A 48,015-nucleotide genomic window follows, 5' to 3' on the forward strand; every position below is an offset into this window, starting at 1 on the left:
TTCGTCCGCGGTCCGCCGCCAGCCGAACGGCCCCTCGAGGTCGAAGGTGTACGTCGCGTCCAGCGCGAAGAACACCTCGTATCCGAGGTTTCCGCCCATCCGTGCCGTCGTCTCCGCGCACATATTGGTCTGGATCCCGGCCACCACGAACTGCGAGATGCCCTCGGCCCTGAACCACGCGTCCAGGTCCGGCGTCCCGTAGAAGGCCGAGTTCACGGTCTTCGTGACGAACAGCTCGGCCGCGGTGCCCTTGCCGCGCCGCTGCTCCACGTACTCCTTGAGGCCGTTGCCCGGGTGCCCCGGCCGCAGCGGCGAGTCCGGATTCGTCGAGTCGTGCCGTACGAAGACGACCGGCCGTCCCGTGGCCTGCCATACGTCGATGAGCGAGGCGATGTTCTCGTCGGCCTCCGGGTTGTTCCGCGGGCCCCAGAAGTCCGGCTCCTCGAAGCCCTTCATGACGTCCACCACGACCAGTGCCGCGTTCTCTGCTATCTCCATGCCCACGATGCTGCCGCCTCGGCCGCCCTCGCCCCAGATGCGCACAAGTCAGCGATCGATGGTTTACTGCCAAGGTGGCCACCGACCCCGTTCCGTACCGAGTCGCCCTCGTCAGCTTCCCGGGCGTCCGGGCCTTCGACGTCTCCGTGATCACCGAGGTCTGGGGCACGGACCGCACCGACCGCGGCGTCCCCGCGTTCGACCTTCGACGCGTCGCCGCCGACTGCACGCCCGTCCCCATGCGCGGGGGTTTCAGCCTCACCCCCGACCGCACGCTGGCCTGGCTGGCGCGGGCCGATCTGGTCCTGATTCCCGGCCTCGACGACCATCTCACCCCGGCACCCGCACCGGTACTCGAGGCCCTGCGCCGGGCACACGCCCGCGGCACCACCATCGCCGCCCTGTGCGGCGGCGCCTTCACCCTCGCCCAGGCCGGCCTTCTCGACGGCCGCCGCGCGATCACCCACTGGAACCTCGTCGACCTGCTGCGCGCCCATCACCCGCGGGTCATGGTCGAACCCGACGCGCTCTTCATCGAGGACGGCAACATCTGGACCGCCGCCGGTACGGCCGCCGGCATCGACCTGTGCCTGCATCTGGTCCGTACGGCCCACGGCGCGGAGGCGGCCGCGATGATCGCCCGCTCGATGGTCACCGCGCCCTTCCGCACCGGAACCCAGGCCCAGTTCATCGAGCACCCCACCCCGCGCACCGACCGGGACGCCGACGCACTCGCATCCGTACGCGAATACGCGCTCCAGCACCTCCACGAACCGCTCGCGGTCGCCGATCTCGCCGAGCGCGCGGGCATGTCGGCACGCTCCTTCGCCCGCCACTTCGCCGCGGCCACCGGCACGACCCCGCTGCGCTGGCTCCTGGACCAGCGCGTCGCCGCGGCCCAGAAGCTCCTCGAACACACCGACCTGCCGATGCCCGAGATCGCCCGCCGCACGGGCTTCGGCAGCGAAATCACCATGCGCCAGCACTTCGCCTCACGCCTCACGACGAGCCCGCGCGCCTACCGTGCCTCCTTCGCCGCGCACACGTCACCCGGTCGCTGATCCGTTCCCCGGACACCACCGCGCCGTGGCGCGGCCAGCGCGCGGGGAAGGCGGCGGATCGGCGGAACGGCGATCAGAGCGATGGCGCAGCAGAGGCTGATCACGGCCCCGACCAAGAGGAGTTGGCGGACGCCGAAGAGGGCGCTGGCCGGGCCGGCGACGGCCTGGCCGAAGGGGACGGCCAGGATCGAGCCGGCGATCTCGTAGGCGGTGACCCGGTTGAGCCGGTCCTCGGGTATCTGGGTCTGCACGGTGGTGGCCCACTGGACGCCCCAGTACGCCCAGCCGACCCCGCTCACCCCGTACCCGAGCATGAGCAGCGGCAGCGCGGGGACCAGCGCCGCCATCAGCGGCATCAGCGGGAACAGGAACATCGCGAGCCCGCCGGCGAGGAGCGGACGGGACGCGCGGAGCCGGATCGCGATCAGGCCGCCGAGTACACAGCCCGCCCCGAACGCGCTCTCGGCGTAGCCGAACGCCGCCTTGCCGTGCGCGTCGATGATGGAGGCCGCGCCGAGCGGCGTGAGAGGTCCCCAGACGAACACGCCCAGGAACCACCAGATCAGGATGCCCCCCCACAGCCACGACCGGGACCGGAACTCGTGCCACCCGGTGCGCAGGTTCGCGAGCGTGGAGGCCGACCGGTCCACCTCGAAGCGGGGCAGCCGCAGCGCCACCAGACCGATCCCGCTGACCGCGAAGGTGGCCGCGGCACTCGCGAACACCGTGGCCGCCGAGGTGGTGGCGACCAGCGTTCCGGCGAGCGCGGGCCCTGCCATCGTGGAGATCCCCTGACCCACCCGCAGCACCCCGTTGGCCTGTTGCGGGTCGGCGGCCACCTGTGGCACCAGGCTGGAGACACCCGGCTGGAACATCGCGGTCGCGGTCCCGCCGAGCAAAGCCACGACGATGATGAACCACAGCGGCGGATGACCGAGCCAGAAGTAGGCCCCGAGCGCGCCCATGATCACGCACCGGACCGCGTCCGCGCCGATCATCTGCGGCCTGGGGTGGAACCGGTCCGCGAGCACCCCGCCGAAGACGACGAAGAGAGCGAACGCGCCCATCCACGCGCCGAGCGCAAACCCGACCGCGCTCACGCCGTATCCGAGCGAGAGCATCGCGACCGACATGGCGACCGGGATCATCGTGTCGCCGAGCATCGACGCGATGCGGGCGGTGAAGTAGAGGCTGAAGTTCCGGGTCCAGAGGCGGGACGGCGCGGCGACGGGCAAGGCCATTCGGGCATCCTTCTAGGAAGGCTTCTTGAGGGGCAAACGGTTTGATCCCACCCGTCGGCCTCGCCACCGCCGAGGCCATCGCCGGCGGGCGCGGTCCCGCAGCCCAGGCCGGGTGTCGACCGGCCTGGGCTTCACCCGGGCAACCGGATCACGCCGCCCTGCGCGCCCGCCGGGTCGCCGCGCGGATGACGTCCGCGTACCGGTGGCCGCTGCCCTTGATCGTGCGGCGCTGCGTCGCGTAGTCGACATGGATCAGGCCGAACCGCTTGTCGTAGCCGTACGCCCACTCGAAGTTGTCCATCAGCGACCAGGCGAAGTAGCCCGCCACCGGGGCCCCTTGGCGTGCCGCCCGGCCGCAGGCCGCCAGGTGCTCCTCCAAGTAGCGGACGCGCTCCGGATCGTCGACCGTGCCGTCCGCGCGGACCACGTCCGGATACGCCGAGCCGTTCTCCGTGACATGGATGCGCTGCGCGCCGTACTCCTCGGTCAGCCGCATCAGCAGCTGCTCGAGGCCGTCCGCGTGCACCTCCCAGTCCATCGCGGTGTGCCGGGCGCCCGGCAGATAGATCTGCTTGGCGTACGGCGCCGAGCCGGTCGGGTCGGCGGTGACGATCTGGCGGAAGTAGTAGTTCAGCCCCAGCCAGTCCAGCGGCGCGGCGATGGTCGCCAAGTCGCCGGTCCGTTCGGGCAGTTCGACTCCGTACAGATCGAGCATGTCCTGCGGATAGCCGCGGCCGTGGATCGGGTCGAGCCACCAGCGGTTGGTGTGACCGTCCGCGCGTACGGCCGCCGCGCGGTCCTCGTCGCGCTCGGTCGCCGGTTCGATCGGGCTGAGGTTGTTGACGATCCCGACGCGTGCGTCCGGGCAGGCCGCGCGGATCGCCTGGACGGCCAGACCGTGTCCGAGGTGCAGATGGTACGAGGCGTGCACCGCGGCCCGGAGATCGGTGAGCCCGGGTGCCATCGTGCCTTCCAGATGGCCGATCCACGCCGAGCACAGCGGCTCGTTCAGCGTCGCCCAGTCTTTGACCCGGTCGCCGAGCCGCTCGGCGACGACGGCGGCGTACGAGGCGAAGTGCTCGGCGGTCTCGCGCGCCGGCCAGCCGCCGCGGTCCTGGAGCGCCTGCGGCAGATCCCAGTGGTACAGCGTGGGATACGGCGTGATGCCCGCCTCGAGCAGGCCGTCGACCAGCCGGTCGTAGAAGGCGAGACCGGCGGCATTGACCGGACCGTCGCCGCCGGGCACGATCCGCGGCCAGGCGATGGAGAAGCGGTACGCGCCGACGCCGAGCTGCGACATCAGCCCGATGTCCTGCGGCCAGCGGTGGTAGTGGTCGCAGGCCACGTCGCCGGTGTCGCCGCCCGCGACCTTGCCCGGCGTGTGCGAGAAGGTGTCCCAGATCGACGGCGAGCGGCCGTCCTCGGCCACGGCCCCCTCGATCTGGTACGCGGCGGTGGCGACACCCCAGGTGAAGTCGGCCGGAAGGGCGTTGAGGTCGTTCACGGACAGCCTTTCTGCAGGGGGCACTTGTGTCACTTGACGGCGCCCGCGGTGAGGCCGGCGACGAGATAGCGCTGGAGGAGGAGGAATCCGGCGACCACGGGCACGCTGACGACCAGCGACGCGGCCATGACCTGGTTCCAATAGACGTCGTTCTGCGTGGCATAGCCGCGCAGGCCGACGGAGAGCGTGCGGGTGGTGTCGTTCGTCATCACGGAGGCGAACAGGACCTCGCCCCAGGCCGTCATGAACGAGTAGACGGACACGGCGACGATGCCGGGCACGGCGGCCGGCACCACGACCCGGAACAACGCACCGAGCGCCCCGCAGCCGTCCACCATCGCGGCCTCGTCCAGATCCCGCGGGATGGAGTCGAAGTAGCCGATCAGCATCCAGATGGAGAAGGGCAGCGAGAACGTCAGATAGGTGAGGATCAGCCCGCCGCGCGAGCCGTACAGAGCGATTCCGGTGCTGTTGCCGATATTGACGAAGATCAGGAACAGCGGGAGAAGGAACAGGATCCCGGGGAACATCTGCGTGGAGAGCACCGTGACCGTGAAGACCCGCTTCCCGCGGAACCGGTAGCGGCTCACCGCATACGCGGCGAACACCGCGATCAGCACGGACAGCACGGTCGCCGAGCCCGCCACGATCAGCGAGTTGACGAAGTAGCGGGCGAGAGGAACGGTCGTCCAGATGTCGATGTACGGGCGGATCGTGAGCCCGGACGGGATCCACTGGAACTTGCCCGAGACGTCCTGCAGCGGCTTGACCGAGCTGGAGACCATCACATAGACGGGCAGCAGCGCGAAGGCCGTGAGGAAGGTCAGCACGACGCGGCGGGTCCAGAGGAAGGACTGCGGCGGCGCGCTCGGGGACCTGGGCGGCCTAGGCATCGGCACTCTTCCTTCCGCGGGCGGTGGTCAGCAGCAGATAGACGGCCGTGACGGCCAGCAGGAAGAGCAGCAGGAGCACGGACATCGCCGAGCCCTGGCCGAAGTTCCAGGTGACGAACGACGACTGGTAGATGTGCACCGAGATCAGATCCGCCGCCTCGGGCGCGGCCCGTCCGAAGAGCACATAGGGCGTGTTGAAGTCGTTGAACGTCCACAGGAACAGCACCAGCACCAGCACCTGGTTGACCGGCCGAAGGAACGGCAGTGTGATCTTGCGGATCTGCTGCCAGACGCCGGCGCCGTCGATCGCGGCCGCCTCGTACAGCTCGCGCGGGATGTTCTGGAGCCCCGCCATCACGATGAGGAAGGCGAACGGCCACGACTTCCAGACCGCCACCACGACCAGCGCGACAAAGCTGTTGTCGCCGATCAGCCAGAAGGACGGCTCGTCGGTCAGTCCCAGTTGGTCGTGCAGCACGTGGTTGATGAGGCCGTTGTCGCGCTGGAACATGAAGGCCCAGGTGATGACGGCCGCGTACACCGGCAGGGCGTACGGAGTGAGGAACACGGCCCGCAGCAGGCCCCGGCCGCGGAAGTTCTCCTGCATCATGATCGCCGCCGCGACGCCGAACAGCCAGGACAGGCCGACGGCCAGCACGGTGAAGACACAGGTGACAAAGAAGGAGTTGAGCAGCGCCTCGCCGATCGGCGCGTTGAAGTCGACGGCGAACTTGTAGTTGTCGAAGGCCGTCCACGGGGCCTCGCCCCAGTTGCGGATGTAGAACTGGGTGAGCCGGCGGAAGCTCATCACGATCCCGATCGCCATCGGGACGATATGGATGAGCAGTTCGAGTACGACGGCGGGCAGCAGCAGGAGATAGGGCAGGCCGCCGTGGCGGATCCGGTCCGGGATGCGCGGCAGTTTCCGCCGCGCGTCCTTGGTGCCCACGCTCTCGCCGCTGTCCGCCGGGCCGGTGCGGCCCGGCGACACAGTAACGGTCATCGGGCGGGCCTCACTGCTGCATCTGCTGCTGGGCCTTGGTCAGCTTTTCCTTGACCGACTCCGTGGTCACCGGGATTCCGGCGGCCGCATCGGCCCACAGCTCCTTGACGGCCGTCCCGACGGTCGTCTCGAACTGCGACTCCGTGGGCACCTGAGGCAGCGGCGCGGCGCTCTTGGCGAGCGTGTCGCGCAGCACCTTCAGTTCGGGCGCGGCGAACGCCGGGTCCTCCTGCGCGGCCTTGACCGGCGGAATCGATCCGTACGTCTTGTTGAGCAGCTTCTGCTCGGCGTCACTCGTCATGAACTTCACGAACTCTTTGGCGCCGTCGATGTTCTTGGTGTTCTTGAAGACGGCCATGTTGATGCCGGCGACCATGGAGTTGGTGTTCTTACCCGTGCCCGGAGCGCCCGCGGGCACCGGCACGGGAGCCACGCCCCAGTCCGCCGGCTTCATGCCCTGCGCGGCGAACGTCGAGGCGGCGGCCTGCCACAGCACCATCGCCGTCTTGCCGCGCGCGAAGTCCTGCAACGACTGGTTCTGGGCGTACTCGGCGTTGCCAGGTGCGACGATCTTGTCCTTGGCCATGAAGTCGACGTACTGCTTCACCGCGGCGACGGCGCCGTCCGAGGTGAAGGTCGGCTTGCCCGCGGAGTCGAAGAAGTCGGCGCCGTGCTGCTTACCGAGGACGAAGACCTGGTGGATGTTGTTGGCGAGATTGCCGCCCTCGGCGCCGAGCGCCCACTTCCCGTCCTTGGAGATCTTCTTGCCGTCCGCGACCAGTTGGTCCCAGGTGGCGGGCGGCTGGGAGATGCCCGCCTCGCTGAACATCTTCTTGTTGTAGTAGAGCGCGTAGGCGAGCGAGTACAGCGGCACGGCCGCGGGGTCCTTGCCCTCGGCTCCGGCGGAGGCGACGGCCGAGTCGACGAAGCGGTCCCGGCCGCCTATCGCGTCGAAGTTCTTCTGGTCCCAGGGCAGCAGGGCGCCGGTCGCCTGGAGCGAGGCGGACCAGGTGTTGCCTATGTTGAGGACGTCGGGGCCCTGACCGGAGGTGGTGGCGGCGAGGATCCGGTTGAGCAGATCGGACCAGGGGATCACCTCGAGCTTGACCTTGATGCCGGTCTGCTTCTCGAACTTCTTGAGTTCGGCGGTGAGGATCTTCTTGTCGGCCTCGACACTGGGGCCCTGGTTGGAGGCCCAGTAGGTGAGCGTCTTGGGCGAATCGTTGCTGCCACCTCCGTCGGTCGTGCCGCCACCGCATCCGGTGACGGCGGCCAGGGCGCTGAGGACGGTGACGGCTGCTGCGGCTCTGATCATGCGCATGAGAGGTGGCCCCTTCCCGGGGGTGGCTGCGTTCGAGAACCGAACGGGCCTCCTTGACTTAATTTAGATCGTGATTTAAGAGGTGAGAGAAGGTCGCGTCAAGGTCTGCGACCGGGGTATGTTGCCTCGAGGGAAGGAGCACCATGGCGGAGCGCAACAGACGGACAGTGCGTGACCTGCGGCGGGGCAACCGTGCGAGGGTTCTGCAACGGTTGTATTTCGACGGCCCGCTGAGCCGCCAGGAGCTCGGCCCTGCCACCGGACTGAGTTCAGGCTCTATCAGCAATGTCGTCGCCGAGCTGGCCGCCGAAGGTGTGCTGGAGGAGGCCGGGGTCGTCGACTCCGACGGCGGCCGCCCGCGCACCCTGCTGCGCGTCACGCCCGGCGCCGGACTGCTGATCGGCATCGACATCGGCGAGACCCGGGTCCGCGTCGAGCTGTTCGACCTCTCGCTCACCGAACTCGCCCGCACCGAACGGCTGCTGGCCCAGCACGGCTATGACGTCGAACGCATCGTCGGACATGTCTGCGCCGGCGTCGCCGACGTGCTGCGGGACGCCGACGCGGAGATGACGAGCCTGCTGGGCATCGGCATCGGCGTGCCCGGCATCATCGAGCGGGACCCGGGCGGCGGGGCGATCGTGCACGGCCAGACCATCGGCTGGAGCGCCGTCCCCTTCGAGCGGCTGATCCGCGACGCCGTCGAACTGCCGCCGGAAGTACCGCTGTTCATCGACAACGGAGCCAAGACCCTCGGCCAGGCCGAGATGTGGTTCGGCGGCGGCCGCGGCGCCCGGCAGGCGGCCGTCGCGCTGATCGGATCCGGCGTCGGCGCATGCGTGGTGCACGCGGGCACGCCCGACGAGACCGCCCGCGCCGACGCCCTTGAGTGGGGCCACACGACCGTACGGATCCGGGGCCGGCGCTGCCGCTGCGGATCGCTCGGCTGCCTCGAGGCGTACGCCGGAGCGGAGGCCCTGCGCGAGCGCTGGCAGGAGGCCGGCGGGCCGCTGCCGGCCAACGCCGACGACGAGACCGCCCTCGCCACGCTGCTCACCGCCGCCTTCCCCGCCCCGGGCGGCCCCGCCCCCGACCCGGTCGCGGTCTCCCTGCTCGACGACACCGCCGAGTACCTGGGCGCCGCCGTCGCCGACCTGATCAATCTCTTCCGGCCCGAACGGATCCTGCTCGGCGGCTGGGCGGGACTGCTGATCGGGCCGCACCTGCTGCCCGAAGTACGGCGGTACGCGAGCGAGTACGCGCTGGACCACGCCGCCGCCCGCACGGTCATCGAGCTCGGCAGGCTCGGTCCCGACGCGGTCACCGTGGGGGCCGCGACGCTGCCGCTGGCGGACTTCCTGGCGCGGGGAGGCAGCAGGCCCCGCGTCTCAGTGAGCCCGTGAGCCCCGGTGTGAACCCTTGTCATGAGCCTTGTACAGCGCCTAAGTTGACCGATTGCGATGTGACCGTCTTGTCAGTGGGGGAGTCACCATGGCCGCAACCGGTCGGCACCGTCGGCACCAGCCGAGCCGGATCAACCGTGCCTCTCTCACCGTCACCGCGGGCGGCGCCGGCATGGCTCTGCCGCTCATCGGCGCGGGCACCACGCACGCGGCCTCCGTGGACATCTGGGAGAAGGTCGCGGCCTGCGAGTCCACCAGCCACTGGAAGATCAACACCGGTAACGGCTACTACGGCGGTCTCCAGTTCAGCCAGTCCACCTGGGAGGCGTACGGCGGCCGGCACTACGCGCCGCGCGCCGATCTCGCCAGCAAGGACCAGCAGATCGCGATCGCCGAGAAGGTGCTCAAGGGCCAGGGGCCCAGGGCCTGGCCCGTGTGCTCGACGCGCGCCGGTCTCACCCGCGGCGGCGACGCTCCCGAGATCGCACCCGCGAGGCGATTAGCCGCGCAGACCCAGCAGACCCAGCACCAGACCCGGCCGGAGACCCAGCCGCGCAAGGCGACGCCGACCACCGTGCCCACGCACCGCGAGGGTTACACCGTGGCCCGCGGCGACTCGCTCTCCAAGATCGCGGAGACCGAGGAGGTACGCGGCGGCTGGCAGCGGCTGTACGCGCAGAACCGTACGGTCGTCGGCTCCGACCCCGATCTGATCCACCCCGGCCAGAAGCTGATCCTGCGCATCGAGGCCCCCAAGGCCAAGCCCACGCCGCGCCCGGCCGCGAAGCAACAGGCCCCGAAGGCTCCCCAGAAGCGGATCCCGCAGCAGCAAGCACCGAAGCAGGCGGCCCCTCAAAAGCAGGCCCCGAAGCAGGCCCCGCAGAAGCAGGCTCCCAAGAAGCAGGCCAAGCCGGTCCGCGCCACCAAGCCCGCTCCCAAGACCGGTCTCAGCGCGCCCGTCGACGCCTCAATCGGCACCCCGTACCGCAAGGCGGGCTCTTCCTGGGCCAGCGGCTATCACACCGGTGTGGACTTCCCCGTCCCGACCGGCACCTCCGTCAAGGCCGTCGCCTCCGGCCGCGTCGTCTCGGCGGGGTGGGGCGGTGCCTACGGCTACCAGGTCGTCATCCGCCACACCGACGGCCGGTACAGCCAGTACGCGCATCTGTCGGCGCTCACCGTGCGCTCCGGCCAGCAGGTCACCAGCGGTCAGCGAATCGCCCGCTCGGGCTCCACCGGCAACAGCTCGGGGCCGCACCTTCACTTCGAGGTCCGTACGGGCCCGGGGTACGGGTCCGACATCGACCCCCTCGCCTACCTCAGGGCGGGCGGCGTCTCGGTCTGACGCCGACGGGCCCGGGGAGCCGACGGGACCGACGAGCGGACCGAGCACGGCGCAGACGCAGGGCGGGCTTCCGGCGCCGCGGCAACGCCGTCACCGGCCGGGGCGGCTGAGGACCCGGCCGGATCCTTGTGCTCACGGGCGGACGCGGCCAGCCGCTCCGTCGTCAGCAGGATCAGACCGCCGGCCGTGACGACGGCGAAGCCGAGTGCCAGGAGCGTGCCCGTGATGCCGTAGCGGAAGGTCTCGCCGAACATCGTGATGCCGACGGCGGCGGCGATGACGGGATTGATGACCGTGACCGTGGCCAGCGGGGCCGCGAGGCCCGCGCCGCGGTAGGAGGCCTGCGAGAGCAGCAGCCCGCCGATCGCGAGGACGGCCATCACCAGCAGGCTCGGCCACTGCGCGAGCGGATCGGACCACACCCAGTCCACCGCGACCGTCTTGGTGAACACCGAGGCGATGCCGAAGGCCACGCCCGCGGCGGCAGCCAGCAGCACACTGCGCAGTACCGGCCGGCCGATGGTCTGCGCGACCAGGAACAGCAGCGCCACACCGCCGAACGTCGCCGCGGCCAGCACCCCGCGCTGTCCGCCGTCCAGCGAGTGCGAATCGGCCGTGCCGACGAGCATCAGCAGCCCGGCGAGGCCCACCGTCGCCATCAGCGCGCCGCGCCAGGCGGCGGATCCGGCCTTGCGCCGTACGAAGAGAGCAGCCATCGGCAGCGCGAACACGATCGTCAGCGCGCCGAGCGGCTGGACCAGGCTGAGCGGCCCGTACGCCAGCGCCATCACATGCAGCACCGCGCCGAGGCTGTTCAGCGCCACGGCGAACCACCACCCCGAGTGGTGCAGCGGGGCGTAGGGGCGGGCGGCGGTGGAGGCTGCGACATGCTCCTGCACGATCGCCCCGGCCGCATAGGCGACCGCGGAGATCAGTGACAGCACCACTGCCAGCACGAGGGAACTCATAAAGACCACGATCTCCCTCTTCAGCGTTCACGTCGTCGTCCTTGAGCAGGCCATTCGACGTACTGCCGGAGTAGTACGAGCCTAGGCCAAAAGTCCCCCGTGCGACGGTCGTGCAGGTCAGCGGGGGGTGGAGCCCGCCGACGGTATCGCTGCCCGCGACGGGTGCGGGCAGCGGCCGCGGCCAAGCTGACAGGAGGCTGACGGCAGCCTGACCGCAAGGGAGGGGAGAGAGGCGGGGGAGGAGCGTCGACGTGCGCTCGCGCCCCACCTGTGATCCGCCACTCCCGGACGCGCCTCCCGCCTGTGGCCGTCGGCCGCCCGCGGGTCCGCCGAGCGACGGACCCGCCGCCGCTGCCAGAGCCGAGCCTGCGGCCGTCCGCCGCACGGATCGGCATTGCAGTGACCCGGACCGCGGTCTTCCCCGCGCGCCCCATGTGAGTGACCATCATGGGGTGAAGGTGGGACTGCTCACGCGCGAGTACCCTCCGGACGTCTACGGGGGCGCCGGGGTCCATGTGGAGTTCCTCGCAAGGGAGTTGCGCGCCTTCACCGATCTCGAAGTGCACTGCTGGGGCGAGGGCGAGGCCGAAGGAGTGCTGCGGCACCGGGCGTTCGCCGGACTCGACGGCGCGAACGACGCGCTGCGCACCTTCTCCGTGGACCTGGCGATGGCCGCCGAGCTGGCGGGCCGCGAGCTGGTCCACTCCCACACCTGGTACGCCAATCTCGCCGGCCATCTCGCCAAGCTGCTCTACGGCGTGCCGCATGTGATGACCGCGCACTCCCTGGAGCCGCTGCGCCCCTGGAAGGCCGAGCAGCTCGGCGGCGGCTACGCGCTCTCCAGCTGGGCCGAGCGTACGGCGATCGAGGCGGCGGACGCCGTCGTCGCCGTCTCCCGCGGGATGCGCAGCGACATCCTCGGCTGCTATCCCACGCTCGACCCGGACAAGGTGCATGTCGTCCACAACGGCATCGACACCCGCCTGTACCGCCCCGACCACGACACCACCGCGCTCGAGCGGATCGGCCTCGACCCGGACCGCCCCTTCGTCCTCTTCGTCGGCCGCATCACCCGTCAGAAGGGCGTACCGCACCTGCTGCGGGCAGCCCGCACCTTCGACCCGGACGCCCAGCTGGTGCTCTGCGCGGGCGCGCCGGACACGCCCGAGATCGGCGCGGAGTTCCGGGAGCTGGTCGAGGAGCTGGAGCGGGTGCGGGACGGCGTGCACTGGATCCCGGAGATGCTGCCGCGGCCCCAGGTCATCCAACTGCTCAGCCACGCCGCGGTGTTCGTCTGCCCGTCGGTGTACGAGCCGCTGGGCATCGTGAACCTGGAGGCCATGGCGTGCGGCACGGCCGTCGTCGCCTCCGCCGTCGGCGGCATCCCCGAGGTCGTGGACGACGGACGCACCGGACTGCTCGTGCCGTACGACTCCGCTCACCCCGAGGCCTTCGAGGCCGGGCTCACCCAGGCGGTGAACCGCGTGCTCGACGACCCGGCGGAGGCGGCCCGGATGGGCGCCGCCGGACGGCAGCGTGCGGTGCGCGAGTTCGGCTGGGACCAGGTCGCCCGGCGGACGTACGAGCTGTACGAGGAGTTGCTCAAGCAGGAGTAGGGCACAACAGGAGCAACAGGCGTGGCAGGCGCAACAGGCGGGAGGGGCGGTCGATGCGCGGTGGACCTTCGGTGCTCGGAATCGTACTGGCGGGCGGGGAGGGCAAACGGCTGATGCCGCTCACCGCGGACCGGGCCAAACCCGCGGTGACCTTCGGCGGCATGTACCGCCTCGTGGACTTCGTGCTCTCCAGCCTCGTCAACGGCGACATCCTGCGCATCTGCGTGCTCACGCAGTACAAATCGCATTCGCTGGACCGCCATGTGACCACCACCTGGCGGATGTCGAGCCTGCTCGGCAACTATGTGACGCCCGTCCCGGCACAGCAGCGGCTCGGCCGCCGCTGGTATCTCGGCAGCGCGGACGCCATCCTGCAGTCCCTGAACCTGGTCCATGACGAACAGCCGGACTACATCGCGGTGTTCGGCGCGGACCATGTGTACCGGATGGACCCGCGGCAGATGCTGGCGCAGCACATCGAAGGCGGCGCGGGCGTCACGGTCGCCGGAATCAAGGTGCCGCGCGCCGAGGCGTCGTCCTTCGGGATCATCACGCCGTCCTCGGACGGCGCCGGCGTCGAGCAGTTCCTGGAGAAGCCCACCGACCCGCCGGGACTGCCCGGCGATCCCGACCGGGTCTTCGCCTCCATGGGCAACTACCTCTTCACCACCAAGGTCCTGGTCGACGCCCTGCACCGGGACGCCGAGGACGAGCACTCCGTCCATGACATGGGCGGCTCGATCCTGCCGATGCTCACCGAGCGGGGTATGGCGCAGATCTACGACTTCAATGCGAACCATGTGCCGGGCGAGAGCGCGCGGGAGCACGGCTACTGGCGCGATGTGGGCACGCTCGACACGTACTACGAAGCCCATATGGATCTGATACCGGACCGGCCGGCCTTCGATCTCGACAACCGGAGCTGGCCCATCTACACCCACCACAGCCAGCTGCCGCCGGCCCGCTTCATCGGCGCCGGCATCGCGAGCGAGTCGATCATCAGTCCCGGCTGTGTCGTCCGGGGCCAGGTCACCCGGTCCGTGCTCTCGCCCGGTGTGACCGTCGCCGAAGGCGCGGTGGTGCAGGGCTCGGTGCTCCACGACAACGTGCGCATAGGTCGTGGCGCGGTCGTGCGCGGCTCGATCCTGGACAAGAACGTGGATGTGCCGCCCGGCGCGACGATCGGTGTCAATCCCGAGCGTGACCAGGAGCTCTACACCGTCTCCAAGAACGGAGTCATCGCGCTGGGCAAGGGACAGAAGGTGGTCTGAGCCAATTGGCCGATTGCCGATCTCACGGTCTGGGCAACACAGGGAGGAAGGGGCTCGTCGTTGCGCATCCGCCCGCCAACGACCGCCCCGCTCCTGCTTTCCCGTACGCCAACAGACTGGCCTGATCGGAACGGAGTGATGGGGATGCGTACGCAAAGGCGCACCCGTCGGCGCGCCACGCGTGCTACGTACCTGCTGCCGCAGGCGGAGACATCTGCCCTCTGGGCACGGCACCTGACCACGGTGTTCCTCACCCGCGGCTGCGGTGAGGAAGTGACCTGCGACCAGGTGGAGGACGCCACACTGGTCGTCTCCGAGCTGGTCACCAACGCCATGCGGCACGGCCGCAGCAGCTGCCGGCTGCGGCTGCATGTCGACCCCGGGACCGTGACCGTCGAGGTGGAGGACGCGAGCCCGGTGCACCCGAGGCTGTGTTCACCGCTGGAGACCGACGAGAGCGGCCGGGGCATGGTGATGGTGCGCGAACTCTCCCGGCACTTCGCGGTACGGGGCGGGCCCGGCGGCGGCAAGACCGTACAGGCTGTGCTCGCCGCGTCCTGATCGCGGCCCCGCCCGCCGCGCGGTCGTCAGCACGGCTGACGCCACGCGCCCAGATCGAGCTTCTCGCGCATCGAACTCAGCCCCAGCCGACGCGAGCCCTCGCAGAACGCGCCCACGCCGATCGCGTACTCGACATCGAAGACCGCCTTGCCGGCCTGCACGAACGGCTTGAGTGCCGCGCACTCGCCGAACTGCGCGCACTCCTCGTTCACGGCGAAGTCGAAATCCTGCGGTGTACGGCGTTCCCGAGCCGTCGAGTTCGGCGGCGATCGCGGCGGTGACACCCGACTCGCGCGATTCGGCCATCCGTCGTCTCTTCCTGCCGACAGGAAAATGATGCTGGACAAAAAAAGTTGTCGGTGAGACGGTGGAGCCATGTTGGACGTGACCGTGATCGAGGACTCGGCGGCAGCCGCCGTCTCGCTGGACCCGATGCGCTCCCGGCTTCTCGCCGAGCTCACCGCCGGGCCCGCGTCGGCGACGATGCTCGCGAGCCGGGTCGGGCTGCCCCGCCAGAAGGTGAACTACCACCTCAAGGCCCTGGAGCGGCACGGCCTGGTCGAGCTGGCCGGCGAGCGCAGAAAGGGCAATGTCACCGAGCGGCTGATGCGCGCCACCGCGGCCTCGTACGTGATCTCGCCGCTCGCCCTGGCCGCGGTCCAGCCCGACCCGGCCGGCTTCCGCGACCAGCTCTCCGCCCGCTGGATGCTGGCCCTCGCCGCGCGGCTGGTGCGCGACGTCGGCAGCCTGATCACGGGGGCGACGAAGGCGCGAAAGCGCCTCGCGACCTATGCCCTCGACGGCGAGGTGCGGTTCGCCTCCGCCGCCGACCGGGCCGCGTTCGTGCAGGAGCTGACGCAGGGCGTCGGCGCGCTGATCGCCAAGTACCACGACGAGGACGCGCCCGGCGGACGCGATCACCGCCTCGTCGTGGCGCTCCATCCCACGGTGAAGATCCCGCCCACCGCACCCGCCATCGAGACCGCGCCATCCCCGCAGTCCGAGTAGTCCGAGCACCAGGAGACGTCATGTCGCAGGAAAAGGAATTCGAGATCGTCCGCGAGTTCGCGGTCGACGCCAGTCCCGAGCAGGTCTGGGACGCGATCACCACCGGCACCGGCGGTTGGCTCTGGCCGATGGAGTACGAGCCGCGGGAAGGCGGCGCGGCCCCATACGGCGGCACCGTCACCGCGTGGGACCCGCCGCGCCACCTGACCGCCCGCACCGAGGACGCCGAAGGCGTCGACGTGCAGACCTTCAACCAGCTCGACCATGTCATCGAGCCGCGCGAAGGCGGCGGCTCCTGGGTGCGCTATGTGCACAGCGGGATCCTGGTCGACGACTGGGACAACCAGTACGACGGCGCGAACAAGCACACCGACTTCTATCTGCACACGCTGCGGCAGTACCTCACCTACTTCTCCGGCAGGCCCGTGACCTTCGCCACGCTGGACGCGCCCGGCACATCGAATGTCCCGGACGGGCTCGAGGTCGTCCGGCGCGGACTGGGGCTGCCCGACGACACCGCGGAAGGCGCGACCGTACGGGTCGAGCTGCCCGGCGCGGGTCGGGTCGACGCGGTCGTCGACTACCGCAACGCGTACTTCGTCGGACTGCGCACGGACGAGGCGCTGTACCGCGTCTTCGGCCGCAACCACTTCGGCGCGCCGGTCGGCGTCAGCGTCCACGACTTCGCCCCGGGCGCGGACGCGCAGAAGAACGAGGACGCGTGGCGGTCGTGGCTGACCGGCCTGTTTGCGTGACCGCGTTCCGAGGGGACCGGAGGCTTCGGCCCCCGGAGCCGCGATGAGCAGGGGCCGGGGCCCCTGCTCATCGGATTTTGCCGTCACCCTTTTGCTCAGTAAAGTTGCGCTTTTGAAACCCCCAGCGCGCGAGTGATCGAGGAACGGCAAAGGCCATGACGGTGACAGAGGACAGTACGGCCTTCGGCCCGGGCATCGACCCCGAGCGTCTGGCCGTCTGCCTGAGCGTTCTCGACGAGCTCGACAAGCTGGACGTAGACCACCCCGACGCGATCGCCGTGCGGCGCGCCACCGCCGGCATCTACCGGACCGTGAAGCAGCGCCGCCGCCAGGAGCGCCGGGCCGCCAAGACCGCCCACGACAAGGCGGTCACCGAGGCCACCGCGACCGGCTCCGCCGAGCGGATCGACGACGAGACCGAGGGCCTGCTGCCGTCCTCCTCGGTCACCGGGGAGATCGCGGGCATACTCCAGCGCCCCCGGTCCTGCTACATCTGCAAGACCCGCTATGTCGAGGTCGACGCCTTCTACCACCAGCTCTGCCAGGAGTGCGCGGCCGAGAACCGCGCCCGCCGCGACGCCCGCACCGACCTCACCGGCAAGCGCGCCCTGCTCACCGGCGGCCGCGCCAAGATCGGCATGTACATCGCGCTGCGGCTGCTCCGCGACGGTGCTCACACCACGATCACCACGCGCTTCCCGAACGACGCGATCCGCCGCTTCAAGGCGATGCCGGACAGCGCCGAGTGGATACACCGCCTCAGGATCGTCGGCATCGACCTGCGCGACCCGGCCCAGGTCGTCGCGCTCGCCGACTCGGTCGCGGCCCAGGGCCCGCTGGACATCCTGATCAACAACGCCGCGCAGACCGTACGCCGCTCCCCGCAGGCGTACAGCGAACTGGTCAGCGCCGAATCCGCCCCGCTGCCGGCCGGTGAGCTGCCCGCCGCCGAGATCATCGGCACCTTCGGCAGCGGCGCCGTGGACTCGGTGGCCGCGCTGCCGGCCGCCCGGACCGAGGCCCTGACGCCGCAGGACGTCACCGAGCTCGCGCTGGTCTCCGGCTCCGCCTCGCTCGCCAGGATCGAGGCCGGCACGGCGATCGACGCCGGCGGACTCGTGCCCGATCTGCACGACACCAACAGCTGGATCCAGACGGTCTCCGAGGTCGACCCGGTCGAGCTGCTCGAGGTCCAGCTCTGCAACTCCACCGCGCCGTTCATCCTCATCAGCCGGCTCCGCCCGGCGATGGCCGCCGCCGAGGCCAAGCGCACCTACGTGGTGAACGTCTCCGCGATGGAGGGCGTCTTCAGCCGCGGCTACAAGGGTGCGGGCCACCCGCACACCAACATGGCCAAGGCCGCGCTGAACATGCTCACCCGCACCAGCGCGCAGGAGATGTTCGAGTCCGACGGCATCCTGATGACCGCCGTCGACACCGGCTGGATCACCGACGAGCGTCCGCACCCGGACAAGATGCGCCTGGCCGACGAGGGCTTCCACGCCCCGCTCGACCTGATCGACGGCGCGGCCCGGGTCTACGACCCGATCGTGCGCGGCGAGTTGGGCGAGGACCTCTTCGGCTGCTTCCTCAAGGACTACGCTCCGGCGAACTGGTAGGCAGGACCGGTCTTTCGGGTCCTGCCGGGCCCGCGTCCCCGGGTGGGCTCGCCGGACCCCGCTCACTGATCCGGCCTGTTCCCCGGGACATGGCCTCGCAACTGCTCGTGGACGGCGTACGCGCCGCCGCCCGCGGCCGCGCGTACCCGCGTGCCGCCATCCACCAGCAGATCGGCTCCCGTCACCCAGGCCGCCTCGTCGGACACCAGCCACAGCACCGCACGCGCCACATCGTCCGGCTCGCCGATCCTGCCCAGCGGCAGGCCGTCGGCGATCCGTTGCTCCGCACCCTCCCAGACAAACCTGGCCATTTCGGTGCGAACAAGACCCGGTGAGACCGCGTTGACCCGTACGCCCGGCGCGAGTTCACCGGCCAGCTGCCGGGTCAGATGCAGCAGCGCGGCCTTGCTCGTGCCGTACGCGCCGACCTGCGGACCGACTCCATGCGTGCCCTCCGTGCAGATGTTGACCACCGCGCCGCCGTGCTCGCGCATCCAGAGCCGCCAGCTCAGCTGCACCAGCCGCAACGCCGCCTCGACATTCACCGCGAACGCCTCGCGCCACTGATCCGGGTCGGCCGCCATCAGCGGACCGTACGGAGCGTTGGTCGCCGCGTTGTTGACCAGAATGTCCAGCCGCCCGAACTCCCGCATCGCGAGGGCGGTGCACCGGTCGAGGTGCGCCGGGTCCGCGACGCTGCCCGCACAGCCCGCCGCCTGGGCTCCTGCCTCACGCAGCCGCGTCACGGCCGCTGCTACGCCATCCGGGTGTCGGGCGGTGACCACGACCTTCGCGCCCGCCGCGGCGAGCGCGTCGGCGGCGGCGAGGCCAATGCCCCGTGATGCCCCGGTGACCAGCGCCGTCCGCCCGTCGAGGCTGCCTTGTGCCTGCCTGGAAGTCATCCGCGCACGATGCCACGAAGCCCCTTACGGGCACAGGGTGTTGGCCGGATCGATTGGCCGGATTCGAGCCGAGTTACAGGCCCCATCGAGCGGGGCAGCGCTCATTTGGTTACTCTGGGGTGAATGGACGCCACCAAGGGATCCACGAAACCCCTTGGCCGTCCTGGGACAAGTCTGCAACCAGGCTGCGGTCCCGCCCGAGTGCCGGCGCCACCGCGACCGAACTGCCCTTGTCCCAGTTACGCGACACAGAGGAGTGCGCGGTGACACCAGATGTGAAGCAGCAAGAGAAGCGACCGCCCGAACGCAAGAGCGAGCGAGCCGGCCGATCCGATGAGCTCGGAAGCCTCGAAGTGTGGGCCCGATCGGCTCCGATCCGGCTGGCCGGTTACGAGGACGACCTCGCCGAACCGCATATCCTGCCCGGCATCGACTGAGCGGATCGCTTCGCCCGTACCCCCTGTCCCGGTGGACAGGGGGTACGGGCGTTTTTGGCGGGTCCCGGACGGGGGTGCCAGAATCATCCGATGGCTCTGGGGAGAAAATCGGCGTAAGGCATGCTGAGTGTATTGACAGGTTCTCGTCACGCTTCAATCATCGGACCTCATGACCGAACTTCCCAGGCGCCATGTACTCGGAATGACGGCGGGGGCGGCAGTCGGCGCCGTCCTCATCACCCCGGCCACGGCCGATGCGAGCCCGCGAGCGGCAGAGCCCGAAGGACACGACGGCGACTGGGGCACGGTCCCCGCCGCCGTGCCCGTGCCGCTGGAGCGCTGGTTCGACAACGACGGCATCGACACCGCGGACGCCCGCGGCGGAAACTTCGACGGCTCCGGCTACACCTATCCCGGCGAGGAACTCCCGTCGGGGCGACTGGAGATCGACGGAATCGCCTATCTCTTCCCGGCCGCTACGGCAGGCGCGAAGAACAACATCGTCGCCCTCGGACAGCGCATCGAACTCCCCAAGGGCCGCTATCTCTCCGGCCTGTTCCTCGTCGCCGGAAGCTACGGCGCGGCATCCGGCAAGGCGACCGTCCACTACGCCGACGGCACCACGCAGGCCACCGCCCTCGGCGCACCGGACTGGTACTCGGGCAGCGGCGCGCTCACCGCCCCGTACCGCTACACGCCGTCCGGCACGAAGGACCCGCACCAAGTCGTCATCGCCTCGGCCGAGCTCACCATGGACTCCACCAAGGAAGCCGTCGCGCTCACGCTGCCCGTCACCAGTCCGGCGGAGGCGAACAAGACCTCGCTGCACATCTTCGCGCTCACCCTCCAACCCGCCGCCGAGGGACGGGCGTTGGCGCTGCGCGACGCGCACTCGACGACATCGCTGCTCGGCTCCGGCGCACAGAGCGTCGAGGCCACCGTGATCAACGCGGGCACGGTCGGCATCCTCCCTGCCGACCGGCTCACGCTCGCCGTGGACGTGCCCGGCGCCCGCACCGTCGACCCCGCGACCGTCCGCCGGCTCGCCCCCGGCGAGCAGGCCCGGGTCAGGATCGGCATCCGCAGCCGGCCCGGCACCACGCCAGGCACCAGTCAGGAGGGCGCGGTCGTGGCCCGCGGCCGAGGTCAGCAGGCCGCCGCCGCCCGGCGCTCGCTCACCCTCGGCGTCCCCGACTACCAGCCCACCGACGCCTCGCTCAACACCCACCAGGCCCCGTACTGGTTCCAGGACGTCAAGTTCGGCATCTTCATCCACTGGGGCGTCTACTCGGTGCCCGCGTGGGCACCGGTCGGCAAGCAGTACGCCGAGTGGTACTGGAACCACATGCAGGACCCCAACAACCCGACGTACGCCCATCACCGTCAGACGTACGGAGAGTCCTTCGCGTACGACGACTTCATCCCGCGGTTCAAGGCCGAGCGCTTCGACCCGCGCGCCTGGGTCGAGTTGTTCCGCGACGCCGGCGCGCAGTACCACGTCCTCACCTCCAAGCACCACGAGGGCTTCGCGCTGTGGGACACCAAGGTCAGTGACCGCAACTCGGTGAAGATGGGCCCGAAGCGCGACCTGATCAAGGAGCTCTTCGACGCTTCGCGCCGGTATGCGCCCGAACTCCACCGCGGCCTGTACTTCTCGATGCCGGAGTGGTTCAACCCCGACAACCCGTGGATGGGCCACGCGCCGCGCAATCCGTACACCCTCGAACCGGTCCCGTACACCGGTCACCGGCCCGGCGACTACATCAAGGACCTCCAGGCCCCGCAGATGCTGGAGCTGATCCACGGGTACGACCCCGAGGTCCTCTGGTGCGACATCGGCGGCGTCAACGACAGCCACCGGGTGCTGGCCGAGTACTTCAACCACGCCAAGAACCGGGCCCGGCCCATCGAGGTGACCGTCAACAACCGCTCCGGAATAGGCCCGCACGACTTCACGACGCCCGAGTACACGACATACGACTCGATCGTCACCGACAAGTGGGAGTCGAGCCGCGGCCTGGACCCGTTCAGCTACGGCTACAACGCGGCCACGCCCGACGACCGCTACATGACGACCGAGGAGGTCGTGCACTCGCTCGTCGACATCGTCTCCAAGAACGGCAACTTCCTCCTCGACATCGGCCCGCGCGCCGACGGCACCATCCCGGAGATCATGGAGCGGAGGCTGCGCGAGACCGGCGAGTGGCTGAAGGTCAACGGCGAGGCCATCTACTCCACGACGTACTGGGCGCGGATGCCGCAGCTCGGCGAGGATCTGCGCTTCACCGTCCGCCCCGACAAGGCCTTCTACATCCACTCGCTCGCCGAGCCCGGCCCCACGCTCACCGTCGAGGCGCCGGTGCCCGTCCGGCCCGGCGACAAGGTGACCATGCTCGGTTACGACCGGCCGCTGAACTGGCGCACGACGGGCGGCAAGCTGGTCATCGACGTGCCGCCCGCCGCCCGCAGGGCCGGCAGGCACGTGTGGGTGTTCAAAGCAGCCTGGTCGGCCTGAGGAACTCGCGCACATAGGTCCGGTGCCACCAGGCGCCGGTGTCCCGCAGTTCGCGCCAGGTCGTGTACCGGTAGCGGTACAGCCTGGCGCGGACATACGCGGGCGGGGCGTCCGGGAACGGATTGCGGCCCAGCAGCCGCAGTGTGTCCCGGTCACCGTCGAGCAGCCGCTCCACGAACGGCCCGAACCAGGACTGCGCATAGGCCGGCGAGAGCGCGGCGAACCACATCATCCAGTCGAGCCGCAGATGGTACGGCGCGTACTGGCGCGGCAGCCTGCGCACATCCGTGGGCTTGCCCTTGAATCCGTACTCCCGCCACACCGTGCCCGGGTGGAGCACCTTCTCGTCGGTGCCCTCCACCACGAGTTCATGGCGCACCCGGCCCACCGACCCGAACGCGCCGTAGGTGTTGACCAGATGGAGCGGATCGTAGGCGCGGTTCATCTGCTGTCGCCGGGACAGCAGATTGCGCGCCGGGTGGTGACTCAGGCCGACCAGCAGCACCGTGACCGCGATGACCACGATCTCGTACCAAAGCGCCGGCGCGGGCAGCGCCGGCGGATCGGTGAAGATCGAGAAGTCCAGGGCGGAGAGCGCGAGTGTGATCGTCAGCCAGTTGAGCCAGGAGAAGTTGCCGGACAGCACCAGCCACAGCTGGGTCAGCGTGATCACCGCCGCAGCAGCGCTCGCGATCGGCTGAGGTGTGAACAGCAGGACCGGGAGGAGGAGTTGGGTGACATGGTTGGCCGCCACCTCGACCCGGTGGAAGGACCTCGGCAGATGGTGGAAGAACCAGCTCAGCGGGCCCGGCATCGGCTGCGTCTCATGGTGGAAGTAGAGACAGGTCAGATCGCGCCAGCACTGGTCTCCGCGGAGCTTGATCAGCCCCGCGCCGAACTCCACCCGGAACAGCACCCAGCGCAGCAGGAACAGCACCAGCACCGGGGGAGCCGTGCGCTCATTGCCGAGGAACACGGCGAGGAAGCCCACCTCCAGCAACAGTGACTCCCAGCCGAAGCCGTACCAGGTCTGGCCGACGTTGACGATCGACAGATACAGCGCCCACAGCACCGCCCACCACGCCATCGCCGCGCCGAGCGGGATCCGGTCCGCCGCGCCGGCCAACAGGCCCGCCGAGAGGAGGCAGCCGGCCCAGGCGCAGAGCGAGAACAGCCGGTCGGAGTAGTGCAGTTGGAACAGGCTCGGCGCGTGCCGCATCCGCACCCGGCGTACATACGCGGGCACCGGCAGCATGCCCCGCTCGCCGATCAGCGCCCGGAACTGCAGCGCCGCGGTGAGAAAGGCGACCAGATACACGGCGGCCAGAGCCCGCTGGAAGACCAGCCGGCTCAGCCAGTAGTCACCGTCGCTGAACCAATCCATCACATCCAGTATCGGTCGGCGGCGAGGCGTCGCACGGTGTGACCGAGCCGGCGGGCGTACGCCTTCTGCAGCAGTGGCACGAGCGGACCGGCGAGCCGGGTGTACCAGGCGGCCGGCCGGCTGAAGGCCATGACGGTGAACCACACCGAGCCGTCGTCGCGGATGTCGACGACGAACGACTCCTCACCGCACTCCGGATGACCGTCCGAGGTCCCGTACGCGAAGCCCGTCCGGTCCTTCTCGTACGCCGTCCACACCACCTCGCACGGCACACCGAGCCGCAGCGGACCCAGGCCGGCCGAGACCTCGACCCGTGCTCCGGGTTCGGCGCGGGCCGCCGTGGTGCGCACCCGTGCGCCGGAGGTGCGGTGCATCCGCCAGGTGGTGACGGCGGTTCCCGCGGCCTCGAAGACCGCGCGGCCGCGGCCGATGCGGACGGTGTGGTGCAGATGGTGGTAGCCGTCGGGCAGCGGGCCGAGCCGGGTGGCGCCGGTCTCGGGGTAGTTGAGGGTGCTCAGGCGGGTCATACGGCAGTCTCCTTGAGTCGTCGCCAGGCGAACACCGAGCAGAGTGCGAAGCCGAGGGCGTTGCCGAGGCCATGGGTGGCGGCCATCCAGGTGAGGTTCGGGTGCGGCACTCCGGTCGCCTCGCCGAGCGCCCAGCTCAGCGCGAGCAGCATCGTCGCCACCAGCACGGCGGCCGAGACGGCCAGCAGCCCGCGGGTGAACCGGTCGGGTCCGCCGGCCCTGACATCGCGCCAGGTCAGCAGCGCCACGGCCCACATGCCCGCGGTCAGCACCAGGGCGCCGAGCAGTTCGGCCCAGTCGTCGAGGAAGTAGCCGGCGAGGACGAGCAGCGTGCCGAGCGGCACGCTCAGCGCGGCGAAGCGTCCGGCCGCGCCGGGCGCCGTGCGGCAGACCAGGCCCGCCACCAGTGCGGCGGCGAAGCCGGCGAAGTGGAAGTGCGGCACGGTCAGCGCGAGGATCGGCAGGCTGAAGCCGAACAGCTGGTGGCCGGAGCGTTCCGCGATCAGCGCGAGAGCGGCGACCGACGGCGTGACGAGCGCGGTGAGTACGGCGATCTCGGCGGGTGCGAGCGAGCGGGTACGGGCCAGTCTGCGCGGTGCCTGTGCGGCAAGGAGCAGAGTGCCGAGCGCATAGATGCCGGCGAGGGCGACCGCCGCGGTGCCTCGCGGCAGCCAGAGAGCGACGGCTCCCGGAATGGCGAACAGCGGCCAGCTGCGCCGAACGGGTGCGAGCCCTTCGGGTTCGATCAGCCGCAGTCCCGCGGGCACGATCACCAGCATGCCGAGCATCACGATCAGGTTGACCAGTACGGACATCACGCACCCCACCCTGGGCTTGAACGTGTTCAATTCCTTATGGGTGAGCCTAGAGACTTAGTTGAACGCGTTCAAGTCGCGAGGGTTGCGGGAATCCGGCAGAACTTGAGGAACAAATTTCAGGGTGCAAGAGGCGGGAGAACTTCGTGCGTCCACCCACTCGTCGTCGGTACGCCACGGCCGCTGCGCTGTCCGCCGTGCTCTCCTTCGGTCTTCTGGTCTCCGGATGCGGCGGGGACAGCACCGCGGCGACAGCGGCGGACGGGGAGGTCTACCTCCTGCCGGTCGACGCCCAGGGGCCGGACCCCCACACCGCCTCATCGGCCAGGTCCCTCTCCGCACCCGCGCCCGCACCGCCGTCGGCCGACGCGAGCAGACCGCCCTCCCGCGGCCAGACACTGCGCACGCTCTCCGGTGCGACGCCCGGCCTGTACGGCGGCACCCAGTCCGTCGGCAGCTGCGACGTCGAGCGGCAGGTCGGCTTTCTCGCCGGCGACAAGGCCAAGGCGCGTGCCTTCGCGCAGGGCGCCGGGATCCAGGAGGCCGGCATCCCCGGCTTTCTGCGCGGACTCACTCCCGTCGTGCTGCGCGCCGACACCCGGATGACCAACCACGGCTACCGCGGCGGCTCGTCCGTCGCCTACCAGACGGTGCTCCAGGCGGGCACGGCCGTGATGGTGGACCAGTACGGAGCGCCACGCGTGCGCTGCGCCTGTGGGAATCCGCTGAAGCCGCCGGTCGCCGTCAAGGGCGCCGTGATCCACAAGGGCACGCCGTGGACGGGCTACCGGCCCGACCGGGTCGTGGTCATCAAGCCCACCACGACCGTCCTCACCAGCCTGGTGATCGTCAATATCGTCAACAACACCTGGATCGAGCGGAAGACGGGCAGCGACGGCGAGGAGGACAAGCGCCCCGACGTCCTGCCGCCCGTCAACCCGGACGACATCTACAGCTACCCGCCCGTCCTGCCGCCCGACTCCACCGATCCCAGCAGTCCGAACGGGGACCAGCCGCGCAGCGAACAGCCGTCCGCGACCGACTGTCCGACGCTCACGGCCCCGGCGCCCGGCGACGATCCGTCGACGCTGCCTCCCGTACCGCCGGGCTGCCCGGCCTCGCCTCCACTGGACCCGGCGGTACCGCCGGCCGATCCCCCCAGCGAGGTCCAGCCGCCGCCCGTCCCCGACGTGCCGTCCGACGGTGCCGTACCGACCGATCCGGACCTGCTCATCCCCAGCGAGCAGCCGGCCGAGCCGGACACCTTCCCGGGCTGAGCGAAATCCGAACCGGTCGAAGAATCCGACAAATGATGGCAGAGTGGCTCCATGGTTGATCGGGCAGCGGGTGCCCTGTCGCTTCCCGACGACTGGCCGGCCGACCCGGATCTGAGTCTGACCCTCAACCGCATGGGCAGCTTCGACTGGGACCTGGTCAGCGGGCTCATGCACATGGACACGCCCGCTCTCGAGGTGTTCGACCTGAAACCCGGTGAGTACGACGGACACCCGGCCAGCCTCGCGATACGGGTGCCGACGGATGAGGCCGTCCGGCTGGACACGATGGTGACGCAGGCGCTCAAGAACGGCAGCGAGAACTACGGTGCGTACTTCCGCATCCGCCGCCGTGACGGCGTCCTGCGCTGGACCCACACGCAGGCCTGCGTACGACGCGACCACACGGGCCGCCCGGTGCGGATCATCGGCATCGTCCGCGACGCCACCGAAGAGCTCGCCGACTCCACCGCCCGCTTCGACGCCGACGTCGAGCGGCGCAGGCAGACCAGCGTCGTGGAGAGCACCACCGCCGCGCTCGCCCACGCCAGGACCGTCCACGACGTCATCGACGTACTGAAGGACACCCACGGCCTGGAGCACTTCGGCGCGACGAGCCTTGTCATGGGACTGCTGGAGTCGGGCCGGATCCATCTGGTCGCCGAAGGGCCCGAGGGCTCCTTCGTGCCGGGCACCCGCTACACCCGCGTGGACGAGGACTACCCGATGAGCGAGGTGGTACGGACCCTCGCACCGCGCTTCATCGAGTCCAGGGAGGACTTCGCCCAGTCATATCCCGTGCTCTGGCCGAACATCAGACACCTCGGCATCAACTCGGCCGCCTATCTGCCGCTGATCGCGCAGGCCCGGCCGATCGGTGCGCTGGGCCTGCTCTACAGCGACAAGACCGGCTTCAGCTCCGAGGAGCGCAATCTGCTGGTCGCGCTGGGCAGCAGCATCGCGCAGAGCCTGCAGCGTGCCGTGCTCTACGACCAGGAGCACGATCTCGCCTCCGGGCTCCAGCAGGCGATGCTGCCGCGGCGGATCCCCGATGTGCCCGGTGCGCAGATCGCCGTGCGCTACCGCTCGGCGCGCATCGGCCGGGACATCGGCGGCGACTGGTACGACATCATCGCGCTGCCCGGCGGCCGGGTCGGCGCCGTCATCGGCGACGTACAGGGCCATGACACGGACGCGGCGGCGGTGATGGGACAGCTGCGCATCGTGCTGCGCGCGTACGCCGCCGAGGGGCACACCCCGGCGACCGTGATGGCGCGCGCCTCCGTGTTCCTGAACGAGCTGGACACCGAGCGGTTCGCGACCTGCATGTACGCGGAGGTCGATCTGTCGACCGGAGTGGTGCAGGTGGTGCGCGCAGGGCATGTCGACCCGCTGCTGCGGGACACGGACGGCAGCTGCCGCAGGGTGCCGGTGGAGGGCGGGCTGCCGCTCGGGCTGTCGGCGGAGTTCGGCCGGCTGGAGTACCCGGTCAGCACCGTCGAGCTGGACCCGGGCCAGACCCTCCTGCTGTACACCGACGGCCTGGTGGAGCAGCCCGGCGCCGACCTCGACGACGGGATGCAGCTGCTGTCCGCGCTGGTGCGCAGCGGTCCGCGCGATCTCCAGATGCTCGCCGACCATCTCTGCGACGTCGTGGAGGAGCGCGGTGGCGACGACGACGTGGCGCTTCTGCTGCTGCGCCGCAAGGGCGCGGTCACGCCGCAGAGCGGCGGCAGGCTGCAGCAGCATGTCGCGCAGAACGACCCGGAGGCGCTGCGCTCGGCGCGGCACATGGTCCGCGCGGCGGTACTGGCCTGGGGCGCGGGCGATCGCACGGACGAGATCGAGCTGGTCGCCGACGAGATGATCACCAACGCGCTGATGCACACGGACGGCGGCGCGATCGTGACGGTGCGGGTGCTGGCGGGTCCGGACCGGCGGCTTCGGGTCGAGGTCGAGGACCGCTCCAGCGCGCTGCCGCGGCGGCGGGAGGCGGGCGAGTCCGGCGTGTCCGGCCGTGGGTTGCTGCTGATCGACCGGCTGGCGGAGGCGTGGGGTGTGGAGTCCCGCGGCAGCGGCAAGTGCGTGTGGTGCGAGTTCAGCATTCCGGACAGGCAGGACATCCGCTGATTACCTATTGTTAACTGTCCGTGCAGTGATCGTACTTGACCGTAACCGACCGAAGGCGATTGACTTCGGTCTTCGCGGCCTACTAGGACATGAGGACACCGTGAGCAGCGAGCTTCTCGCACCCCTCGACCTGGCTTTCTGGCACCTCGAGTCCGCCGGACACCCGATGCATCTCGGCGCACTCGCCGTCTTCGCCCCCGCCGGGGAGGAGAAGAGCAGCGACAGCGTCCTCGAACTCCTCGCCACGCGTGCCGCCGCGATCCGCCGGCTGCGGATGCGGGTGCGCGACGTGTGGCTGCCCGTCGGCGGCGCGGCCTGGTCCGTGGCCAAGGACTTCGACGTACGGCGGCATGTGCACCATGTCCGGCTGCCGGAGGGCGACTTCGCGGCCGAGGCCACCGCGATCGCCGGCGAACTGATGGAGCGCCCGCTGAGCCGAGGACTGCCGCCGTGGGAGATGTACCTCCTCACCGGCAAGAGCGGCGGTCCCTTCGCGGTGCTGGTCAAGCTCCATCACGCGCTCGCGGACGGCATGCGCGCCGTCGCGATCGGGGCAGGCATCTTCGACGAGATCGCCGACCCGCGCAGGAACGGCGTGCGCAAGGCCAGGCCCGCGCCTGCCCGGTCCTGGTTCACGGGCCCGCTGCAGCTCGCCGGGTTCGCGCGGGGCCGCGTCGAGGACCTGGGCCGGGCCGTCGAGGTCGGCGCGTCAGTCGTTCGGGCCAGTCGGCTCGATCCGCGTGGGATGCCCGCTCTCTCGGCCGGCTCCAGCGGCACGCGCCGCCTCGGCACTGCGGTGCTCGACCTCGAGGATGTGCAGCGCGTACGGAAGGCGACCGGGGGCACGGCCAACGATGTGCAGCTCGCGATCGTCGCGGGCGGGCTGCGGCGCTGGCTGGGGGAGCGCGGCGAGCTGCCGCCGGGCGGCGATCCGCGCGCCCTGGTCCCGGTCTCCCGGCGCAGGCCGGGCAGCACGACGAGCTCGGGCAACAAGTTCTCCGCGTATCTGGTCCATCTGCCCGTCTCCGAGCCCGACCCCCGGGCACGGCTCGACGCCGTACGCACCGCCATGGACCGCAACAAGGCGGCGGGTCCGTCGCGCGGCGCCGGGGCCGTCGCCGTACTCGCCGATCAACTGCCGCCGCTGGCACACCGGTTCGGCGCGCCGTTGGCGGGCGGCGCCGCGCGGATCCTGTTCGATCTGCTGGTGACCAGCGTGCCGCTGCCGCGCTCGGCGCTGTCGTTCGGCGGCTGCCCGCTGCGGGAGATCTACCCGATGGCGCCGCTGGCCCGAGGTCAGTCGCTGGCGATCGCGATGTCCACGTACGGCGGCCGGGTGCATGTGGGCCTGGTGGCCGACGGCAAGGCGGTGCCGGACCTCGACCGGCTCGCCTGGTGCCTCACGGAGGAGACTGCGGAACTCCTCGCTCTCACCCGATAGATCGGACTGCTCGCCTGCTCGATGCAGGATCTCACCCTGGCAAGGGTGTTGACGCCGCCAAGTGATCCGATGAATATTCGTCGTGATCGATGGCGCGATCAGCATCGCGATCCGCGCGGCGACCGGCGGACGCCAGGGCGAGGGGGCAGCAGCGGGATGCGACGGAGCACGCTCGGACGGAGCGGTGTCGAGATCACCGAACTGTCCTTCGGAGCCGCCGGAATCGGCAATCTCTTCACACCCGTCGAACCGGCCGCGGCAGCCGCCGCCGTCGACGCCGCCTGGGACGCGGGCATCCGCACCTTCGACACCGCACCGCACTACGGACTCGGCCTGTCGGAACGCAGACTCGGCCAGGCGCTGCGCACCCGGCCCCGTGACGCGTACACCCTCTCCACCAAGGTCGGCCGCCTCCTCGAACCCCGCTCCGCCGACGGCGACGACCTCGCCAACGGCTTCGCCGTGCCCGCCGACCACCGCCGTGTCTGGGACTTCAGCGCCGACGGCGTACGCCGCAGCATCGAGGAGAGCCTGACCCGCCTCGGCCTCGACCGCGTCGACGTCGTCTATCTGCACGACCCCGACGAGCACGAGGAAGCAGCCTTCAACCACGGCTATCCGGCGCTGGAGCGGCTGCGTTCCGAGGGCGTCGTCGGCGCGATCGGCGCCGGTATGAACCAGGCCGCCATGCTCACCCGCTTCCTGCGCGACACCGACGTCGACGCCGTCCTGTGCGCCGGCCGCTACACGCTGCTCGACCAGAGCGCACTGGACGAACTGCTGCCGGAGGCCGCCGCGCGCGGCAAGAGCGTGGTCGTCGGCGGGGTCTTCAACTCCGGGCTCCTCGCCGATCCGAGGCCGGGCGCCACCTTCGACTACGCCGCCGCGCCCGACGACATCCTGAACCGCGCCCTGCGGCTCAAGGCCGTCGCCGAACGGCACGGCGTACCGCTGCGCGCCGCCGCCCTGCACTACTCGCTCGGCCACCCGGCCGTCGCCGGTGCCCTGGTCGGCACCCGCTCGGCCGACGAAGTACGGGACGCGGCGGATCTGCTCGCCCGTACCGTCCCGGCCGAACTCTGGGACGAACTGCGCGCCGAAGGACTGCTGCCCAAGGAGGAGGCCCGATGAGAGTGGCCCTGCACACCAAGGTCCGCGCCGACCGCATCGAGGCGTACGAGGCCGCGCACCGCGAAGTGCCCGAGGAGCTGACCGCCGCGATCCGCGCCGGCGGCGTCACCTCCTGGACCATCTGGCGCAGCGGCACCGACCTCTTCCATCTCCTCGACTGCGCCGACTACGCCCAGTTGCTCGCTTCCCTGGAGAAACTCCCGGTCAACATCGCCTGGCAGGCCCGCATGGCGGAACTCCTCGACGTCGTCCACGACTACTCCGCCGACGGTGCCGAAGCCGGGCTGCCCGTCGTCTGGGAGCTGTGAACCGATGACGGTCATCGACGCGCACCACCATGTGTGGGATCTGTCCGTACGGGACCAGGACTGGATCACCGGACCCGACCTGGCACCCATCCGGCGCGACTTCTCGCTCGCCGACCTCGCGCCCGAGGCCCGCGCCGAGGGCGTGCACGCCACCGTCCTCGTCCAGACCATCACCGTCGCCGACGAGACACCCGAGTTCCTCGCGCTCGCCGACGGCAGCGACCTCGTCGCGGGCGTCGTCGGCTGGACCGACCTCACTGCGCCGGGCATCGCCGACACCCTCGCCGGACTGCGCGAACTCCCGGGCGGGGACCGGCTCGTCGGCATCCGCCACCAGGTCCAGGGCGAGCCCGACCCCGAATGGCTCCTGCGGCCGGACGTACAGCGCGGGCTCGCCGCCGTCGCCGCCGCCGGACTCGTCTACGACCTCGTGGTCCAGCCCCACCAGTTGCCCGCGGCGACCGAGGCGGCCGGCAGACTGCCGGGACTCACCTTCGTACTCGACCATCTCGGCAAGCCGCCGATCGCGGCGAAGGAACTTCAGCCCTGGGCGAGCGATGTGCGCGCGCTCGCCGCCCGTCCGAACACCGTCTGCAAGCTGTCCGGCATGGTCACCGAGGCGTCCTGGGCCGGCTGGACCACGCCCGATCTCCGTCCGTACGCGGACACCGTCCTCGAGGCCTTCGGTCCCGACCGGCTGATGTTCGGCTCCGACTGGCCGGTGTGCACGCTCGCCGCGAGCTACGCCGAGGTGGTCGCCGCCGCCCGGACGCTGACCCAGGGCCTGGCCGACGACGAACGCACCGCCGTCTTCGCCGCCACCGCACGCCGTGTCTACGGGCTGAGCGAGCACTGAACGGGCGGTGAGCCTGCGTCCGCTGCACGCCTTTGGCACTCTGGATGCATGCCGGAGCTGCCCGAAGTCGAAGCGCTGAGAGAGTTCCTCGGCGACCATCTCGTGGGACAGCGGATCGCCCGTGTCGTGCCGCTGGCGATCAGCGTCCTCAAGACGTACGACCCGCCGCTGAGCGCCGTCGAGGGCGCCGAGGTCACGGCCGTGGACCGGCACGGGAAGTGGCTCGACATCAGCGCCGGCGGGCTGCATCTCGTCACCCATCTCGCCCGCGCGGGCTGGCTCCACTGGAAGGACGAGTTCCCCAAGGCCCCGCCGAAGCCCGGCAAGGGGCCGCTGGCGCTGCGTACTGTCCTCGCCTCCGGCAGCGGCTTCGACCTCACCGAGGCAGGCACGACCAAGCGACTGGCGGTCCATCTCGTACGCGATCCGGCCGAGGTGCCCGGCATCGCCCGCCTCGGGCCCGATCCGCTGGCCGACGCCTTCGACCGGGAGGCCTTCGCCGCGCTGCTCGCCGGTGAACGGCGGCAGATCAAGGGCGCGCTGCGGGACCAGAGCCTGATCGCCGGCATCGGCAACGCGTACAGCGACGAGATCCTGCACGTGGCGAAGATGTCTCCGTTCAAGCCGGTGCAGAACCTCGGCGAGGACGAGGTCACCGCGCTGTACGAGGCCATGCGCGCGACGCTGCGGGAGGCCGTCGAGCGCTCGCGCGGACTCGCGGCGGGCCGGCTCAAGGCCGAGAAGAAGAGCGGCCTGCGGGTCCACGGCCGCACCGGGCAGCCGTGTCCGGTCTGCGGCGACACCATCCGCCAGGTCTCCTTCAGCGACTCGTCGCTGCAGTACTGCCCCACCTGCCAGACAGGCGGCAAGCCGCTCGCCGACCGCAGACTGTCCCGACTGCTGAAGTAGCGCTCCCGCGTCAGCCCGTGATGGTGACCAGCGGCTTGCCGTCCTGGCCGCGGACCTCCCAGCGGCCGATCTGGGTGCTCGGCACGTCCGTGCCGCCCTCGATCTCCAGCGGCTCCTCATGGCCGGGGGAGCCCGGCATCCCGTAGCCCCCGGCCGGCACCGACCACGTCAGGACCGGATGCTCGATGCCGTCCTTGCCGACGGCGACCAGCCGGCAGGTGCCGGGACCCGGGAGATGCGTGAGCCGCATCGCGACCGCCGTGCCCCAGGCCCGTCCCTCCACGGCGGCGGACGCCGTGACACCGGTCGTCCGGTCCGTCGCCGTGACCCGCGGTTCGACGCTCGGGCTCCCGCCGTCACGCATCGCGAATGCGACGCCGGGCAACGCGACGATCAGTGCGGCCGCCGCCGCGACCAGCCGGAGCCGGCGTCTGCGGCTCCGCCGCCGGATCAGCGCGACCTCGTCGGTGAGCCGTTCCAGCAGCCGGGGCGACGGACGGGTCTCGACCCCGCCGGGCCCGGCGAGATCCGCGAGCGAGGACGAGACCTGGGTGAAGTCCGAGAGCTGAACGGTGCACATCACGCACTCGGTGAGGTGCTCCTCGAAGCGGAACGCGTCCGCGGGCTCCAGGACGCCCAGTGCATAGGCGGCCACGTCCTGATGCCGCTGCTGCATGCTCATGGCGTCCTCGTTTCGTGTCTCGCGGTGCTGCGCCTGTTGCCGTCTGTTGCCAGTGAGTACGGATCAGGACACAGCTCTGCTCAACCGCGCGACAGACGAGCGCGAGCTCGCGTATGTTCCCGGCGGCGAAGCACCGTGGCCCGGTGACGGCGGCGCGCCTAGGGGGTGTCTTTTGGGTCAGGCCGGATCAGTGAGCGGGGTCTGGTGCGGTGGATCGCAAGGCGGAGGATGGAGAACGACGCGGAGCGTCGGCGACTGACGACAACGCGGCGAGGTGCCGTGCCAGGGCACGCGAGCCCGGCAGGATCCAAAAGACACCCCCTAGACTCCGCAGCATGCTGCGCGTACTGGCTGTCGACGACGAGAGACCGGCCCTCGAAGAGCTGCTTTACCTCCTGCGTTCCGACTCGCGGATCAGGAGCGCCGAGGGGGCCACGGACGCCACCGAGGCGCTGCGCCGCATCAGCCGCGCGCTGGACGCGGGCCCCGACGGCGAGGACGCCATCGACGTCGTCTTCCTCGACATCCATATGGCGGGGCTCACCGGACTCGACGTCGCCAGGCTGCTCGCGGGCTTCGCCCGGCCGCCGCTGATCGTGTTCGTCACGGCCCATGAGGGCTTCGCCGTGCAGGCCTTCGACCTCAAGGCCGTCGACTATGTCCTCAAGCCGGTGCGCAAGGAGCGGCTTGCCGAGGCGGTGCGCCGGGTCCGCGATCTGGTCCTGGCGGCGCGCGAACCCCGGCCGCAGTCCGAACCCGAACCCGCCGCCTCAGCAGCGCCGCCCGCAGTGCACGCGCCGGTCCAGAACAGCGCCGACCAGATACCGGTTGAACTGGGCGGTGTGACACGGTTCGTCCCGATCGACGACATCGCCTATGTCGAGGCACAGGGCGACTACGCCCGGCTGCACACCGAGGACGGCAGCCACTTGGTGCGCATCCCGCTGTCCACCCTGGAGGAGCGCTGGGCCTCGCGCGGCTTCGTACGCATACACCGCAGCCACCTTGTCGCCCTCGCCCGCATCGACGAACTGCGTCTGGAGGCCGGCACGACGACCGTCCGGGTCGGCGCCGCCGAACTCGCCGTCAGCCGTCGCCATGCGCGGCAGTTGCGCGATCTGCTGATGCGGCATGATCCAGACGAAAGGCCCTAGGTCGTGTCCGCAACGTCTCGCCTGGCATGCGAACACGCCCCGGGGGCCTGATCCGAAGGACGGGGCCCGGGCCGATGCGCCGACCGTTCGACGGCCGTGGCGAGCCGTTCGTCGTGCCAGCACTGCCGTACGGCGACAGCCCGCGTCCGCCGAACGAGCCGGCCCTGGAATCGGCGGCGGCCGCTCCGCCCGCCGCCTAGCCTTGATCGGGTGAGCGAGAAGGGGCCTGATGTCCGACATCGAAGCACTGCTGGATGAGCTCCGGAGCCTGCCGGCGACCCCGGTTTCCACCGCTCATGACCTCGAGGTACTGCTCACCGCGGTGAAGAGCGCCGCCGGGCGCTGGGCCGATGTGCTGTACGACATCCATGAATCGGCCCAGGGACTCGCCGGACCGCGCGGCGAGGCAGCGCTCGAAGTCGCTTTTCGCAGGGCCGAGGAGTCGTATGTCGAGCTGGAGATCGCGCTGAGCGCCTGCGCGCAGCGCACCGGCGGCCGCTGAAACGTCACGGCACACGCGTCCCGCATTGCCGTGCGGTCAGCTCTACCGTCCGTAATCGCCGCTGCGTAGACTCCACCACCTCCCGAGTTCGCCGATACGACGCTGGAGCGGACGACGATGTCTGCAGAGCAGAACCCCCGCCGCGAGGTGGTCACCGGAGTGCCGCGTGGCGCCAGACGCGCGCCGGGCCATGCGCCGGCCCGCTCCGAGATCAGCGAGCAGACGACGCTCGGCGCGACCTATGTGCGCTCGTTGATGCGCAGCCAGCTGCGGGCCGCGCTTCTCGCGCTCGGGGCGCTCACCCTCCTCGTCGGCCTGCTGCCGCTGCTCTTCGCGCTGCCCGCCGCCTTCGACGGCACACTCTCCTCGCCGGAGCCCTTCGTCTGGGCGGCGCTCGGCGTCGGCGTCTATCCCGTGATGTGGCTGACGGCCCGCTGGTACGTACGCCGGGCCGAGCGCAACGAGCGGGACTTCACCAGACTCGTCGAAGGCCGCTGAGCAGTGCTGCCGGGTGAGCTGCGGTGAACCAGACCTACGCGGTGACCGCGGTCACCGTCGTGGTGCTCGTCACCGTGCTTCTCGGCGCGCTCGGCCTGCGCATATCCCGCACCACCTCCGACTTCTATGTCGCCTCCCGCACCGTCAAGCCCGGCCTCAACGCCGCCGCCATCAGCGGCGAATACCTCTCCGCCGCCTCCTTCCTCGGCATAGCGGGACTGGTGCTCCTTCAGGGCCCGGACATGCTCTGGTACCCGGTCGGCTACACCGCCGGCTACCTCGTCCTCCTGGTGCTGGTCGCGGCCCCGCTGCGCCGCTCCGGCGCGTACACGCTCTCCGACTTCGCCGAGGCCAGGCTGGAGTCCGCGGCCGTACGCAGACTCGCCAGCCTCTTCGTCGTCGGCATCGGCTGGCTCTATCTGCTGCCCCAACTGCAGGGCGCGGGCCTGACCCTGGAGATCCTCACCGGCGCGCCCGACTGGGTCGGCGGACTGGTCGTCGCCTTCGTCGTCACCGGCGCGGTCGCCGCCGGAGGGATGCGCAGCATCACCTTCGTGCAGGCCTTCCAGTACTGGCTCAAGCTCACCGCGCTGCTCGTGCCCGCGCTCTTCCTCGTCGCCGCCTGGGTCGGGGACGACACGCCGCGGGCCCGCTTCGACGCACCGGCGGTGCTGCGCGAGCACACCGTCGTACGCGTCGACGACACCGTACGGATCGAACTCGACAAGCCACTGACCCTCACCGTCGACGGTGACGTCGACGGCACGGCGTACGAGGAACAGACCGTCACGCTCGGCAAGGGCGACCATCGCATCGAGTCCGGGACGAGCCTCGGCTTTCCGCCGGGCGCCGAAGTGCCCGAGCGCGCCTCGTCCGAGGCCGATCCGGCGAGCTGGTCCCAGCCGATGTCCGGCGGGCGCGACGGCTACCACCTGTATGCGACCTACGGACTCATCCTCGCCACGTTCCTCGGCACGATGGGCCTGCCGCACGTCGCCGTCCGCTTCTACACCAGCCCCAACGGACGCGCCGCGCGCCGGACGACGCTGGTCGTCCTCGGTCTGATCGGCGCGTTCTATCTGCTGCCGCCGGTCTATGGCGCCCTCGGCCGGATCTACGCACCCGAACTCGCCCTCACCGGCGAGGCGGACGCCGCCGTGCTGGTGCTGCCCGAGCGGATCGTCGGCGGGCTGGCCGGTGATCTGCTGGGCGCGCTGCTGGCCGGCGGCGCGTTCGCGGCGTTCCTGTCCACCGCGTCCGGGCTCACCATGTCCGTCGCCGGAGTCATCTCGCAGGATGTGCTGCCCTCGCGCGGTGTACGGCATTTCCGGCTGGCGACGCTGTTCGCCACGGCGGTGCCGCTTGCCGTGAGCGTCGTGGCGACCAATGTGCCCGTCGCCGACGCGGTCGGTCTCGCCTTCGCCGTCTCCGCCTCGTCGTTCTGTCCGCTGCTGGTGCTCGGCATCTGGTGGCGCAGACTCACGCCGCCGGGCGCGGCGGCCGGGTTGATCGTCGGCGGCGGGTCCGCTCTCACCGCGGTGATGGCCACTCGCGCCGGGCTCGCGCCCGAGGGCTGGATCAACACGCTGATGGCCTGGCCCGCCGTGTGGTCGGTGCCGCTCGGCTTTCTGACCATGGTGCTGGTGTCGCTGGCCACGCCGGGCCACATACCCGTCGGCGCCGCCGCGATCCTGGCGCGGCTGCATCTGCCGGAAGACCTGGTCGGCAGGGACCAGCCGGAAGGAGCGGAACGATGACGGGTACCGGAGCGGCGGCGCTGGCCGCGTTGGGAGTCCTCCTGCTCGTCCTCGGCTTCGCGGTCGGGCGGTGGACGGCACGGCGCGACGGCAGACCCGACCTCGACCTCGGCACACCCGTCGAACGCGCCACGTTCCACACCCTGCACACCGCCTCGCTCGCCGCGCCTCCGCTGCGCGCCGGACTCACCGAGGACACGGCGCGCAAGGCCGCCCGGCGGCTGCGCTCGCTGCTCGGCACGGAGGCGCTCTGTCTGACCGACCGGGAGTCGGTGCTGGCCTGGGACGGCCCGGGTGCCGACCATCATGAGCAGCGGGTGATGGTCCGCGTCGCGGACATGCTCGACTCCGGCCGCAGCCAGAGCGTGCACACCGAGTGCGAGGACCTGGAGTGCCCGCTGCGCTGGGCCGTGATCGCCCCGCTGACCGGCGAGGAAGGAGTGCTCGGCGCGCTCGTCGCCTACGGCTCGCGGGAGTCGGCGGTGCTGGTACGCGCCGCGACGGAGGTGGCCCGCTGGGTCTCCGTACAGCTGGAACTGGCCGAGCTCGACCGGTCCCGCACCCGGCTGATCGAGGCGGAGATCCGTGCGCTGCGGGCCCAGATATCGCCGCACTTCATCTTCAACTCACTGGCCGCGATCGCGTCCTTCGTCCGAACGGATCCGGAGCGGGCCCGTGAACTGCTGCTGGAGTTCGCGGACTTCACGCGCTACTCCTTCCGCAGGCACGGCGAGTTCACCAATCTCGCCGACGAACTGCGCTCGATCGAGCAGTACCTGGCGCTGGCCGGTGCCCGCTTCGGTGACCGCCTCAAGGTGACTCTTCAGGTCGCACCGGAGGTGCTGCCGGTGGCGCTGCCCTTCCTGTGTCTGCAGCCGCTCGTCGAGAACGCGGTCAAACACGGCCTGGAGGACTCCAGGAACGAGTTCCGTGTGACCATCGCGGCTCAGGACGCCGGGGCCGAGGCGATGGTGACCATCGAGGACGACGGCGTGGGCATGGACCCCGCGGTGCTGCGGGAGATCCTCGCGGGGGAGCGGACGGCCTCGCAGGGCATCGGCCTGTCCAATGTCGACGAACGGCTGCGCCAGGTGTACGGCGACGGCCACGGGCTCGTCATCGAGACGGGCGTCGGCGCGGGCATGAAGATCACGATCCGGATCCCCAAGTACCGGGCGGGAGTGCACTCCTCGCCCGGCCGCCGCAGCGCGGGCTGACCGTCCCGTCGCCCGGTCCGCCCGTCCGTGCGGTCGGTCAGAACAGATGGATGGCCAGATGGCTCAGCGGCAGCCCCAGCTGCCAGGCCGGGGTCCACACCTGCGCGCACTCGTCCACGGCCGTGTCCATCGGGACCCCCGGGCTTGCCGCGTGCCACGGCTCGCTGTCACCGAGGTCGGCCGCGAGCAGCTCGGTCTGCTGGAGCCATCTCCAGGCGTCCGACGCCAGCGCCAGATCCGGATCGCGGCGATCGAGCGTGCGCTCCCGCTCCTCGCGGGCGGCCAGCCGCTCCACCGCCCACTCGTGCCAGGGATGGCCGTACGAGGTGAGGTTCAGCCACTCCTCGATCTTGGAGACCGCCCGGACGCCGGCGAGTTCGTCCGAGCCCTCGCAGAGATAGATGGTGAGCGCGAGTGTCTCGCGTCCCGCCCGGTACTCGAGCGAGCCGCCCTCCACGAGCGCGCCCGTGCGCAGCATCTCGTCGGCGATGTACTCGGCGCAGAGCCACGCCATGGGGATGGCCAGCGCGCCTCCGCTGGTGCCTTTGGAACTCTCGGGCTGCACCCTTCCCACCTTCTTCCGGGACGACTTCGTATGCCGACTCGGACACGAGCCTCCACCGAGAGACACGTTTGCGGGCCCGTCTTTACTCAACTTCACCGTGAGGTTTCGCATACTGTCGCCCATTCGCCGTGACCGCTGGTAGAGGGGGACACCGGCGGGACATCCGGGACGCGCGTGACGTGGCCTCAGGGCGTTACGGGGCGGGTCGGCAGTCAGCTGCCGCCGGCCGTCGTCGCGCGCGGCCGTGAGTAACCCGGCAGACAGCGGGCCAGTGCACGCAGTGCGTAGTACGAGCGGGACTTGACCGTGCCCGGCGGTATGCCGAGCGACTCCGCCGCCTCGTTCACGCTCAGGCCCTGGAAGTAGATCCGCACCAGCACGGCCTGGTGCTCCCGGCTCAGCGATTCGACCGCCGCGCGGACGTCGAGCACGGCGACGGCCGTCTCGGTGACGTCCGCCGGGTCCGGGGTGGTGGCCAGCACGCCGTCGCCTATCTCGGTGGGGCGGGACATCCGGGAGCGGCGGGCGTCGATCGCCAGACGGCGGCCGACGGTGAAGAGCCATGGCCGCATCGACTCGTAGGGACCGTCGAACGCCTCCGGGTGCAGCCAGGCCCGTACCAGCGTCTCCTGCAGCAGGTCCTCGGCGCGCTGCTGGTCGCCGTAGGTCAGGCCGAGCAGAAAGCTGAGCAGCGCCGGGCCGTGCTCCCGTTGCAGGTCCGCGATGGCCCGTTCGTCGGTGGTCGCCGGAGCGGTCACGGTTGCCGTCGCCATTGCCAACACCTTTCGCGCAGAGGTCACTGCTTCGTGCCGTATACGAACGCATCCGGCAGCGAGGGGACAGATGGCTCACCGCGGTCGTCGGCAAGCGGTCGCTCGGAGCGGCGAGTGGTGCGATGAGCGGGCGGCCGGATCCGGGCGGCGGTCTTTCGGCGGTCTACCGGCGGTCATTCGGAGTGGGCAGGTCCGTTTCAGTGACCGGCGCGGCTGCGTCGCTTGACTCTTCCCGGCGCGAACTGTGCATTCGGATTGTCATATTTATTCCGAGTTGCACTGGTTTGGGGCTGGCCGCATGACACAACGCACGCGACAGGGAACGGCAGCACTCGGCGCCGTACTGCTCGGAGCGGCATCAGGCTGCGCCGCGACGGACGAGCCGGCGGCCGCACCGCCGCCCCCGAGCTCCCAGCACCCACCGCCGTCCGCGGCGGGCGGTGCGACCCAGGAGAGCGACTTCACGCTCGTCGCGAGCGGCGACGTCCTGCCGCACGACTCCGTCATCCGGCAGGCGAAAGCCGACGCGGACGGCGACGGCTACGACTTCCGGCCCATGCTGGCCGGCGTCAGACCCGTCGTCCGCGAAGCCGACCTGGCGATCTGCCACATGGAGACGGTGTACGGCGAGAAGGGCGACTACACCGGCTACCCGGCCTTCAAGTCCCCGCCGCAGATCGCCAAGGGGCTCGCCGCCACCGGTTACGACTCGTGCTCCACCGCCTCCAACCACACCCTGGACGACGGAGCCGACGGCATCCGGCGCACCCTGGACGCCCTCGACACGGCCGGCATCCGGCACGCGGGCTCGGCCAGGTCGCCCGCCGAGGCCCGCACGCCCGCCTGGCTCAAGGCCGGCGGCGCAAAGGTCGCTCAGCTCGCCTACACCTATGGAACCAACGACTACCCGCTTCCCGAGGGACAGCCCTGGGCGGTCAGCCTGATCGACGAGAAGAAGATCGTCGCCGACGCCCGCGCCGCCCGGAAAGCCGGCGCGGACGTGGTCGTGGTCAGCGTGCACTGGGGCACGGAATGGCAGACCGAACCCGACGAGCGCCAGCTGGGCCTCGCCAGGAAGCTCACGGCGTCCACCACCGCGGGCCGCCCCGACATCGACCTGATCATCGGCACGCACGCCCATGTCCCACAGGCGTACGAGAAGGTCAACGGGACCTGGGTCGTCTACGGCATGGGCGACCAGATCGCCGGCCCGATGACCAACTACGAACGCGTCCGGGACCCGCGCGGTAACCAGGGCTCCATCGGCCGCTTCACCTTCGCGCCGCCGGTGAAGCCCGGTGAACGCTGGGCGGTGAAGAAGGCGGAGTTCATCCCGCAGTGGATGGACACGGACAGAGGGCGCCTCGTCAATCTGCCGGACGCGCTCACCCGTGGCACGGACCGGGACGAGTACCACGAGGCCCAGTCGGCGATCAGGACGGCGGTCCTCGGCCGCGGAGCCGCCAAGGACGGTCTCACCATGGGCCGTTGAGCACCCGCGGGCCCATCGGGCCGATCGGCGCGGCTACGGAACGACGGTCACCGGCCAGCGGCCCGCCTTCACCAGCCGCACCGCCACCGAACCGACGAACCGGTGGCCCGCCGACTCCGAAGCACCGACCACCACCGCGTCCGCCTTCAGCTGGTCAGCCGCCGAGACCAGACCACTGAACGGGTCGCCGTGAAAGGTGTGGAACTCCCAGCGGACGTCCCAGATCCCCTTGACCCGCTCGGCGGCGGTCCTTATCTCCTCCACCAGGCCCTCGGCGATCTCCCCGGTGGTCTCCGCCACCGGCGCCCCCATCGCCGCACCCGCCGCCATCACCGGCTGGACGTACACAATGGCGAGCAGGGCATGCTGCCGGCGAGCCAGGCCGCCCGCGTACGAGGCCGCGCGCAGCGAGGACTCGGAGCCGTCCAGGCCGACGACGATGACCTTGGGCCCGTCGGTGCCGCGCTCGAACTGGTGAGGCTGCTGCTCTGTCACATACCTGAGGTTAGGGCCTGTCGTCTGGGTCAGGCCGGATGAGTGAGCGGGGTCTGGTGCCGTGGATCGCAAGGCGGAGGAGGGAGGCATGGCGGAGCCATGCCGACCGACGACAACGCGGCGAGGCGCGGTGCCAGGGCACGCGAGCCCGGCAAGATCCAGACGACAGGCCCTAGTCGTTCCCGACAGGCGAGCCGTCGGCAGTCTCCTTACAGTGCAGATCATGAGTGCCGTCACCGTGGAGGAGTCCACTCACGTCCGCAGCCCAGTGCTGCGCAAGGTGCCCGAAGCCTTCGCGATGTTCTTCGGGGTACTCGGCGTGTACTGCGTCGTCATCTCGCTCATCCCTCCTCTGCGGCACCTGCTGCGGCCCGTCACGATGTTCCTCGACCGGGTCGCCGTGCCCGTCAGCGCGAACCTCGCCTATGCCGTGTTCCTGCTGCTCCTCGCCGCGGCCGTCGGCGCTCGCAAGAAGACCGCGTGGTGGCTGGTCGTCGGCTACCTTTCGCTGCTGGTGATCGCGGACATCCTGCTGCTGGCCTTCGACAGGCAATGGGGCTGGATCCCCAACCTGGCGATCTGCCTGATCGCAGTGGCGGTGCTGGTGGCGGCCCGCGGCGAGTTCTACGCGCGGACCAGGCGCGGGGCCCTGCGCAGGGCGCTGCTCGTGCTGGTCCTCGGGCTCGCCGTCGGCATCCTGGTCGGCTGGGCGCTGGTCGAGATCTTCCCCGGCGGTCTGCCGCAGAACCAGCGGCTGCTCTGGTCGGCCAACCGCGTACTCGGCGGCCTGGTCTCCGTCGACCAGTTCGACGGCCACCCGGCCCGCGTGCTGTTCTTCCTCCTCGGCCTGTTCGGCGCGATCGCCCTGCTCAACGCGGCCGCCACGCTCTTCCGCTCGCAGCGCATGGAGGCCGCGCTGCAAGGCGACGAGGAGGCCCGCATCCGCGCGCTGCTCGGTGCCTACGGCTCGCAGGACTCGCTCGGCTACTTCGCCACCCGCCGCGACAAGGCCGTCGTCTTCTCGCCCAACGGCAGGGCCGCCGTCACCTACCGCGTCGAGGCAGGCGTCGCGCTGGCCAGCGGCGATCCGGTCGGCGACCGGGCGTCCTGGACCCAGGCCATCGAAGCCTGGATGGACCTCGCCCGGCGGTACGCCTGGGCACCGGCCGTGATGGGCGCGTCCGAGGAGGGCGCGAAGGCGTTCACCCGCTGCGGGCTCGGCGCCATCCAGCTCGGCGACGAGGCGATCCTGAACGTCGCCCGCTTCGATCTGGACGGCCGCGACATGCGGGTCACCCGTCAGGCCGTGAACCGGGTCAGGCGGACCGGCGCAACCACCCGGATCCGCCGGCACTCCGCACTCTCCGAGGAAGAGATGCGCCGCATCGTCGAAAAGGCGGACGCCTGGCGCGACACCGAGACCGAACGCGGCTTCTCGATGGCGCTCGACCGCCTCGGCGACCCTGCCGACGACGACTGTCTGCTCGTCGAGGCCTTCGACAGCGAAGGCAGGCTGATCGCCCTGCTCTCCTTCGTGCCGTGGGGCCGGGAGGGCATCTCTCTCGATCTGATGCGCCGTGACCCCGCAGCGCCCAACGGCATCATGGAGTTCATGGTCGCCGAGATCTGCGCGCACGTCGGCAAGCTCGGCGTACGCCGGATCTCGCTCAACTTCGCCGTGTTCCGCTCCGCCTTCGAGGAAGGCGCCCGCATCGGCGCGGGACCGGTGCTGCGGATGTGGCGCAGGCTGCTGCTCTTCTTCTCCAAGTGGTGGCAGCTGGAGGCGCTGTACCGGTCGAATGTGAAGTACCAGCCCGAGTGGTATCCGCGCTTCCTCTGCTTCGGCGACGCCGGCTCGCTCGCCCGGGTCGGCCTCGCGTCCGGGATCGCCGAGGGCTTTGTCTCCGTACCGAGCCTGCGCAAGCGCTGGGGCAGGGGCAGGGCCAAGGGCGTGACGGCACCTGCCACCACCGAGGGGCTGCCGTCGATCGACTCGCTCGGACTGGTGGGACCCGACTCGCAGGCCGCGCTGGGTGAGCAGCGGCTTCCCGAGCAGGTGCGCATCCGCCACCGCAAGCTGGAACGGCTGCGCGCCGACGGCACCGAGCCGTACCCCGTCGGCATCGCCGGGCGCACCCACACACTCGCCGAGATCCGCGCCGCGCACCCGGCGCTCGCCCCGGGCGGCCGTACCGGACAACTGGCCACGGTCGCCGGGCGCGTAATGGTCGTACGCGACCTCGGCGGCGTCGTCTTCGCCGTACTGCGCGACTGGTCGGGCGACCTCCAGCTGGCGCTCACCCGGGACACCTGCCCCGAGTCCGTGCTCACGCGGTTCACCTCCGACGTCGACTTCGGCGACCATGTCTCGGCCACCGGCGAGATCGGCACCAGCGACAAGGGCGAGCTGTCGGTCTTTGTGACGGACTGGCAGCTGACCGGGAAGTGCCTGCGGCCGCTGCCCGACAAACGGCGCGGCCTCGCCGACCCCGAGGCCAAGGTCCGGCGCCGCTATCTGGACCTGGTGGCCAGCCCGGACGCCCGTGATGTCGTACGCCGCCGGTCCACCGCCGTCCAGGCGCTGCGCCAGGGGCTGCTGGAACGCGGCTATCTCGAGGTCGAGACGCCGATGCTGCAGCAGATCCACGGCGGCGCGAACGCCCGGCCCTTCACCACCCACATCAACGCCTACGACCTCGACCTCTATCTGCGCATCGCGCCCGAGCTCTACCTCAAGCGGCTGTGCGTCGGCGGCATGGAGAAGGTCTTCGAGCTGGGCCGCACCTTCCGCAACGAAGGCGTCTCCTACAAGCACAACCCCGAGTTCACGATGCTGGAGGCCTATCAGGCCTTCGCCGACTACGACGTGATGCTCGAGCTGACCCGCGAACTGATCCAGGGCGCGGCCACCGCCGCCTTCGGCTCGCCCGTCGCCCACAAGGCCGACGCGGACGGAAAGCTCGTCGAGCACGACATCTCGGGCCCCTGGCCGGTCAAGACGGTGTACGGAGCGCTGTCCGAGGCGCTCGGCGACGAGATCGACGCCGACACCGACGAGGCCGCCCTCAGAAGCCTCTGCGACCGGGCCGGAGTCCCGCACATCCCGGACGACACACGCGGCGACGTGGTGCTCGAGATGTACGAACGGCTCGTCGAGGAACGCACCAAGCTGCCCACCTTCTACAAGGACTTCCCGACCGACGTCTCCCCGCTGACCCGCCAGCACCGCCGCGACCCGCGGCTGGCCGAACGCTGGGACCTGGTCGCCTTCGGCACGGAACTGGGCACCGCCTACTCCGAGTTGACCGACCCGGTGGAGCAGCGGCGCAGGCTCACCGCACAGTCGCTGCTCGCGGCCGGCGGCGACCCGGAGGCGATGGAGCTGGACGAGGACTTCCTGGACGCGCTGGAGTACGCGATGCCGCCGACCGGCGGGCTCGGCATCGGGGTCGACCGGCTGGTCATGTTCCTCACCGGACTGACCATTCGCGAAACCCTGCCCTTCCCCCTCGTCCGCCGCACCTGAAGACACCACCCAGTCGCCCGCCTGCGCCGTTTCACTGCTCTCATCGGGTACTTTCGCCCCCTGAGCCGTGTTGATGAAGGGCGAACCGCGCGCGCCGTGCGAGCAGTTGGTCATGAAAAAGGACCAGATGCTTTCCAGTCGCCGTTCGATGCTCCGGATCTTCGCCGGACTCGGCGGCGTGGCCATCACGGCGGGGACGCTTCTCACCGAGCGGGCGGGGACGGGCGGCGCGGCCGCCGAGGGCCCGGGAGGTGCCTCCGCCGCCCGACCGGCCGCCGGCCCCGCGGTCGCAGCGGGCCCGCCCGTGAAGGCTTCGGCATACCGGCTGCAGCCGATGACGGCCTATACGCCGCCGCGATTCCGCAGGGCGCTGCCGCCGGTCCGCCAACAGCCCTTCCTGCGGCTGTCCGAGCCCGGCCGGACGATGGTCCTGACCTTCGACGACGGCCCGGATCCCCGCTACACGCCGGACATCCTGAGCACCCTGCGCGAGTACGACGTGCCCGCGATGTTCTTCGTCTGTGGCGAGATGGCGACCGGCAACCGTGACCTGCTGCGCGAGATGGCCGACGACGGCCACGTGGTCGGCAACCACTCCTGGACGCATCCGCTGATCCCCAAGCTGCCGCCGTCGCGTATCCGCGCCGAACTGGGCCGTACCAGCGAGCTGATCGAGAAGGTGCTCGGCATGCCGCCGCTCTGGTACCGCGCGCCGTTCGGGGCCTGGAACAAGCGCTCCTTCGAGATCGGCGCGGAGCTCGGCATGGAGCCGCTGGCCTGGACGCTGGACACGTTCGACTGGACCGAGCCCGGGACGAGGTCGATCGTCCGCCGGGTGCTGGACGGCGCGGAGCCGGGCGTGGTGGTGCTCTCGCACGACGCCGGAGGCGACCGCTCGCAGAGCGTCGCGGCGCTGCGGAGCTATCTGCCGCGGCTGCTGGACGAGGGCTACCGCATCACCGTGCCGCGCCGCTGAGCCTTCGGTGAGCCACCGGGTCCCGTCCCGGGACCCGGTGGTCAACGGGTCTTGAATCAGTTGGACTTGAGCAACCGGGCGAAGACGACGACGTTGCCGTCGTAGCCGGTCGCCTTCGAGTAGCCGCCGCCGCAGGTGATCACGCGCAGCTCGGGATAGCCCGTGTCGCCGTACACCCGCGCGCCGGGGAAGTTGTCCTTGGAGAACACTTCGACGCCGTACACCTCGAAGACCGCCGTCTTGCCGTCGAAGCGCTCCACCTCGACGTGCTGCCCCTTCTCGATGGAGCCGAGGCCGTAGAAGACGGCCGGTCCGGAGAGGTTGTCGACATGGCCGACGATGACCGCGGTGCCGCGCTGGCCCGGGGCGATGCCGTTCTGGTACCAGCCGGCGATGTTGGGGTCCTGCGGCGGCGGGGCCTCGATCCAGCCGTCCTGGTCGACGCCGACGTTCATGACCGGGGCGTCGACCTTGATGGCGGGGATCCTGACGCGTGCTGCCGGGGCGTACGTCATCGACCGCGGCGGCACCAGCGGCGCGAACGTCTCGCCGTTCGGGCGGTTCAGTGACGCGGCCGCGGCCGGCTGCGGCGGGCCGAGTGAGACGTCGACGCCGTTCTTCATCAGCGCGATCCCGGTGAGCATGACGAGGGCCAGCACGCCCCAGGGCGAGCGCTTCCTCGTCTCCGAGCCGCTGTAGTCCTGGCCCATGGTTCTCCTTCGTACTCGGCGCCTGCTAGGCACGCTAAGTGACCGCCGCGGGACCGGCGACGGGGGAAGGGCGAACGGGTGGCGGGCGCACGTGGGGATGGCCCATCCGAGTAGATCGTCAGACAAAACTTCTGACGGTCTGTGACCTGCGGCTCCGTCAGATCTCTCGGCGCGTCGTCGGCGTGTCGCCTCACCGGGGTGGACCAGCGCCGAAATGCGCGGAATGTTCTGCCCGGTGAGGGTTCGTCATGGAAGGCGTACTCGTCGAATTTCCCGGAGCGCCGCTTTGGGGCGTCTTCCTCAGGAGGTTCAACGATGCGTGCTTCACGCGCTTTCGCAGTGGCCGCGGCCGCCTGCGTGGCCGTCGGGCTCTCTGCCCCGGTGGCCGCAGCGGGCGGCGACCAGCAGAGCCAGATCCATGTCTCCGTCAGTCCGCAGTCCGTCCAGCCGGGCGGCAACCTGCACATCACCGTCCAGGGCTGCAACCGCGGCGGCACGATCACGTCCAACGCCTTCCCGCAGACCAATCTCCCCGCCAACCGCGGAGGCACCTCGACCGCCACCGCCCGGATCCACAACGACGCATCGCCTGGCCAGTACCACCTGGCAGTCCGGTGCAACGACAACCCGATGGTGGCGACCGCGCAGTTCACGGTGCTGCCCGGCCGGGGCGCGGAAGGCGGTCTCGGCGGTTCGGTCGGTCCGACCTCCGCCGAGATGGCGGTCGGCGCCGGACTGGTCGTCACTGCGGCCGTCGGCGGCTCCCTGTTCCTCGCCCGTCGCCGCCGCACGATCAGTGGAAAGGCCTGACCGGCCGAACCTCCCGGTCGGCCTTGGGGGTGCCCCCAACCGCCCGGGGCCCCCCCCCCCCGCGGGGGGGGCGGGGGGGGGGCGGGGGGGGGGGGGGGGGGGGGGGGGGGGGGGGGCGCCCCCCCGGGGGGGGGGGGGGGGGGGCGCGGGGGGCGGGGGGGC

Annotated in this window: 44 protein-coding genes and 1 pseudogene (1 of these 45 cut by a window edge); 28 read left to right on the forward strand and 17 right to left on the reverse strand. The window is 70.6% G+C overall.

Features of this window, described 5'->3' with window-relative positions; translation table 11 throughout:
* Positions 1-498 carry the 5' portion of a cysteine hydrolase family protein gene (locus ACH4YL_RS12245; protein WP_398507188.1) on the reverse strand. Its footprint begins 87 nt before the window's first position, so only the first 498 of its 585 coding nucleotides appear in the window; it begins with the start codon at positions 496-498; its stop codon lies beyond the left edge, outside the window.
* A gap of 74 nt (positions 499-572) precedes the next feature.
* Here ACH4YL_RS12245 and ACH4YL_RS12250 point away from each other — a divergent pair, with 74 nt between their 5' ends.
* A complete protein-coding gene (locus ACH4YL_RS12250; protein ID WP_398507189.1) occupies positions 573-1,559 on the forward strand; it encodes a GlxA family transcriptional regulator in 987 nt (328 codons plus the stop codon).
* Here the strand turns inward: ACH4YL_RS12250 and ACH4YL_RS12255 are convergent.
* The 5 genes from ACH4YL_RS12255 to ACH4YL_RS12275 all read right to left on the reverse strand — a co-directional run bounded on the left by ACH4YL_RS12255 (position 1,517) and on the right by ACH4YL_RS12275 (position 7,521).
* Positions 1,517-2,800, reverse strand: a complete 1,284-nt coding sequence (locus tag ACH4YL_RS12255; RefSeq protein ID WP_398507190.1) for an MFS transporter — start codon at positions 2,798-2,800, stop codon at positions 1,517-1,519. The genes ACH4YL_RS12250 and ACH4YL_RS12255 overlap by 43 nt on opposite strands.
* Positions 2,801-2,948: 148 nt before the next feature.
* Positions 2,949-4,304 carry a GH1 family beta-glucosidase gene (locus ACH4YL_RS12260; RefSeq protein WP_398507191.1) on the reverse strand — a complete coding sequence of 452 codons (1,356 nt, stop codon included), beginning with the start codon at positions 4,302-4,304 and terminating at the stop codon, positions 2,949-2,951.
* A gap of 29 nt (positions 4,305-4,333) precedes the next feature.
* Entirely contained in the window at positions 4,334-5,197 is an 864-nt protein-coding gene (locus ACH4YL_RS12265) for a carbohydrate ABC transporter permease (RefSeq protein ID WP_398507192.1), read from the reverse strand.
* Complete coding sequence (locus ACH4YL_RS12270) at positions 5,190-6,200, reverse strand: carbohydrate ABC transporter permease (protein WP_398507193.1); 1,011 nt, start codon at positions 6,198-6,200, stop codon at positions 5,190-5,192. The genes ACH4YL_RS12265 and ACH4YL_RS12270 overlap by 8 nt, the downstream gene beginning before the upstream one ends.
* A 10-nt stretch (positions 6,201-6,210) precedes the next feature.
* Complete coding sequence (locus tag ACH4YL_RS12275; protein ID WP_398507194.1) at positions 6,211-7,521, reverse strand: ABC transporter substrate-binding protein; 1,311 nt, start codon at positions 7,519-7,521, stop codon at positions 6,211-6,213.
* A gap of 143 nt (positions 7,522-7,664) precedes the next feature.
* Here ACH4YL_RS12275 and ACH4YL_RS12280 point away from each other — a divergent pair, with 143 nt between their 5' ends.
* A complete protein-coding gene (locus ACH4YL_RS12280; RefSeq protein WP_398507195.1) occupies positions 7,665-8,924 on the forward strand; it encodes an ROK family protein in 1,260 nt (419 codons plus the stop codon).
* 88 nt (positions 8,925-9,012) lie between these two features.
* The gene (locus ACH4YL_RS12285; RefSeq protein ID WP_398507196.1) at positions 9,013-10,269 is read left to right on the forward strand and encodes a transglycosylase family protein; all 1,257 of its coding nucleotides are present in this window, start codon (positions 9,013-9,015) and stop codon (positions 10,267-10,269) included.
* Here ACH4YL_RS12285 and ACH4YL_RS12290 read toward each other — a convergent pair.
* Positions 10,239-11,237, reverse strand: coding sequence for a DMT family transporter (locus tag ACH4YL_RS12290; protein WP_398507197.1), 999 nt, complete (start codon positions 11,235-11,237; stop codon positions 10,239-10,241). The genes ACH4YL_RS12285 and ACH4YL_RS12290 overlap by 31 nt on opposite strands.
* Positions 11,238-11,689: 452 nt before the next feature.
* Between ACH4YL_RS12290 and glgA the strand changes: the two genes are divergently transcribed.
* From glgA to ACH4YL_RS12305, 3 genes are all read left to right on the forward strand, one after another.
* Positions 11,690-12,853 carry a glycogen synthase gene (gene glgA / locus ACH4YL_RS12295; protein ID WP_398507198.1) on the forward strand — a complete coding sequence of 388 codons (1,164 nt, stop codon included), beginning with the start codon at positions 11,690-11,692 and terminating at the stop codon, positions 12,851-12,853.
* A gap of 53 nt (positions 12,854-12,906) precedes the next feature.
* On the forward strand, positions 12,907-14,124 hold the full coding sequence (glgC, locus tag ACH4YL_RS12300) for a glucose-1-phosphate adenylyltransferase (RefSeq protein ID WP_398507199.1): 1,218 nt from the start codon (positions 12,907-12,909) through the stop codon (positions 14,122-14,124).
* 144 nt (positions 14,125-14,268) lie between these two features.
* Positions 14,269-14,685, forward strand: coding sequence for an ATP-binding protein (locus ACH4YL_RS12305; RefSeq protein ID WP_398507200.1), 417 nt, complete (start codon positions 14,269-14,271; stop codon positions 14,683-14,685).
* A gap of 26 nt (positions 14,686-14,711) precedes the next feature.
* Here the strand turns inward: ACH4YL_RS12305 and ACH4YL_RS12310 are convergent.
* Positions 14,712-14,912, reverse strand: a pseudogene (locus tag ACH4YL_RS12310) (endo alpha-1,4 polygalactosaminidase); the annotation flags it as partial.
* A 148-nt stretch (positions 14,913-15,060) separates the two neighbouring features.
* Here ACH4YL_RS12310 and ACH4YL_RS12315 point away from each other — a divergent pair.
* From ACH4YL_RS12315 to ACH4YL_RS12325, 3 genes are all read left to right on the forward strand, one after another.
* Entirely contained in the window at positions 15,061-15,693 is a 633-nt protein-coding gene (locus ACH4YL_RS12315; RefSeq protein WP_398507201.1) for an ArsR/SmtB family transcription factor, read from the forward strand.
* Positions 15,694-15,713: 20 nt separating this feature from the next.
* The gene (locus tag ACH4YL_RS12320) at positions 15,714-16,448 is read left to right on the forward strand and encodes an SRPBCC domain-containing protein (RefSeq protein ID WP_398507202.1); all 735 of its coding nucleotides are present in this window, start codon (positions 15,714-15,716) and stop codon (positions 16,446-16,448) included.
* Between the two features lie 155 nt (positions 16,449-16,603).
* Positions 16,604-18,067 carry an SDR family NAD(P)-dependent oxidoreductase gene (locus ACH4YL_RS12325; protein WP_398507203.1) on the forward strand — a complete coding sequence of 488 codons (1,464 nt, stop codon included), beginning with the start codon at positions 16,604-16,606 and terminating at the stop codon, positions 18,065-18,067.
* Between the two features lie 62 nt (positions 18,068-18,129).
* On the opposite strand, the gene ACH4YL_RS12330 is transcribed toward ACH4YL_RS12325, so the two are convergent.
* Positions 18,130-18,969 carry an SDR family oxidoreductase gene (locus ACH4YL_RS12330; RefSeq protein ID WP_398507204.1) on the reverse strand — a complete coding sequence of 280 codons (840 nt, stop codon included), beginning with the start codon at positions 18,967-18,969 and terminating at the stop codon, positions 18,130-18,132.
* A gap of 263 nt (positions 18,970-19,232) precedes the next feature.
* On the opposite strand from ACH4YL_RS12330, the gene ACH4YL_RS12335 reads away from it, so the two are divergent.
* Together ACH4YL_RS12335 and ACH4YL_RS12340 are read left to right on the forward strand one after the other, a co-directional pair.
* Positions 19,233-19,406 carry a hypothetical protein gene (locus ACH4YL_RS12335; protein ID WP_398507205.1) on the forward strand — a complete coding sequence of 58 codons (174 nt, stop codon included), beginning with the start codon at positions 19,233-19,235 and terminating at the stop codon, positions 19,404-19,406.
* 169 nt (positions 19,407-19,575) lie between these two features.
* The gene (locus ACH4YL_RS12340; RefSeq protein WP_398507206.1) at positions 19,576-21,921 is read left to right on the forward strand and encodes an alpha-L-fucosidase; all 2,346 of its coding nucleotides are present in this window, start codon (positions 19,576-19,578) and stop codon (positions 21,919-21,921) included.
* On the opposite strand, the gene ACH4YL_RS12345 is transcribed toward ACH4YL_RS12340, so the two are convergent.
* The 3 genes from ACH4YL_RS12345 to ACH4YL_RS12355 are packed head-to-tail and all read right to left on the reverse strand — an operon-like array spanning position 21,899 to position 24,647.
* Positions 21,899-23,305: a lipase maturation factor family protein gene (locus ACH4YL_RS12345; RefSeq protein WP_398507207.1), complete on the reverse strand. Its 1,407-nt coding sequence runs from the start codon at positions 23,303-23,305 to the stop codon at positions 21,899-21,901. The genes ACH4YL_RS12340 and ACH4YL_RS12345 overlap by 23 nt on opposite strands.
* Positions 23,305-23,823: a DUF1990 family protein gene (locus tag ACH4YL_RS12350; protein WP_398507341.1), complete on the reverse strand. Its 519-nt coding sequence runs from the start codon at positions 23,821-23,823 to the stop codon at positions 23,305-23,307. The genes ACH4YL_RS12345 and ACH4YL_RS12350 overlap by 1 nt, the downstream gene beginning before the upstream one ends.
* Before the next feature lie 5 nt (positions 23,824-23,828).
* Positions 23,829-24,647, reverse strand: coding sequence for a YndJ family protein (locus tag ACH4YL_RS12355; protein ID WP_398507208.1), 819 nt, complete (start codon positions 24,645-24,647; stop codon positions 23,829-23,831).
* Between the two features lie 146 nt (positions 24,648-24,793).
* Here ACH4YL_RS12355 and ACH4YL_RS12360 point away from each other — a divergent pair, with 146 nt between their 5' ends.
* The 7 genes from ACH4YL_RS12360 (at position 24,794) to ACH4YL_RS12390 (ending at position 32,696) form a co-directional block, all read left to right on the forward strand.
* Positions 24,794-25,924, forward strand: coding sequence for a DUF6777 domain-containing protein (locus tag ACH4YL_RS12360; RefSeq protein ID WP_398507209.1), 1,131 nt, complete (start codon positions 24,794-24,796; stop codon positions 25,922-25,924).
* 51 nt (positions 25,925-25,975) lie between these two features.
* Positions 25,976-28,051 (forward strand): SpoIIE family protein phosphatase, encoded by a 2,076-nt coding sequence (locus ACH4YL_RS12365; RefSeq protein ID WP_398507210.1) that lies wholly within the window; start codon positions 25,976-25,978, stop codon positions 28,049-28,051.
* Positions 28,052-28,151: 100 nt separating this feature from the next.
* Positions 28,152-29,492, forward strand: a complete 1,341-nt coding sequence (locus ACH4YL_RS12370; RefSeq protein WP_398507211.1) for a wax ester/triacylglycerol synthase family O-acyltransferase — start codon at positions 28,152-28,154, stop codon at positions 29,490-29,492.
* A gap of 156 nt (positions 29,493-29,648) precedes the next feature.
* Complete coding sequence (locus ACH4YL_RS12375; protein ID WP_398507212.1) at positions 29,649-30,623, forward strand: aldo/keto reductase; 975 nt, start codon at positions 29,649-29,651, stop codon at positions 30,621-30,623.
* Entirely contained in the window at positions 30,620-30,931 is a 312-nt protein-coding gene (locus tag ACH4YL_RS12380; RefSeq protein ID WP_398507213.1) for an L-rhamnose mutarotase, read from the forward strand. The genes ACH4YL_RS12375 and ACH4YL_RS12380 overlap by 4 nt, the downstream gene beginning before the upstream one ends.
* Positions 30,932-30,935: 4 nt before the next feature.
* Complete coding sequence (locus ACH4YL_RS12385; protein ID WP_398507214.1) at positions 30,936-31,787, forward strand: amidohydrolase family protein; 852 nt, start codon at positions 30,936-30,938, stop codon at positions 31,785-31,787.
* Positions 31,788-31,835: 48 nt separating this feature from the next.
* Positions 31,836-32,696 carry an Fpg/Nei family DNA glycosylase gene (locus ACH4YL_RS12390; protein ID WP_398507215.1) on the forward strand — a complete coding sequence of 287 codons (861 nt, stop codon included), beginning with the start codon at positions 31,836-31,838 and terminating at the stop codon, positions 32,694-32,696.
* Between the two features lie 10 nt (positions 32,697-32,706).
* On the opposite strand, the gene ACH4YL_RS12395 is transcribed toward ACH4YL_RS12390, so the two are convergent.
* Entirely contained in the window at positions 32,707-33,378 is a 672-nt protein-coding gene (locus tag ACH4YL_RS12395; protein ID WP_398507216.1) for an anti-sigma factor family protein, read from the reverse strand.
* Between the two features lie 335 nt (positions 33,379-33,713).
* Between ACH4YL_RS12395 and ACH4YL_RS12400 the strand changes: the two genes are divergently transcribed.
* From ACH4YL_RS12400 to ACH4YL_RS12425, 6 genes are all read left to right on the forward strand, one after another.
* Positions 33,714-34,532: a LytR/AlgR family response regulator transcription factor gene (locus ACH4YL_RS12400; RefSeq protein ID WP_398507217.1), complete on the forward strand. Its 819-nt coding sequence runs from the start codon at positions 33,714-33,716 to the stop codon at positions 34,530-34,532.
* Between the two features lie 74 nt (positions 34,533-34,606).
* Positions 34,607-34,732 carry a hypothetical protein gene (locus ACH4YL_RS12405; RefSeq protein WP_398507218.1) on the forward strand — a complete coding sequence of 42 codons (126 nt, stop codon included), beginning with the start codon at positions 34,607-34,609 and terminating at the stop codon, positions 34,730-34,732.
* A gap of 29 nt (positions 34,733-34,761) precedes the next feature.
* The gene (locus tag ACH4YL_RS12410; RefSeq protein ID WP_398507219.1) at positions 34,762-35,034 is read left to right on the forward strand and encodes a hypothetical protein; all 273 of its coding nucleotides are present in this window, start codon (positions 34,762-34,764) and stop codon (positions 35,032-35,034) included.
* 117 nt (positions 35,035-35,151) lie between these two features.
* Positions 35,152-35,532, forward strand: coding sequence for a hypothetical protein (locus tag ACH4YL_RS12415; RefSeq protein WP_398507220.1), 381 nt, complete (start codon positions 35,152-35,154; stop codon positions 35,530-35,532).
* A 23-nt stretch (positions 35,533-35,555) separates the two neighbouring features.
* Positions 35,556-37,289, forward strand: coding sequence for a cation acetate symporter (locus ACH4YL_RS12420; protein ID WP_398507221.1), 1,734 nt, complete (start codon positions 35,556-35,558; stop codon positions 37,287-37,289).
* Complete coding sequence (locus tag ACH4YL_RS12425) at positions 37,286-38,506, forward strand: sensor histidine kinase (protein ID WP_398507222.1); 1,221 nt, start codon at positions 37,286-37,288, stop codon at positions 38,504-38,506. Before ACH4YL_RS12420 ends, ACH4YL_RS12425 begins: the two co-directional genes overlap by 4 nt.
* Positions 38,507-38,543: 37 nt before the next feature.
* On the opposite strand, the gene ACH4YL_RS12430 is transcribed toward ACH4YL_RS12425, so the two are convergent.
* Positions 38,544-39,071 (reverse strand): hypothetical protein, encoded by a 528-nt coding sequence (locus ACH4YL_RS12430; RefSeq protein WP_398507223.1) that lies wholly within the window; start codon positions 39,069-39,071, stop codon positions 38,544-38,546.
* A gap of 212 nt (positions 39,072-39,283) precedes the next feature.
* A complete protein-coding gene (locus tag ACH4YL_RS12435; RefSeq protein WP_398507224.1) occupies positions 39,284-39,844 on the reverse strand; it encodes a sigma-70 family RNA polymerase sigma factor in 561 nt (186 codons plus the stop codon).
* Between the two features lie 298 nt (positions 39,845-40,142).
* Here ACH4YL_RS12435 and ACH4YL_RS12440 point away from each other — a divergent pair, with 298 nt between their 5' ends.
* Entirely contained in the window at positions 40,143-41,336 is a 1,194-nt protein-coding gene (locus tag ACH4YL_RS12440; protein WP_398507225.1) for a CapA family protein, read from the forward strand.
* 33 nt (positions 41,337-41,369) lie between these two features.
* Here the strand turns inward: ACH4YL_RS12440 and ACH4YL_RS12445 are convergent, their stop codons facing one another.
* Positions 41,370-41,831: a universal stress protein gene (locus tag ACH4YL_RS12445; RefSeq protein ID WP_398507226.1), complete on the reverse strand. Its 462-nt coding sequence runs from the start codon at positions 41,829-41,831 to the stop codon at positions 41,370-41,372.
* Positions 41,832-42,054: 223 nt separating this feature from the next.
* Here ACH4YL_RS12445 and lysX point away from each other — a divergent pair, with 223 nt between their 5' ends.
* Both lysX and ACH4YL_RS12455 read left to right on the forward strand, forming a co-directional pair.
* Positions 42,055-45,357, forward strand: a complete 3,303-nt coding sequence (gene lysX / locus ACH4YL_RS12450) for a bifunctional lysylphosphatidylglycerol synthetase/lysine--tRNA ligase LysX (protein WP_398507227.1) — start codon at positions 42,055-42,057, stop codon at positions 45,355-45,357.
* A gap of 112 nt (positions 45,358-45,469) precedes the next feature.
* Complete coding sequence (locus ACH4YL_RS12455; RefSeq protein WP_398507228.1) at positions 45,470-46,333, forward strand: polysaccharide deacetylase family protein; 864 nt, start codon at positions 45,470-45,472, stop codon at positions 46,331-46,333.
* A gap of 56 nt (positions 46,334-46,389) precedes the next feature.
* Here ACH4YL_RS12455 and ACH4YL_RS12460 read toward each other — a convergent pair whose 3' ends face one another.
* Positions 46,390-47,043, reverse strand: a complete 654-nt coding sequence (locus ACH4YL_RS12460; protein ID WP_398507229.1) for a class F sortase — start codon at positions 47,041-47,043, stop codon at positions 46,390-46,392.
* Positions 47,044-47,358: 315 nt separating this feature from the next.
* On the opposite strand from ACH4YL_RS12460, the gene ACH4YL_RS12465 reads away from it, so the two are divergent.
* Positions 47,359-47,853, forward strand: a complete 495-nt coding sequence (locus ACH4YL_RS12465) for a hypothetical protein (RefSeq protein WP_398507230.1) — start codon at positions 47,359-47,361, stop codon at positions 47,851-47,853.
* The last annotated feature ends 162 nt before the right edge of the window (positions 47,854-48,015 follow it).

Source organism: Streptomyces sp. NPDC020681, from assembly GCF_044334895.1.
GTDB lineage: Bacteria > Actinomycetota > Actinomycetes > Streptomycetales > Streptomycetaceae > Streptomyces.

Coding starts and splice junctions, on each gene's coding strand:
- ACH4YL_RS12255 (WP_398507190.1), bottom strand. CDS start 2,800: ATGGCCTTGCCCGTCGCCGCGCCGTCCCGCCTCTGGACCCGGAACTTC.
- ACH4YL_RS12265 (WP_398507192.1), bottom strand. CDS start 5,197: ATGCCTAGGCCGCCCAGGTCCCCGAGCGCGCCGCCGCAGTCCTTCCTC.
- ACH4YL_RS12270 (WP_398507193.1), bottom strand. CDS start 6,200: ATGACCGTTACTGTGTCGCCGGGCCGCACCGGCCCGGCGGACAGCGGC.
- ACH4YL_RS12275 (WP_398507194.1), bottom strand. CDS start 7,521: ATGCGCATGATCAGAGCCGCAGCAGCCGTCACCGTCCTCAGCGCCCTG.
- ACH4YL_RS12280 (WP_398507195.1), top strand. CDS start 7,665: ATGGCGGAGCGCAACAGACGGACAGTGCGTGACCTGCGGCGGGGCAAC.
- ACH4YL_RS12285 (WP_398507196.1), top strand. CDS start 9,013: ATGGCCGCAACCGGTCGGCACCGTCGGCACCAGCCGAGCCGGATCAAC.
- ACH4YL_RS12290 (WP_398507197.1), bottom strand. CDS start 11,237: ATGAGTTCCCTCGTGCTGGCAGTGGTGCTGTCACTGATCTCCGCGGTC.
- glgC (WP_398507199.1), top strand. CDS start 12,907: ATGCGCGGTGGACCTTCGGTGCTCGGAATCGTACTGGCGGGCGGGGAG.
- ACH4YL_RS12305 (WP_398507200.1), top strand. CDS start 14,269: ATGCGTACGCAAAGGCGCACCCGTCGGCGCGCCACGCGTGCTACGTAC.
- ACH4YL_RS12315 (WP_398507201.1), top strand. CDS start 15,061: ATGTTGGACGTGACCGTGATCGAGGACTCGGCGGCAGCCGCCGTCTCG.
- ACH4YL_RS12320 (WP_398507202.1), top strand. CDS start 15,714: ATGTCGCAGGAAAAGGAATTCGAGATCGTCCGCGAGTTCGCGGTCGAC.
- ACH4YL_RS12325 (WP_398507203.1), top strand. CDS start 16,604: ATGACGGTGACAGAGGACAGTACGGCCTTCGGCCCGGGCATCGACCCC.
- ACH4YL_RS12330 (WP_398507204.1), bottom strand. CDS start 18,969: ATGACTTCCAGGCAGGCACAAGGCAGCCTCGACGGGCGGACGGCGCTG.
- ACH4YL_RS12340 (WP_398507206.1), top strand. CDS start 19,576: ATGACCGAACTTCCCAGGCGCCATGTACTCGGAATGACGGCGGGGGCG.
- ACH4YL_RS12345 (WP_398507207.1), bottom strand. CDS start 23,305: ATGGATTGGTTCAGCGACGGTGACTACTGGCTGAGCCGGCTGGTCTTC.
- ACH4YL_RS12355 (WP_398507208.1), bottom strand. CDS start 24,647: ATGTCCGTACTGGTCAACCTGATCGTGATGCTCGGCATGCTGGTGATC.
- ACH4YL_RS12365 (WP_398507210.1), top strand. CDS start 25,976: ATGGTTGATCGGGCAGCGGGTGCCCTGTCGCTTCCCGACGACTGGCCG.
- ACH4YL_RS12375 (WP_398507212.1), top strand. CDS start 29,649: ATGCGACGGAGCACGCTCGGACGGAGCGGTGTCGAGATCACCGAACTG.
- ACH4YL_RS12380 (WP_398507213.1), top strand. CDS start 30,620: ATGAGAGTGGCCCTGCACACCAAGGTCCGCGCCGACCGCATCGAGGCG.
- ACH4YL_RS12385 (WP_398507214.1), top strand. CDS start 30,936: ATGACGGTCATCGACGCGCACCACCATGTGTGGGATCTGTCCGTACGG.
- ACH4YL_RS12390 (WP_398507215.1), top strand. CDS start 31,836: ATGCCGGAGCTGCCCGAAGTCGAAGCGCTGAGAGAGTTCCTCGGCGAC.
- ACH4YL_RS12395 (WP_398507216.1), bottom strand. CDS start 33,378: ATGAGCATGCAGCAGCGGCATCAGGACGTGGCCGCCTATGCACTGGGC.
- ACH4YL_RS12400 (WP_398507217.1), top strand. CDS start 33,714: ATGCTGCGCGTACTGGCTGTCGACGACGAGAGACCGGCCCTCGAAGAG.
- ACH4YL_RS12405 (WP_398507218.1), top strand. CDS start 34,607: ATGCGCCGACCGTTCGACGGCCGTGGCGAGCCGTTCGTCGTGCCAGCA.
- ACH4YL_RS12410 (WP_398507219.1), top strand. CDS start 34,762: ATGTCCGACATCGAAGCACTGCTGGATGAGCTCCGGAGCCTGCCGGCG.
- ACH4YL_RS12415 (WP_398507220.1), top strand. CDS start 35,152: ATGTCTGCAGAGCAGAACCCCCGCCGCGAGGTGGTCACCGGAGTGCCG.
- ACH4YL_RS12425 (WP_398507222.1), top strand. CDS start 37,286: ATGACGGGTACCGGAGCGGCGGCGCTGGCCGCGTTGGGAGTCCTCCTG.
- ACH4YL_RS12435 (WP_398507224.1), bottom strand. CDS start 39,844: ATGGCGACGGCAACCGTGACCGCTCCGGCGACCACCGACGAACGGGCC.
- ACH4YL_RS12440 (WP_398507225.1), top strand. CDS start 40,143: ATGACACAACGCACGCGACAGGGAACGGCAGCACTCGGCGCCGTACTG.
- lysX (WP_398507227.1), top strand. CDS start 42,055: ATGAGTGCCGTCACCGTGGAGGAGTCCACTCACGTCCGCAGCCCAGTG.
- ACH4YL_RS12455 (WP_398507228.1), top strand. CDS start 45,470: ATGAAAAAGGACCAGATGCTTTCCAGTCGCCGTTCGATGCTCCGGATC.
- ACH4YL_RS12460 (WP_398507229.1), bottom strand. CDS start 47,043: ATGGGCCAGGACTACAGCGGCTCGGAGACGAGGAAGCGCTCGCCCTGG.
- ACH4YL_RS12465 (WP_398507230.1), top strand. CDS start 47,359: ATGCGTGCTTCACGCGCTTTCGCAGTGGCCGCGGCCGCCTGCGTGGCC.